General features: G+C 33.0%; 51 protein-coding genes and 2 tRNA genes (2 of these 53 cut by a window edge). 29 read left to right on the top strand and 24 right to left on the bottom strand.

Annotated elements, in window-relative coordinates; genetic code table 11:
• The 9 genes from pyk to P2W75_RS04535 all read left to right on the top strand — a co-directional run.
• On the top strand, nt 1–1,097 hold the 3' portion of the coding sequence (gene pyk / locus P2W75_RS04575) for a pyruvate kinase (protein ID WP_207298323.1). Its footprint begins 337 nt before the window's first position; the window shows 1,097 of its 1,434 coding nt (coding positions 338–1,434); its start codon lies beyond the left edge, outside the window; the stop codon is at nt 1,095–1,097.
• Between the two features lie 490 nt (nt 1,098–1,587).
• Nucleotides 1,588–3,264: an arylsulfatase gene (locus tag P2W75_RS04570; protein WP_207298322.1), complete on the top strand. Its 1,677-nt coding sequence runs from the start codon at nt 1,588–1,590 to the stop codon at nt 3,262–3,264.
• A 62-nt stretch (nt 3,265–3,326) separates the two neighbouring features.
• The gene (locus P2W75_RS04565; protein ID WP_276379086.1) at nt 3,327–4,343 is read left to right on the top strand and encodes an HAD family phosphatase; all 1,017 of its coding nucleotides are present in this window, start codon (nt 3,327–3,329) and stop codon (nt 4,341–4,343) included.
• A gap of 92 nt (nt 4,344–4,435) precedes the next feature.
• Complete coding sequence (locus P2W75_RS04560; RefSeq protein WP_276379085.1) at nt 4,436–5,263, top strand: hypothetical protein; 828 nt, start codon at nt 4,436–4,438, stop codon at nt 5,261–5,263.
• 47 nt (nt 5,264–5,310) lie between these two features.
• Nucleotides 5,311–6,711 carry a DUF2252 domain-containing protein gene (locus P2W75_RS04555; RefSeq protein WP_276379084.1) on the top strand — a complete coding sequence of 467 codons (1,401 nt, stop codon included), beginning with the start codon at nt 5,311–5,313 and terminating at the stop codon, nt 6,709–6,711.
• A gap of 369 nt (nt 6,712–7,080) precedes the next feature.
• On the top strand, nt 7,081–7,659 hold the full coding sequence (locus P2W75_RS04550) for a DUF4136 domain-containing protein (RefSeq protein WP_207298318.1): 579 nt from the start codon (nt 7,081–7,083) through the stop codon (nt 7,657–7,659).
• 135 nt (nt 7,660–7,794) lie between these two features.
• Nucleotides 7,795–8,970, top strand: coding sequence for an AraC family transcriptional regulator (locus P2W75_RS04545; protein ID WP_276379083.1), 1,176 nt, complete (start codon nt 7,795–7,797; stop codon nt 8,968–8,970).
• Between the two features lie 57 nt (nt 8,971–9,027).
• Nucleotides 9,028–10,005, top strand: coding sequence for a transporter (locus tag P2W75_RS04540; protein ID WP_276379082.1), 978 nt, complete (start codon nt 9,028–9,030; stop codon nt 10,003–10,005).
• A 51-nt stretch (nt 10,006–10,056) separates the two neighbouring features.
• On the top strand, nt 10,057–11,250 hold the full coding sequence (locus P2W75_RS04535) for a BamA/TamA family outer membrane protein (RefSeq protein WP_276379081.1): 1,194 nt from the start codon (nt 10,057–10,059) through the stop codon (nt 11,248–11,250).
• 96 nt (nt 11,251–11,346) lie between these two features.
• Here the strand turns inward: P2W75_RS04535 and P2W75_RS04530 are convergent, their stop codons facing one another.
• On the bottom strand, nt 11,347–12,207 hold the full coding sequence (locus tag P2W75_RS04530; RefSeq protein ID WP_276379080.1) for a CPBP family intramembrane glutamic endopeptidase: 861 nt from the start codon (nt 12,205–12,207) through the stop codon (nt 11,347–11,349).
• Nucleotides 12,208–12,282: 75 nt separating this feature from the next.
• On the bottom strand, nt 12,283–13,080 hold the full coding sequence (locus P2W75_RS04525) for a helix-turn-helix transcriptional regulator (RefSeq protein ID WP_276379079.1): 798 nt from the start codon (nt 13,078–13,080) through the stop codon (nt 12,283–12,285).
• 241 nt (nt 13,081–13,321) lie between these two features.
• Here P2W75_RS04525 and P2W75_RS04520 point away from each other — a divergent pair, with 241 nt between their 5' ends.
• Nucleotides 13,322–14,518 (top strand): C1 family peptidase, encoded by a 1,197-nt coding sequence (locus P2W75_RS04520; protein WP_276379078.1) that lies wholly within the window; start codon nt 13,322–13,324, stop codon nt 14,516–14,518.
• A gap of 95 nt (nt 14,519–14,613) precedes the next feature.
• Here P2W75_RS04520 and P2W75_RS04515 read toward each other — a convergent pair whose 3' ends face one another.
• The 3 genes from P2W75_RS04515 to P2W75_RS04505 all read right to left on the bottom strand — a co-directional run bounded on the left by P2W75_RS04515 (nt 14,614) and on the right by P2W75_RS04505 (nt 17,667).
• A complete protein-coding gene (locus tag P2W75_RS04515; RefSeq protein WP_276379077.1) occupies nt 14,614–15,564 on the bottom strand; it encodes a DUF4435 domain-containing protein in 951 nt (316 codons plus the stop codon).
• Between the two features lie 2 nt (nt 15,565–15,566).
• Complete coding sequence (locus P2W75_RS04510) at nt 15,567–17,009, bottom strand: AAA family ATPase (RefSeq protein ID WP_276379076.1); 1,443 nt, start codon at nt 17,007–17,009, stop codon at nt 15,567–15,569.
• 265 nt (nt 17,010–17,274) lie between these two features.
• On the bottom strand, nt 17,275–17,667 hold the full coding sequence (locus P2W75_RS04505; RefSeq protein ID WP_276379075.1) for a helix-turn-helix domain-containing protein: 393 nt from the start codon (nt 17,665–17,667) through the stop codon (nt 17,275–17,277).
• Between the two features lie 288 nt (nt 17,668–17,955).
• Here P2W75_RS04505 and P2W75_RS04500 point away from each other — a divergent pair, with 288 nt between their 5' ends.
• Nucleotides 17,956–18,621: a hypothetical protein gene (locus P2W75_RS04500; RefSeq protein ID WP_276379074.1), complete on the top strand. Its 666-nt coding sequence runs from the start codon at nt 17,956–17,958 to the stop codon at nt 18,619–18,621.
• A gap of 443 nt (nt 18,622–19,064) precedes the next feature.
• Here P2W75_RS04500 and P2W75_RS04495 read toward each other — a convergent pair.
• The 3 genes from P2W75_RS04495 to rseP all read right to left on the bottom strand — a co-directional run bounded on the left by P2W75_RS04495 (nt 19,065) and on the right by rseP (nt 20,677).
• Nucleotides 19,065–19,138, bottom strand: a tRNA-Asn gene (locus P2W75_RS04495).
• A gap of 38 nt (nt 19,139–19,176) precedes the next feature.
• Nucleotides 19,177–19,250: transfer RNA gene (locus P2W75_RS04490), tRNA-Asn, on the bottom strand.
• A gap of 86 nt (nt 19,251–19,336) precedes the next feature.
• Nucleotides 19,337–20,677 (bottom strand): RIP metalloprotease RseP, encoded by a 1,341-nt coding sequence (gene rseP / locus P2W75_RS04485; protein WP_276379073.1) that lies wholly within the window; start codon nt 20,675–20,677, stop codon nt 19,337–19,339.
• 340 nt (nt 20,678–21,017) lie between these two features.
• Here rseP and P2W75_RS04480 point away from each other — a divergent pair, with 340 nt between their 5' ends.
• The 12 genes from P2W75_RS04480 to hflX all read left to right on the top strand — a co-directional run bounded on the left by P2W75_RS04480 (nt 21,018) and on the right by hflX (nt 35,875).
• A complete protein-coding gene (locus P2W75_RS04480) occupies nt 21,018–21,338 on the top strand; it encodes a hypothetical protein (RefSeq protein WP_276379072.1) in 321 nt (106 codons plus the stop codon).
• Between the two features lie 63 nt (nt 21,339–21,401).
• Nucleotides 21,402–21,554, top strand: a complete 153-nt coding sequence (locus P2W75_RS04475; RefSeq protein ID WP_276379071.1) for a class IIb bacteriocin, lactobin A/cerein 7B family — start codon at nt 21,402–21,404, stop codon at nt 21,552–21,554.
• Nucleotides 21,555–21,577: 23 nt separating this feature from the next.
• The gene (locus P2W75_RS04470; RefSeq protein ID WP_276379070.1) at nt 21,578–21,715 is read left to right on the top strand and encodes a hypothetical protein; all 138 of its coding nucleotides are present in this window, start codon (nt 21,578–21,580) and stop codon (nt 21,713–21,715) included.
• A gap of 337 nt (nt 21,716–22,052) precedes the next feature.
• On the top strand, nt 22,053–23,195 hold the full coding sequence (locus P2W75_RS04465; RefSeq protein ID WP_276379069.1) for an HlyD family secretion protein: 1,143 nt from the start codon (nt 22,053–22,055) through the stop codon (nt 23,193–23,195).
• Nucleotides 23,196–25,346: a peptidase domain-containing ABC transporter gene (locus P2W75_RS04460; protein WP_276379068.1), complete on the top strand. Its 2,151-nt coding sequence runs from the start codon at nt 23,196–23,198 to the stop codon at nt 25,344–25,346.
• A gap of 116 nt (nt 25,347–25,462) precedes the next feature.
• On the top strand, nt 25,463–26,533 hold the full coding sequence (locus tag P2W75_RS04455) for an NADH:flavin oxidoreductase/NADH oxidase (protein ID WP_276379067.1): 1,071 nt from the start codon (nt 25,463–25,465) through the stop codon (nt 26,531–26,533).
• 67 nt (nt 26,534–26,600) lie between these two features.
• The gene (locus P2W75_RS04450) at nt 26,601–27,641 is read left to right on the top strand and encodes a Gfo/Idh/MocA family oxidoreductase (protein ID WP_276379066.1); all 1,041 of its coding nucleotides are present in this window, start codon (nt 26,601–26,603) and stop codon (nt 27,639–27,641) included.
• A 229-nt stretch (nt 27,642–27,870) separates the two neighbouring features.
• On the top strand, nt 27,871–29,091 hold the full coding sequence (locus tag P2W75_RS04445) for an MFS transporter (protein WP_207298300.1): 1,221 nt from the start codon (nt 27,871–27,873) through the stop codon (nt 29,089–29,091).
• Between the two features lie 229 nt (nt 29,092–29,320).
• A complete protein-coding gene (locus P2W75_RS04440; protein WP_276379065.1) occupies nt 29,321–32,140 on the top strand; it encodes a carboxypeptidase-like regulatory domain-containing protein in 2,820 nt (939 codons plus the stop codon).
• 18 nt (nt 32,141–32,158) lie between these two features.
• Entirely contained in the window at nt 32,159–33,499 is a 1,341-nt protein-coding gene (locus P2W75_RS04435) for a DUF5689 domain-containing protein (RefSeq protein WP_207298298.1), read from the top strand.
• 137 nt (nt 33,500–33,636) lie between these two features.
• Nucleotides 33,637–34,494 carry a hypothetical protein gene (locus tag P2W75_RS04430; RefSeq protein ID WP_207298297.1) on the top strand — a complete coding sequence of 286 codons (858 nt, stop codon included), beginning with the start codon at nt 33,637–33,639 and terminating at the stop codon, nt 34,492–34,494.
• 151 nt (nt 34,495–34,645) lie between these two features.
• On the top strand, nt 34,646–35,875 hold the full coding sequence (gene hflX, locus P2W75_RS04425; protein WP_207298296.1) for a GTPase HflX: 1,230 nt from the start codon (nt 34,646–34,648) through the stop codon (nt 35,873–35,875).
• 39 nt (nt 35,876–35,914) lie between these two features.
• Here the strand turns inward: hflX and P2W75_RS04420 are convergent, their stop codons facing one another.
• The 6 genes from P2W75_RS04420 to P2W75_RS04395 all read right to left on the bottom strand — a co-directional run bounded on the left by P2W75_RS04420 (nt 35,915) and on the right by P2W75_RS04395 (nt 40,080).
• The gene (locus tag P2W75_RS04420) at nt 35,915–36,865 is read right to left on the bottom strand and encodes a DUF3078 domain-containing protein (RefSeq protein ID WP_207298295.1); all 951 of its coding nucleotides are present in this window, start codon (nt 36,863–36,865) and stop codon (nt 35,915–35,917) included.
• A 79-nt stretch (nt 36,866–36,944) separates the two neighbouring features.
• Complete coding sequence (locus tag P2W75_RS04415; RefSeq protein ID WP_276379064.1) at nt 36,945–37,454, bottom strand: DUF2480 family protein; 510 nt, start codon at nt 37,452–37,454, stop codon at nt 36,945–36,947.
• 79 nt (nt 37,455–37,533) lie between these two features.
• Complete coding sequence (locus P2W75_RS04410) at nt 37,534–37,857, bottom strand: SUF system Fe-S cluster assembly protein (RefSeq protein WP_012023258.1); 324 nt, start codon at nt 37,855–37,857, stop codon at nt 37,534–37,536.
• A 143-nt stretch (nt 37,858–38,000) separates the two neighbouring features.
• A complete protein-coding gene (locus P2W75_RS04405) occupies nt 38,001–38,426 on the bottom strand; it encodes a SufE family protein (protein WP_276379062.1) in 426 nt (141 codons plus the stop codon).
• A 2-nt stretch (nt 38,427–38,428) separates the two neighbouring features.
• Complete coding sequence (locus P2W75_RS04400; RefSeq protein WP_276379061.1) at nt 38,429–38,854, bottom strand: hypothetical protein; 426 nt, start codon at nt 38,852–38,854, stop codon at nt 38,429–38,431.
• 11 nt (nt 38,855–38,865) lie between these two features.
• A complete protein-coding gene (locus P2W75_RS04395; protein WP_276379060.1) occupies nt 38,866–40,080 on the bottom strand; it encodes an aminotransferase class V-fold PLP-dependent enzyme in 1,215 nt (404 codons plus the stop codon).
• A gap of 221 nt (nt 40,081–40,301) precedes the next feature.
• Here P2W75_RS04395 and P2W75_RS04390 point away from each other — a divergent pair, with 221 nt between their 5' ends.
• Nucleotides 40,302–41,651, top strand: coding sequence for a serine hydrolase (locus P2W75_RS04390; RefSeq protein WP_276379059.1), 1,350 nt, complete (start codon nt 40,302–40,304; stop codon nt 41,649–41,651).
• Nucleotides 41,652–41,931: 280 nt separating this feature from the next.
• Here P2W75_RS04390 and sufD read toward each other — a convergent pair whose 3' ends face one another.
• The 7 genes from sufD to P2W75_RS04355 form a co-directional block, all read right to left on the bottom strand.
• Nucleotides 41,932–43,248 (bottom strand): Fe-S cluster assembly protein SufD, encoded by a 1,317-nt coding sequence (sufD, locus tag P2W75_RS04385; RefSeq protein ID WP_276379058.1) that lies wholly within the window; start codon nt 43,246–43,248, stop codon nt 41,932–41,934.
• 80 nt (nt 43,249–43,328) lie between these two features.
• The gene (locus P2W75_RS04380; RefSeq protein ID WP_276379057.1) at nt 43,329–43,703 is read right to left on the bottom strand and encodes a four helix bundle protein; all 375 of its coding nucleotides are present in this window, start codon (nt 43,701–43,703) and stop codon (nt 43,329–43,331) included.
• Between the two features lie 49 nt (nt 43,704–43,752).
• Entirely contained in the window at nt 43,753–44,499 is a 747-nt protein-coding gene (sufC, locus tag P2W75_RS04375; protein ID WP_207298287.1) for a Fe-S cluster assembly ATPase SufC, read from the bottom strand.
• Between the two features lie 11 nt (nt 44,500–44,510).
• The gene (locus P2W75_RS04370; RefSeq protein ID WP_276379056.1) at nt 44,511–44,999 is read right to left on the bottom strand and encodes a flavodoxin family protein; all 489 of its coding nucleotides are present in this window, start codon (nt 44,997–44,999) and stop codon (nt 44,511–44,513) included.
• A 35-nt stretch (nt 45,000–45,034) separates the two neighbouring features.
• Entirely contained in the window at nt 45,035–45,238 is a 204-nt protein-coding gene (locus tag P2W75_RS04365; protein ID WP_276379055.1) for a DUF2683 family protein, read from the bottom strand.
• Nucleotides 45,239–45,311: 73 nt separating this feature from the next.
• Nucleotides 45,312–46,760 (bottom strand): Fe-S cluster assembly protein SufB, encoded by a 1,449-nt coding sequence (gene sufB / locus P2W75_RS04360; RefSeq protein WP_207298284.1) that lies wholly within the window; start codon nt 46,758–46,760, stop codon nt 45,312–45,314.
• Nucleotides 46,761–46,852: 92 nt separating this feature from the next.
• On the bottom strand, nt 46,853–47,182 hold the full coding sequence (locus P2W75_RS04355; RefSeq protein ID WP_012023267.1) for an iron-sulfur cluster assembly accessory protein: 330 nt from the start codon (nt 47,180–47,182) through the stop codon (nt 46,853–46,855).
• A 366-nt stretch (nt 47,183–47,548) separates the two neighbouring features.
• Between P2W75_RS04355 and P2W75_RS04350 the strand changes: the two genes are divergently transcribed.
• Nucleotides 47,549–48,406, top strand: coding sequence for an MBL fold metallo-hydrolase (locus P2W75_RS04350; RefSeq protein ID WP_276379054.1), 858 nt, complete (start codon nt 47,549–47,551; stop codon nt 48,404–48,406).
• A 75-nt stretch (nt 48,407–48,481) separates the two neighbouring features.
• Here P2W75_RS04350 and P2W75_RS04345 read toward each other — a convergent pair whose 3' ends face one another.
• Nucleotides 48,482–50,275 carry a T9SS type A sorting domain-containing protein gene (locus P2W75_RS04345; protein ID WP_276379053.1) on the bottom strand — a complete coding sequence of 598 codons (1,794 nt, stop codon included), beginning with the start codon at nt 50,273–50,275 and terminating at the stop codon, nt 48,482–48,484.
• 230 nt (nt 50,276–50,505) lie between these two features.
• Between P2W75_RS04345 and P2W75_RS04340 the strand changes: the two genes are divergently transcribed.
• The 3 genes from P2W75_RS04340 (at nt 50,506) to P2W75_RS04330 (ending at nt 54,806) form a co-directional block, all read left to right on the top strand.
• A complete protein-coding gene (locus tag P2W75_RS04340) occupies nt 50,506–52,140 on the top strand; it encodes a S8 family peptidase (RefSeq protein WP_276379052.1) in 1,635 nt (544 codons plus the stop codon).
• Nucleotides 52,141–52,204: 64 nt separating this feature from the next.
• Nucleotides 52,205–54,085 carry a M1 family metallopeptidase gene (locus tag P2W75_RS04335; RefSeq protein ID WP_276379051.1) on the top strand — a complete coding sequence of 627 codons (1,881 nt, stop codon included), beginning with the start codon at nt 52,205–52,207 and terminating at the stop codon, nt 54,083–54,085.
• Nucleotides 54,086–54,287: 202 nt separating this feature from the next.
• Entirely contained in the window at nt 54,288–54,806 is a 519-nt protein-coding gene (locus P2W75_RS04330; RefSeq protein WP_276379050.1) for a hypothetical protein, read from the top strand.
• An 81-nt stretch (nt 54,807–54,887) separates the two neighbouring features.
• Here the strand turns inward: P2W75_RS04330 and P2W75_RS04325 are convergent, their stop codons facing one another.
• Nucleotides 54,888–56,084, bottom strand: coding sequence for a DUF418 domain-containing protein (locus P2W75_RS04325; protein ID WP_276379049.1), 1,197 nt, complete (start codon nt 56,082–56,084; stop codon nt 54,888–54,890).
• A gap of 176 nt (nt 56,085–56,260) precedes the next feature.
• Nucleotides 56,261–57,199 carry an L-threonine 3-dehydrogenase gene (locus tag P2W75_RS04320; RefSeq protein ID WP_276379048.1) on the bottom strand — a complete coding sequence of 313 codons (939 nt, stop codon included), beginning with the start codon at nt 57,197–57,199 and terminating at the stop codon, nt 56,261–56,263.
• Between the two features lie 250 nt (nt 57,200–57,449).
• On the opposite strand from P2W75_RS04320, the gene P2W75_RS04315 reads away from it, so the two are divergent.
• On the top strand, nt 57,450–57,671 hold the 5' end (the start) of the coding sequence (locus tag P2W75_RS04315; protein WP_276379047.1) for a hypothetical protein. It continues 387 nt past the right edge of the window; the window shows 222 of its 609 coding nt (coding positions 1–222); its start codon is at nt 57,450–57,452; the stop codon falls past the right edge of the window.

Below are 57,671 nucleotides of genomic sequence, written 5' to 3'. Positions count from 1 at the left end.
ATTTCCCGAATGATGTAAATGAAGGAGAGCGTATCTTGCTTGATGATGGTAAACTTATTTTCGAAATAGTTTCAACAGATAAAAAATCAGAGGTTGTTGCTAAAGTTATTCAAGGAGGAGAATTAAAATCTAAAAAAGGAGTTAATCTTCCAAACACTAAAATCTCTTTACCAGCTTTAACTGAAAAAGATATTGCTGATGCGATTTTTGCAATCGAACAAAAAGTAGACTGGATCGCACTTTCATTCGTGAAAACGCCACGCGATTTACAAGATCTACAAGAATTAATCGCGAAACATTCAGAAGTTAAAATTCCAATCGTTGCTAAAATTGAAATGCCAGAAGCTCTAGAGAACATGGATAAAATTGTAGCATATTGCGATGGTTTAATGGTTGCTCGTGGAGATCTTGGTGTTGAGCTTCCTGCTCATGAAGTACCATTGGTGCAAAAAGACTTAATCCGTAGAGCAAAAACCGCGAGAATTCCAGTAATTGTTGCCACTCAAATGATGGAAACAATGATTACAAGCTTAACTCCAACAAGAGCAGAAGTAAATGACGTTGCTAACTCAGTAATGGACGGTGCAGATGCTGTAATGTTATCTGGAGAAACTGCAACAGGAAACTATCCGGTACAAGTAATTCAAAGAATGGCACAAATTTGCGAAGCGGTAGAAAACTCTCCGTTAATCCAAGTGCCACAAAATACACCACAAATTAAAACAAAACGTTTCGTTACTAAAACAGTTTGCCACCAAGCGGCTTTATTAGCTAATGAAATCGAAGCTAAAGCTATTTGTACTTTAACAAACAGTGGTTACACTGCTTTCCAAATTTCAGCTTGGCGTCCTTCAACAGCACACATTTTAGTATTTACTTCAAACAAAAGAATCTTAACTCAATTAAACCTTTTATGGGGAGTTAAATCATTCTACTATGATAATGAAGAAAGTACAGATGATACAGTAACTGATGTAAATAAAATTGCTGTTGAAAAAGGATATGTAACAAAAGGAGATTACTTAATTAACCTTGCAGCAATGCCTATTAAAGATAGAGGAATGGTAAACACCATGAGAGTATCTGAGATTGAATAATAATTTATAATAATTTTGAAAAAGCCATTTACGAAAGTAAATGGCTTTTTTTATGTTTATTATTAACGAAGAATCTCCTCATTAAATAAGTTAAATGATTCTCATGTTTCATTTTAGAAATTTTTCTAACCAAAAAATCACATTTCTTAAAAATCCAATTCGACTTAAAATTGGTTTTAGAGGTCTTGTATAGATGTTTCATTTTCAAAATTGAAACATTTTGTTTCAGATTCTAAATTTTTGTTGTTTCATTTTATAAAATGAAACAATGTCATCCCACCTAAACACTATAGTTCGCCTATTAATTAGTTAATTTTGAGAAGCTTAAAAAAAAGTTAAAGAAGTTTTCTTGCCAATTAAAATATAATAATAAAAATGAAACAATGATTTTAAGACTTTAAAACTGGTTTTAGAATTTATTCGTTCTCCTATTTTTTGTTTGAAACTTTACCCTCACATATAACAGGAATTATTAACCAATTTTTTTATCATGAAACACATCAACTTAAAATGCGGATTTAATAATGCGATTATAGTTTTAGCATTATTATGCTTTACATCTTTATCAATTTCAGCGCAAAGTAAAAAACAGCCAAATATCCTGGTACTTTGGGGTGATGATATTGGAATTACAAATATAAGTGCCTATAGCGATGGATTGATGGGCTATACCACTCCAAATATTGATCGTTTAGCCAATGAAGGACTTCGATTTTTACATTATTATGGTGAACAAAGCTGTACTGCCGGACGTGCTGCATTCCTAACAGGACAACATGGTATTCGTACAGGTCTTACAAAAGTAGGTTTCCCAGGCGCACCTATGGGTATGAGCCAGTTAGATCCTTCTATAGGAGGAATCATGAAAAGCTTAGGATATGCAACAGGACAATTTGGTAAAAACCACGTGGGTGACCGAAACGAAAGTCTGCCAACTGTAAATGGTTTCGATGAATTTTTTGGAAATCTATATCACTTAAATGCTGAAGAAGAACCAGAATTGCCGGATTATCCTAAAGATCCAGAATATTTGAAAAAATATGGTCCAAGAGGAGTTTTAAAATGTACCGCTACCAATGTAGATGATCCAACGGTTGATCCTCGCTTTGGAAAAATCGGAAAACAAAAAATTGAAGATACTGGAGCTCTTACTAAAAAAAGAATGGAAACAGTTGATGATGAAACATCTGCAGCAGCTATTGATTTTATTAAAAGACAAAATGCAGCTGGTAAACCATTTTTCTGCTGGTTTAATGCAACCCGTATGCACCTTCGTACACACGTTAGAGCAGAACATAGAGGAAGATATACACACGGTGACAGTGAATACATTGATGGTATGATCGAGCACGACGAAACGATTGGAAGTATTCTAAAAGCATTAGACGATTTAGGAATTGCTGAAAATACCATTGTAGTGTATTCAACAGATAATGGTCCTCATATGAATACATGGCCTGATGGTGCTATGACTTCATTCCGTTCAGAAAAAAATACAAACTGGGAAGGTGCTTTTCGTGTGCCATGTATTGTACGATGGCCAGGCAACATCAAACCTGGAACTGTAACAACAGAATTAATGAGCCATAATGACTGGATTCCAACTTTTGCTTCTATTGCGGGAGATCCAAATATTACTAAAGAGCTTTTGAAAGGATATAATGCAAACGGAAAAACCTATAAAGTACATTTGGATGGATTTGACCAAACAGATTTATTAAAAGGAGGAAAAAGCCACAGAGATAAATTTTTCTATTCTGATGATGACGGTTTATTAGTTGGTTTACGTCAAGGTGATTATAAATATGTTTTTGCAGAACAACGTTTGGCAGGAACTATGGGAGTTTGGGCAGAGCCATTTACAGAACTTCGTATGCAGAAAATATTTAACCTTTATCAAGATCCATACGAAAGAGCCGATATCACTTCAAATACCTACTGGGATTATATTATTAACCACGTAGGAGCTGTATACGGTGCCATGAACGAAGTATTTGTTTTTGCAGAATCATTTAAGGAATATCCTCCACGTTCATTCCCGCCAAGTTTTAATCCTACTACTATTTTGAATCAAACATTACAAGGTATTAAAACACAACAATACGTTGAGAAAAATATTCTTCCTAAAATAAAAGAAGAAGAAACAGCTTCAAAAAAGAAAAAATAAAATGAGAATCACTAAAAGATTCAGGCGTTAAAAGCTTGAATCTTTTGGATAAACAAAATGATATGTCTAGAAAAATATTTTTTTTGTTCATTACGTTATCCGTGTTTTTGTCATGTAAAAAATCAGATACCCTAATTGCTCCATCGTCAGATAGCAAAACCTCTGAATCTACTATAATTGGAGATCCTTTGCCAAGTTGGAATAATGGAACTCTAAAGAATGACATTATCGCCTACGTAGAGAAAGTAACCAAAAAAGGAAGTCCCGATTTTATTCCTATAGAAGACAGAATTGCCACATTTGACAACGATGGTACACTATGGGCCGAAAAACCGTATGTACAAGAACTTTTTGCTTTTTACAGAGTGAAACAAATGGTAGAAGCAAAACCAGAGCTGGCAAAAAAACAGCCTTTTAAAGCAGTTATCGAAAAAGATAAATCATTTTTTGAAAAAGGAGGCGAAAAAGCGCTTATAGAATTAGTGGCAGCAACCCATACCGGAATGACCGAAGATGAGTTTGAAACCAGTGCAAAAGAATTTATTGCCAGTGCTAAATATCCCACTAAAAATATTCCGTTGAAACAAATACGGTATCAGCCTCAATTAGAACTCTTGAATTATCTGCGTGCCAACGGATTTAAAACCTTTATTGTAACGGGAGGAACAATTGAACTAGTTCGTGCTGCATCGGCAGATTTTTATGGAATACCAAAGAGCCAAGTAATAGGAACTTCTTTTAAATATAAATATGATGGAACCGCAAACACTATTATTAGAGAACCGGCTCTAAATTATTTTAATGATAAAGAAGGAAAACCAGTAAGCATACAGCTTCACATAGGGCAAAGACCTGTTTTCGCCTGTGGTAATGAAGGCGGAGCGGGTGATATAGCTATGCTGCAATATTCGCAGGGAAATAAATATCCCTCATTTCAATTGCTTGTAAACCATAATGACTCTATTAGAGAATACAATTATCAGGAAAAAGACAATGCTTCCTTAAATGCCGCAGCTAAAAACAAATGGCATGTGGTAGATATGAAAAAAGACTGGAAGAAAATTTTTCCAGACCATTAGATTGAGTTAGTTAGAATTGAAGTGAAACAACTTTAATTATTTAAGTTGTTTCATTTTGATTTAGAATGAAAAATCTATAAAATTCTGAAAATATGAAAAGTATAAGGTCTTATAATATTATCACATTCTGGTTTGGCATTTTCTGTTTCATTTTGACTTTTTATGCGCACGCACAAGATGAAGCTAAACCAGGTGCAAGCGCACAGGAACTGGCCGATAAATTGGCAAATCCAGTGGCAAGCTTAATCAGTTTACCGCTTCAGAATAATTTAAATTATGGAATTGGTCCTTACAATGGTGTCAAATATACCATAAACGTACAGCCGGTAATTCCTTTTAAATTAACAGACAATTTGAATTTAATTACCCGATATGTGATTCCTGTAATCGATCAAAGAAATATTACGGGCTTGAATACACATGAATTTGGTTTAAGTGATGCTACAGTAACCGCTTTTTTTGCTCCTAAGAGTAAAAAACTGATTTATGGAATTGGACCAGCATTTTTGGTTCCAACCGCAACAGAGAAATTATTAGGAACAGAGAAATTTGGTGTAGGTCCCAGCGCCTTAATTATGCATCAGTCTAAAGGACTTTCAGTGGGATTTATTGCCAACCAGATTTGGTCAGTTGCCGGAAATGAAGATCGTGCTGATTTCAATCAATTTTATACCCAGATATTTCTTTCGCACAGTTATAAAAGCGGAGCAAGTTTAGGATTAAATGCAGAGATTACCCAGAACTGGGAAGGAAAGACCACTTTAGTTTCCTTAAATCCGTCTATTGGAGGAATTACAAAATTGGGAAATCAAGTAGTTCAGTTTTCAGTGCAGCCTTTAATTCCAGTTGTAGGCCCGCAAAGCATAAAACCAGATTGGGGATTAAGAGCGATAGTTGCTTTTGTTTTTCCAGAATCGTAAAGCAAGTTTAGATAAAAAAGTTTCTTTCATGCTTGAATACTGTAGTTATGGCTGACAAAATTAAAGAAACCACAGAACATATATTTGATCCCGCAATATCAAAAGCGGAACGTTATGCCAAAGGGGCTTTAATAAGAAAAGAAACGCCTTTGGAATCACATAAAGAATGGCGTTCTTTTAAAAATAGAAAGGATCCGGTAGATATTTTAATTGAAACCAGCGTAGGGAGAGTAGAAAATTTATTGCCTATACGTTACAGCCGAATGATGGAATCACCATTTACCTTTTATAGAGGTGCAGCGGCGATAATGGCGGCAGATCTGGTACATACGCCGATTTCTGGAATTAATCTTCAGCTTTGCGGAGATTGTCATTTAATGAATTTTGGAGGATTTGCAACTCCCGAGCGCAAACTGGTTTTTGATATTAACGATTTTGATGAAACTTTTCCTGGACCGTGGGAATGGGATGTAAAAAGATTAGCGGCCAGTTTTGTAGTTGCAGGGCGATGGCGGAAATTCTCAAACAAAATCTGTAAAGAACTCGCTTGGCATGTTGTCGACAGTTATAAAAGACATATGCAGGAATACAGTAAATTATCGGCGCTGCAAATATGGTATTCAGATATTGATCTGGCAGAATTAATTGACTTAGGCCATGACAAGGAAATCAAAGAATTTCATCAGAAACGAATAAAAAAAGCAGCCGAATATACAGCGCATGAAAAAGAATTTGCAAAAATGACGTCTCAAGATGGAGACAGAGCCAGAATTAAAGACGATCCTCCTTTAATATTTCACCCAGCAGAAAGTGAAGGAAGACAGATTTTAAAAGATGCAGAAATAGTTCATAAACGCTATATCGAATCACTTTCAGATGATAAACAGATTTTGTTGAGCCGATATTCACTCAATGATGTAGCCGTAAAAGTGGTAGGTGTAGGAAGTGTTGGAACCGTTTGTGGTATTAGTTTACTCATGTCAGCTACTGGAGAACCTATCTTTTTGCAATTTAAAGAAGCGAGAAAAAGCGTTTTGGAGCCGTATGTAAAAACCCAGTCAAAATACCATCATCAGGGTGAAAGAATTGTTATGGGACAAAAACTCATGCAGTCTGCTTCAGACCTTTTTTTAGGATGGACAAACGATGATAAAAACCGTTTTTTTTATATCCGTCAGCTTCGCGATGCAAAAGTGAAACCAGTTCTTGAAATTATGAAACCCAAAAATATGGCAGATTATGCAAAAGCCTGCGGATGGGCGCTTTCAAGAGCACATGCACGATCAGGAGATCCGTCTATAATATCGGGTTACATAGGCGACACCAATAAATTTGCTGAAGCAGTTTCAGAATTCTCGGTTTTATATGCTGATCAAAATGAACAAGATTATCATAAAATGCTAGAAGCTATCAAACAAGGACGACTGCCTATCGCGACAGAAATCTAACAGCTTTTAATGGTGATAATGTGCTGTAAAAGCCCTAATGGTGAATCTTCCAAAAGCTTGAAGAGAAAACTATTTAGCGTTTAGAAATAATAAAATTTGCGACAAAACCTATAATCAGCCCCTATATAAAACTGACAGGAAAAGTAGGTTGTAGTACAAAACAAGTATGTTTTACTTTATAAAGTAAGAATTTTTTGCAATTTATTATGTTGATTAAATAAAATGATTATCTTTGAGTGTCTGCTAAAAGCCTGTTAATTAGTTATTTGTGTTAAATTAACACGTTTCTTCCCTTTTTCATTCATTCAAGATTTTTCAGAATTAATATTTCCGAGTTAAGTAATTAATCATTAATTTAAATTCTATAAGATGAATATTAAAAGAACAAGTCTTCGCATTATTCCAATGGTACTATTGGGATTAGTTTACAGCTGTTCCCCAACAGTAAAAGTAACTTCAGATTATGACCATTCTGCCAATTTCAGCGAATATAAAACTTTTGCTGTTTACGATTTAAGAGCACAGGAAGGTCAGGTAAATCAATTAAATGTAGATCGTGTTACCAAAGCGATTCGAAACGAAATGCTGGCAAAAGGTTTCACAGAATCTTCAAACCCTGATTTAAAAGTAAATGCTGTTTCGATTTTAAAAAACAGAACTTCAGTTAGCGCCAATACCGATTTTTATGGATATGGCGGTATGTACAGACCTTACGGATATTGGGGCGGAGGTGCCATGATGGGAAGTGCCAATACCACATTCAATACCTATAACTATCTTGACGGCTCATTGGTAATCGATGTTGTGTCTGCAAAAACACAAAAATTGGTTTGGCAGGGAATAGGAAATGCCGAAATAGACAGTAAACCCGATAATCCCGAAGAGTTCATAAACAGCTCGATCAAGAAAATTTTAGCCGATTTTCCTCCCGGAACGGTGAAAAAATAGCCCCTAAATAATCTAAAAATAAATAAATGTGCCTGGTCTAATCAGCCATTAAAAAGGCACATTTATTTAAAATTGAAAGTCTCCCCTTTCGAAGATTCTTTTTAAGAAATACAACAAACAATTAACCTTAAAAATATGATCGATATATTACTTTCACTTTTCTTTTTTATAGCAACATTTGCAGGTTTGGCAACTTCGTTTAGAGTTCTCTTTTCCAGAAAAAACTATTCTAAAAGTTTCTATCTAGGCATGTTCTTACTAAGCCTCGCTTTGGTGAGTGTCTATAATTTTTATCTGTCGGCAAACATTTTTAAAGATTTTCCAGATTTACTGGTTATTACAAAATCTTTTATTTTTCTGGCAGCGCCCTGTTCCTTTTTGTATGTGCGAAATGTTCTTTCTGAAAATGAGAAAATAGGCAGATACGACTGGCTTCATTTTATTCCATTTGTAATTTATTTTGGACTAACACTTTTGGTGTATGCAGGAAGATATGCAGAGTCTGAGGTTACAAATTATCTGGCAGCAAAAACAAACAATCCTTTTTCGATTTTAATGCTCACAATCTGGCTTATCTATGTATTTTTTCAAACCATGTTGATCTTAAACTATGATTTGAAAAAGTTCAGAGGCAATCAGCTTGAAAGAATTAAAGTAATAAACTGGATTAAAGTTTATAACCTGATGATTTTGTTCCTTTTTTCTACTCTTTTTGTGCATCACTTTTTGGTACGTCAAGTAAAGTTTGATGATCTTTCCTGTTACTTTTTAATCTCGACGGTTTTATTTTTTACAATGGGCTGGCTTTATTTTAAACCGCAGATTTTTTACAATCAGGAAGAAACTTTTGATTTTGTAAGCGATGCAACATTGGTTATAAAATCAAAAGAAACCAAAAATAATGTACCCATAATCAACGAATTGAATGTAGAGAAAAAAGAAGAGTATTTGCTGAAATTAGACTACGTTTTAAATGCAAAAAAACTATTTCTAAAGAAAGATTTCGTCATTCGCGATTTATCTGAAGAAACCGGAATATCTGTGCATCATCTTTCTAATTTAATAAACTCAGAATTTGGTCTTCATTTTCAAGACTACATCAATTTAAAAAGAATCGAATATTTTAAAGATAAAATCAACGATCCTGAATGGAAAGATTTATCACTCGAAGGAATGGCGTGGGGTTCTGGATTTAAATCACGTACAACCTGTTTCAGAGCATTTTTAAAGCACACCGGAAAATCACCATCAGAATACTTTAAAACCATCAGGTTAAATCCTGCTCAAACAAACGCCTATTATTTCAAATAGAGCAAAACCAGTTTTATAAGTGATTACAAGTCTTAATTAATTTTAAAACATTTCAGTATGAAAACAAAATTTAATGCAGTAAGACGAATAACAAAAACAATAATTACGCTTTCAATATTACTTTTTTCGTGCTTCGGATACGCGCAATTAAAAGGCGGACACATATTAGGAGCAATGGGACTTCAGTCAGGAACCCAAGCACCCGCCAATACTTTAAGTGTGTATGTACCGGGATATTTGTATGATGCCTGTACCTTACGCGATGCTAACGGAGACGAATCTATTGCCAATCCTGACATTACCATGTTTATAACAGGAGCTGGAGCAGCTTATGTAAGCGATTTTAAAATTTTAGGTGCCAATTACGGAGCCAGTATTTTAGTCGCTTTTGCCTCAAATACCATACAAGGAAATTCTGTTGATGCCAAAAATTCACTTGCTTTTACAGATATGTTTGTTCAACCCGTACAACTAGGCTGGCATAACAAAAGAGCTGATTTTCTTTTTAGTTATCAATTGTATATTCCAACCGGACGATTCAAAGCAGGAGCTTCAGACAATGCCGGATTAGGAATGTTTATGAATGAATTTTCAGCAGGAACGACCTTGTATTTTAATGATAAAAAAACATTTCATTTCTCTGCTTTGGCCGCTTACGAAATCAATGGTAAAAAGAAAGATACCGACATAAAAACCGGAGATATTTTAAGTGTTGAAGGTGGTCTTGGAAAAACATTCTACATGATGAATGCCGAAAAAACAGCTCCAATAGGAATTCTTAACGCAGGATTGATTTACTATTTGCAATACAAACTTACAAACGATAAAATACCAGTTGGAAATATAGTTTTAGAACCAGACAAAGACCGTATTGGCGGTATTGGTGCCGAAGCCAATTATTTTCATATTGGCTCTAAAACTTCGGCAGGATTACGTTGGATTTCAGAATTTGGCGCCCACAGCCGTTTTCAAGGAAATACATTCTTCCTCACTCTGGCACACGTATTTAGTCTGGCAAAAGAAAAAAAAGAATAATCAAAAGCTGAGGTTGATGTTTTTGGATGAATACATTTTAAACGGATTTATATGAAAAATAAACACTCAGATTTTCTTAAACAAAACAGAAAATATTTCCTGAAAATAGTTTTTGGATTTGCTTTTTGTATTTTTTCATTTCAGGCAGCAAATGCTCAGAAACAGCATCCGCATATAAGTGTAAAAGATTCTCTTGATGGAGCTTTTGATTTAAGTGATTACATTATTTATGCACATGGATTTATTGTTGTTCCTACTGTAATTACAGAACCTGCTTTGGGCGGCATTGGCGGTGCCATAGTTCCTGTATTCTTAAAAAAACACGCTCCGGTTGTAGATGAAAACGGTAAAAAGCGTTTTATAAATCCTGATATCACAGGCGGAATAGGAATGTACACCGGAAACAAAAGCTGGATGGCAGGAGCATTTCGTTCGGGAACGCTTATTAAATCTAAGATTTTGTATCGTGTTATGGCGGGTTATGGAGATATGAATATTTCATTTTACGCTAATAATCTGCCTAATCAAAACGATCAGGAATTTAAACTCAATTTCAGGTCTACCATATTGTATACACAATGGCTCAAACAATTTAACAATCCAAAGTGGAGTGCAGGACCCCAATACCTTTTTTTAAACTCAAAAATAAACCTGCCAGACTTTAATCTTCCACCGCCTTTTGTAGATCCAAAAGATATTAAAAGTACCATAAGCCAGCTGGGAGGAGCCATTCAGTTTGACGGACGCGACAATATATTTACACCAGACAAAGGAATTCGGCTTCAGTCTGACTTTTTTTGGTCAGATAAAATATTAGGAAGTGATTACAATGCCTGGCGACTGAATTTATCGGCAATAGGATATTATCCATTAACTAAAAAATTAATCGGCGGGCTTAGGGTAGAAGGAGAGCAGGCGTTTGGGAGTCCGCCTTTTTATCTTTTGCCGGGAATCAATTTAAGAGGAATTCCGGCAGCCAGATATCAGGGAAAAACAAGTATTGTTACCGAAGCCGAATTGCGATGGGATTTGTACCGAAGATGGAGCCTGATGGGATACGGAGGTCTTGCAAGTGCTTTTAACGATTGGGATCAGGCTTTTGCAAAACCTGTTGTGTACAGTTACGGAACCGGTTTCAGATATTTATTAGCCCGAAAATTCAAACTCAGAATGGGTGTCGACGTGGCACGCGGTCCCGAAGATTGGGCTTATTATATTGTTTTTGGAAGCAATTGGTTGAGGTAAACTTCAATTAAAAATTGCGATTAAAAATTAAAATTCCCGATAATAGAATATCGGGAATTCACTGGTTTTGGGTTAATTCTAATTTTTGGCAGTAAATTAATTTTTCCAATAAGGTTTAACGATTTTATTTTGTTTTCGGCTTAAAGCCAATAATAGAATAGTTCCTAAAGCACAGAATACGATAGCCTGAATTGATCCTTCTGGACCAAATTCTCCTCCAGTAATAAATTCGGGACCCTTTATTTTGGCTTCTAATAAACTGTTTGTTTTTTCGTTTCCAGAAGTTATCGCGCCATAAATTCCTGACTGTGTGAAATTCCACGCAAAGTGTAAAGCAATAGGGAACCATAAATTACGGCTGTAAATAAAAGCGGCTCCAAGCATAAAACCAGCCATTGTTATGCAGATTCCTGAAATTAATGTTCCATGAGGATTGGCCAGATGCAGAATGCCAAACAGTACCGAAGAAATCGTAAGAGAAATATAACTTCCCAGTTTTTCTTCTACAATTCTAAATATAATACCGCGCACCAATATTTCTTCAATAATAGCTACAGTAAACATGATGGTAAACGGAATCAGGATAAACGAAACAGGATTGATATTTACAACGCTGTAATTTCCGTTAAAATACATCACTAAAATGGTGCAGGATTGTAAAATGAAACCAATCGAAATCCCAATTAAAAGATTTTTGGCAAGTCCTTTTGTCGCAAACTCTGTTATAGTTCTTTTATCGTATTTTTTGAAGAAAAGGATATAACTTAAAATACAGGAAAAGGAAACAAAAAGTCCTTTTAAAAGATTTCTATAATCTCTATCGAGTGGTGTTAAAGCTAATAGTTTTGCGGCAATCTGCTGGCCGATAATAACAACTGCCATAAAAGTAAGCAGTGCAAGAAGAATTTTAACTACAGGGAAATTAAATATTTTTTGTTTTCGGGTAAGCGTTTCCATTTTTTTGTTTTTGAATTAATGATAACACAAAAATATCCCGCATCTAAAACAAAAAATAGAATGAAATTTGCCTCTTTATAGCTTTTGAAACTGTTTAGGGAGAAATCCCGTTTGAGTTTTAAAAGTCCTGATAAAATGACTTTGATCTGCAAATCCACATTCAAGTGCAATTTCGGTTAAATTACTTTCTGTGGATTGTATCAGCGAAAGCGAACGATTTATTTTAATACGACGCATGTATTCGCCCAAAGTACAGCCAAAATATTTAGGGAAATGTTTTGAAATGGTAATAGGACTGAGATTTAAAACCAAAGCCAGATCCTGCAGGTTTGGATTTTCATTCCAGCAGTCGTTTAGTAATTCCTGTAAACTTTTTACCCAAAACGGACTTTTTTCAAATCGGTCCAAGTGATTATTTGCAGCCGATAACTGAGAAAATAACATCTTAATAGTATCTGCGGAAAAAACGTCGGCAGTCAGTGTTTCTTTGAAAATCTTTAAAATCAAAAACTTAGCAAAAGCTTCGTTTTGAATTGATTTTTCGATAACAGCTTCAGAGATTTGAAGTTCTTTGAGCAGATTTTCTTCAATTTCGATATTGATATTTCGAGAAGGAAAAAGTGTATTTTGGTTCAAATGAAGCTCGTCGCTATGATAAAATAATAATGATCCTGGACCAACTGTTTCATTAAAGTTTTTTCTTTTTTCTGTCGTTCCGCCTTTTAAGAAAAGTGTGATATGAGCATTATTATGAGAATGCCAGCCTTCGTAAACCTTATTTTGGTACTCAGTTTCAACCACAGCAATTCCGTGCAGCGTATTAAAACTGTTTTTAGTATTTCCTAAGTATTTCTCTTTTTCGAGTTCGTACATTTGGTGGTGGATTGCATAGCATTTCAAGAACCAAAATACTATTTATTTAGAAACAAAAATCAAAAACTATTTTGATTAATGAAACATTTCCATTTTGCATATTTTGTAAGTTTTGGTTGCATAATAAAAACATTGTATAAAGATTAACGGTTAAATAATAGTTTATTTACCGAATATTTAATTGTTTTGTAACAAAAATATAATGCAGGCTACTAATAAGTAACTATTAAATCTTTTGATTATGTATAAAATTACAATGAAATCTGTTTTTGTTGCTTCCGCTTTTTTAGTTGGAGTAAGCAGCAGTTTCGCACAAGACATCTTGGTAAACTCATTAAAGTTAAACGCAAGTGATAAAAGTAAAGAGAACTTTAAATTCACCGAAGTAGTTAACTTAGGAACAACATCAGTAAAAAATCAAGGTTCTTCGGGAACTTGCTGGAGTTATTCTACAAACTCTTTCTTAGAATCTGAAATGATTCGTTTAGGAAAACAGCCTGTAGAATTGTCTCAGATTTTTTCTGCTAGAAACGTGTATGTAGAAAAAGGAATTAACTACGTTCGTATGCACGGAGCCGTTACTTTAGGCGATGGCGGCGCTTTGCACGATGTAATTAATATGTACAAAAAATACGGAGCCGTACCAAGAGAAGCTTATACAGGATTAAATTACGGAACTGATAAAAATAAATTCGGCGAAATGGCAGCACTTATCGAAGGTGTTTTGACAGCTGTAGTTAAAAATCCAAACGGAGAATTAACTCCAAACTGGCAGAAAGCATACGCTGCTGTTATCGATTCGTATTTAGGAAAAGTGCCGGATAACTTCAATTACAAAGGAAAAAACTATACACCGCAATCTTTTGCAAAAGAAATTGTTGGAATTAACCCTGATGATTACATCGAAATGTCATCGTTTACAACTTCTCCGTACTACCAAAAAACAACTATGATGGTGCCGGATAACTGGTCATTTGACCAGGTTTACAACGTAAAAGTAAACGATATGACAGACGTTATCGACAACGCTTTGAAAAAAGGGTATACAGTAGCATGGGCAACAGACGTAAGCGAGAAAAGCTTTAGCTGGAAAAACGGTGTGGCGTATGTGCCAACAAAGAAATTCGACGAAATGACGGCTGAAGAAAAAGCAGATATGTTTAACGGACCAAAAGCAGAACCGGAAATTACTCCAGAAATGCGTCAGGCTGCGTTTGACAACTACACAACAACAGACGATCACGGAATGCACATTATTGGTATTGCAAAAGACCAAACCGGAAAAGAATACTATATCGTTAAAAACTCTTGGGGAGAAACCAACGATTACAAAGGTTTCTTATTCGTAACCAAAAATTTCGTAAAATATAAAACTACTGCCTTAATGGTAAACAAAGGAGGAATTCCTTCTGAAATCGCTAAGAAATTAGGGGTTTAAGTTTAGATAGGCTTTTATAAAATAAGAAAGCGCCGTGATCTTTGAATTACGGCGCTTTTTTTCTAGAGTATATTTTGCCTGATATTATTGATTTATTATTTTATTGTATTAATGAAATTTTTTAGAGAATCTGGTTCTTTTACTTTGTTGCAGAGTACTTGGAAAATGTTTTCTTCTCTTACTTGAATGGTAACTTTTGGTTTTGAAAATTTCTCATTATTCACTTTGTTTAATTCTTTAACTTTAAGTGATAATTTAGGAACAATTTGATCTACAATATATTTTATAAACAAAAACATAAAGAATAATTCATATTTGCCACGAAGAAATTTCTTTTTATTTGTTTCTGAAATTAATTCTTCATATATCGTTTTTATTTCTCTTAAGTCAAAATGTTTTGTGTTTGTTTTATTGCAGATATAATCAAAATGATTTTCAAAATCGTCAAGTTTAATTTTAATAAATTTCCCGTCTTTATCAATTTGAAATAAATCTGATAAATTTATATCATTAAAATTTACTCTAAACTTATTTTTTCTGCAATAAATCATCCATGCAGATATTTTAGTTAAATGTTTTGTAAAGTCAGCATGTTTTAAATGGAAATCATGAATCAATTCTTTTATAATTGTTTCATCGTGAATATGACAATTGTCGGAAATAAATTTGCTCAAAACTATTTCATCAACTAAATAATTTTCTATTGAATAATATTCAGTTGTGAAAATATTTTCGTCTGTTAAAATCTCTTCGTTTATGTAATTATCAAAGTCTTTATCTATGAAGAACAGTATTCTTTTTTTATCATAAAAGTTCCAGTTCAAGTTTTTGTAATTATCTATCACATTTCCTTTTCCATTACAAATGATGTATTTGATATTATTGGGAAAATATCTTTCAATATAATTACGATAAAAACTTATATCTTCTTGACCTTCTACTAAGCAAAAAATAGTAGAATCAGTTTTTTTATATTGAGTTAAAACTTTTATTTGAGACGCAACTGGACGGGTTATTGCAAGATCTAAAGTGTCTAATAAATTCATTTTTAAAATATAAATTCTTCCAACGAATGGGTTATGTTTCTAAGGTTATTTTGGAAAATAAAAGGTGAGTGTGTTACGGAAAGTAATCCAGAACAATTTTGAAGTTTTAAGATATCAGGTAGTAACTCTTCTTGCCAAGGAACTGAAAGCGAAAGTTCAGGTTCATCTATTATTAAAAAATAATTTTGTTTGTTTAAAATTAGATGAGTAAAAAGCGATACAATTTGTTTTTCTCCTGAAGATAAATCTTTGAAATCTATGAATGAGTCTTCAGCTTTTGAATCTTCATAGAACATATTGGTTTGTAGAAAAGTTTCCTTAAGATTGTTGTCGAATTTATGGTGTAAATTTATTTGTACATTAAATTCATCTTTATTGTATTCCATTGTTTTTCCATATCCAAAATATTTATTACATGTTGAAATTAAAAGATTAATATCTGTTTCTTCTTTTTGTTGAAAATCATAAATTTGAAAAAGTTTCCAAACAAAATGGGCATTGATTTTATCTTCAATGCTATAATCACTAGTAAATCTTAATTCTTCAACGAACTCTGTTAAATTTTCTTTTCCCTTTGGACTGATTACGGATTCGTCCAATCTATTTAAAATATAGTCTAAAGCATCAGAATCTATTTGTTGAATTTTATGTATGTCAAAACTTCTATAGCTCTTATTTAGAATGTCATCGAGATACGACCCAATTAAATCTGTATTTAATCTATCATAAAAATAATTTTTTAATTCGATGCACCTTTTTTTTATTTTCCTGCTTACATCAGACATTCCAAATTCTACAAGCTCTAAATAAGAATTGTTAAAATTGTTCTTTTCATTTCTTTGATTTAAATATTCAATTTCTTTTAAATTACTTTCTAGATGTGGAAAGATGTTTTTTAAGTCTTTTTCTATTCTTCTGTATGTTGGTAGATAGATTATTTGTGTATCTTTAAATATTAAATTTAGCTTCTCTTCAATATATTTAATATCATTATGTTTATCAATATTTAATTTTTTTTCTTGTATATCATAAATGTAATCTCTTAAAATTCTATAAGGCAGACCAAACTCTTGCGAAATAATTTCGAGCTGATTAATTGTTAATTTTAAAAGTTCAGTATGGGAAAATGTCGCAATTATATTATTTAATTTGGATAGAACAGTTGGACTAAATCTTTTATTAATATGCGAATCACGAATTATTGAGTTTTGAAAAATCTCTTTATTGAAAATTAAAGTTTCATCATCGATCCAAAGCGTTATTTTTTCAAAATTAAATTCAAGTAATTTGTTCCATTGTCTTGAAATAAAATTGTAAAAAATATTGACTAATGTTGTTTTTCCGGAACCATTTCCTGCAACTAAAATAAGTTTATTTTCTTGAAATAAAATTTCGTATGTTTTATGTTGATGTAAGTTTTCTACTTTGAATTTTTTTATTTCCATTTTTAACTTTGTAATATCTACTGGTTTAGATGTTTTTGAAATACTTTTTGTGACCAATTAAATAACTAAAGCTTTACTAATGTTAAATTAATTGCTTAATGTAAATAACGTGTTTTATTTTTTCTTTTTCTTTAAGTATAAATACCTGATTTTCTTTATATTTAAAAGTAAGAAATTTTAAATTCGCTGTATTACGGTTTTCCGTAACAAAAAAGAGGCGCTATTAATAGCGCCTCTTTTTATATACTTTTCAAAAACTAGAAATCTACTTCCCCTTCATCAACTTCTCCAAATACTCAACTTTATCCTTTTCAGCCTGAACCAAACGTTCATAAAGTTCCACAACTTTATCAAGCGGGTTGAAATTGCAATTATAATTAAGTCCAGCATTCACAATACCATTATCAGTATAAGTGTTTCCAATAATATTTAAAACTGCTTCTTCAGAGAAATTTTTAATTCCTTCAGCAGAAACGCCTAAAACTTCGGCAATTGCTTTCAGTTTTTCTTCGTCGACAGTTTCACTGTTTTCAATAATCGAAATAGACTGCTGGCTCATGCCTAAAGCATACGCCAAAGCTTCTTGTTTCATGTCACGAAGTTCACGAATACGGCTTATTTTTCGTCCTATATGGTTTGGTTTTGTTAGTGTGCTCATAATTCAAAGATATTTAAAATTCCTGAAAAACTATTCGGTGTTGTAAAATACAAAGTCTTTGTGGTGCAATACAAAATTTAAAGCAGTAATTGAATTTACTTCAAGACAAAAATACAACTTTTCGCACAGTTAAAACTGAAAACTAAAATTATAAAAAGGGTGGGTTTTGCTTAAAAAAGCAGAAACGTACACTTCGTCGTTTTTCTGCGCACTTCGTAGTTAAAATGAGGATAAACTTTAGAAAGTGAGTACCTTTAAGTAATAATTTAATCGAATCATTAAATTATCATGAAAAGATTTGCTGCATATTCGATAGTTGCCATGAGTGCTTTTTCATTGAGCAGTTTCGCCCAGCAGACGAGTTATGCCGTCGCAAATACAAAAACTACAAAAGCGGCCGCAAAACCAGACAAACCCAAAGAAGATATGGTTATAGTGGGTTATTGTGTCGAAGAGGTAATTAATATGCCTTTTGGCAGCCGAACTACTACCTACGAAGTTCCCAAAGAAGATATGGTAAACACTTACGATCTCGGGCCTCATAACACGCGAAAAGTCACTCCCATATACGGAAGACCAAAAGTAAAAGAAACAAGTGCTGTTTTGCCATCAAAAAACATCGCCGAAACCAATAATCAAACCGTTCAGCCTATAAAAGTAGAAGTAACAGCTCCGGCATATTCGGGAAAAATGATCAGCGTAGATATAGTCGATACTTATGCCAATGTATTAGATAAAGGTTACAAATCAGTAGAAATGCTTAAAAGAGTTGCAGACAAATTTTATTTTGCAAATGATTTTGAGAACGCGGTCAAACAATATACGGAGCTGTTAAACCTGGATTCAAATGTCGAAGCAGTCTATTATTTTAGATGCGCCCAGTCTTTAAAAGCCATAAAACAAAATGATAAAGCCGATGAAATGATGAAGCTGTTTGAAGAGAAAAATAAATAATGTAATTTTTGTTAGAGTTTGTTTTTAACCGCAAAGAACGATAAGCCGAAAATCAAGCTTTGCGACCTTTGCGGTTAATTCATTTAAGAAATTATTTCGAATACCATTATAAGCCAAATAATTTATGGTACAAGTTTTGTACTTATCTCTACGGTATGATTTTGTTGTTTTGACAGATAAGAAAAAAATCACACTCGCTGATCGATGGAGGTTGGAGATAAACTTGGTGGAGTTTCTTGTGTGATGTATTTCGATTGTTCGCAGTTGCCCGAATTTCTAGTCGAAATGCCAAGATTGGTTAGATTACATGTATAAGCAAAAAAGACGATCAATTTTGATCGTCTTTTTTTTGCTTCTAACCAATCCCGAAAGCTTTCGGGGCTCTGATTCACAATTATGAATAAAAAAAATACCACTTACATTTGCAAGTGGTATTTTTTAAGCTCCCCCTCTTGGGCTCGAACCAAGGACCCTCTGATTAACAGTCAGATGCTCTAACCAACTGAGCTAAGGAGGAATCACCTTAAAGGTAAATATGTTTGCTAAAAAAAGTTGCTCCCCCTCTTGGGCTCGAACCAAGGACCCTCTGATTAACAGTCAGATGCTCTAACCAACTGAGCTAAGGAGGAAGTTGTTGCTCTTTTTAGCGAGTGCAAATATAGGTCTTTTTTTAGTTTCTCAAAAATATTTTCACTCTTTTTATTAATTTTTTTTTCTACTTGACAATTGCCTTATAAATGTCATTTCCGTTTGCGAATAAAAGCAGTGCTATAAGTAGAACAAAGCCAACCATTTGGGCGTTTTCAAGGAATTTATCGCTAGGTTTTTTACCGCTGATCATTTCGTATAATAAAAACATCACATGTCCGCCATCAAGTGCCGGAATTGGCAATAAATTCATTACTCCAAGCATAATTGACAATAAAGCCGTGATTGACCAAAATGTTTCCCAGCTCCAAGTATTAGGGAAAATATTGTAAATCGCAGCAAAACCACCTACTTGTTTGTATGCTTTTGTTTCAGGATTAAAGATCATTTTCAATTGTTTTCCATAATTTACTAATTTGTCTTTACCTTTTTGTAGTCCAACCGGAATAGATTCTGCAAAACTATATTCTTTGGTACTAACTTTATAGTATCCTAATTTTTCTAAAGTTACTAAATCTAAATCTCCAGGCATTACATCTAACTTACCTTTTGCCGAAACTTTAAGTGTAAGAGGTGTTTCTTTTAAATCACGTAAAACAATAGCATTAATCGTTTTATTTTTATTCTTCTCTAAAATAGCTCTTGCCTGATCGAAATATTTTACCTGCTCTCCATTAATAGAAACAAATATGTCTTTTGGTTTTAAATTCTTATTAGGAGATTCTTCGGCAATTCCTGCCACGACAAAAGGAACTCTAGCATGAATAAGTGAACTTTTTTCGTATTTTGACAATTGGTCAATAACATCCGTAGGGATTTTAATTGATAACTGTTTTCCGTCTCTTTCAACTAAAATGTCTTTAGACATAATAATATTCATTGGAACATCATTGTCAAAATTTTCAATTTTTTGCCCGTCAATAGAAATTATTTTATCTCCAGTTTTAAATCCAGCTTTAAGCATTACGGGATTTTCAACCCAAATACCATCTTTCATATCAGAATTCGCAATATAAGTATCGCCATAAGCAAATGCCATTCCTATATAAATAATAAACGCCAGAATAAAGTTTACGGTAACACCGCCAAGCATAATAATTAAACGCTGCCAAGCTGGTTTAGAGCGGAATTCCCAAGGTTGAGGCGGTAAAGCCATTTGTTCCTTGTCCATACTTTCGTCAATCATACCCGAGATTTTTACATAACCTCCAAGCGGCAGCCATCCGATTCCGTATTCTGTTTCACCAATTTTCTTTTTTAGTAGAGAATATTTAACATCAAAAAACAAGTAAAATTTTTCGACTCTAGTTTTAAATAATTTAGCAGGGATAAAGTGCCCTAATTCATGAAGAATAATAAGTAAAGATAAACTCAATAGAAATTGAGAGAGTTTGATAACTATATCCATTTTATATTTTTAGTTCGTATTTAACGCACAAAAGTAACGTTTCTTATTTAATTTAACACTGCAAGATACTACTTAAGGTTTTAAATGTTTGTTAATTAATAACCTTAATATATGTAATTCAGTCAAAACTGATTTACTCTTTATAATTAGTCCTGTTTTTCGCCGAAATGTTACAAAATGTCTTATTCTGATATTTTTAAAACTTATTTGGGTAATTACTTCATTATTTTCAATCTAATTTCATTTTCTAAGGCAATTGAAGATATTCTTAAATAGTTAACATATCTATTTTTAAATTCTTAAAAGCTGTCTTGTTTTATTAATTTTTTATAGTGAGAATATGAATTTTATTAGACAAATTGAAAGAATAAAAAAGATGCACAAGTTAATTTCTGGAGAAAAAACAGGCTCTCCACTAACATTTGCAAAAAAATTATCTCTAAGCAGAAGCCAATTTTATAATGAGTTAGAACTCATAAAAGAACTTGACGCTCCAGTAAAATATTGTAAAAAGCGAGAAACATTTTATTATGAAACTCATTTTGAATTGATATTAAATTTTTCGCTAAAAACAATAAGAGAAGACGAATCTAGAGAAATTTTTGGAGGATTTAATTTCCGTCCAATTTTATTAGACGGAACTCTGATAAGTTTGCTATAACAAAATACTTCTCGAGAAAATGAATTTTGTTAAAATTATTAATTAACCTTTAAAATTAAAATTATGAATTTAGAAGAATTGAGTTTAGTTGAGTTAAATACTCAAGAAGTACAAGAGGTTGATGGAGGACATGAGCCTTGTTTTTGGGCAGGTGTAGCTTCTGTGGCTTTTCCATGGATAGCAGCTGAGGCAATTTGTTATGTTGCAGGACAATAATTAACATTAAAATGATAGAAATTATGAATACAGAATTAATAGAATTGAGCGAAAATGATTTGTTAACGATTGAAGGTGGATCACACTTTAGAGACTTTGCTGAAGGCATTGCTTGTGGTTTAGCTGGAGCCGGATTTATAATAGCGGTAATGGCACTATAATTTGTATAAGCTCTTTTTAAACTAAAAAGAGCTTATTTTAATTTTTATTAGAATAAATCATGAAAAAAATCTTCCTCTCGCTTTTAGTTGTCATTTACTTAATTGCGATTATGATATTAAGGAAATATCCTGAAAACCACGTTTTTATTTTTTTAATTGGCGTTTCTTGCGCACTAACTGTGGTGTTTTTAATATATATACTTAACTCTAAAAACCGGCATTTAAAGAAATAACAAGAATAATTTTAAGTAAGTCTCTATTTTATATATCAATAATTTTTAATAATATTCTCTTTATTTGAAGAATTTGAAGAGAATATTATTTTTAATGGTAAAAAATGAATTTCAGTTCAGATCCTGTCAATACTCTCGAGAATCTTATCTCCAAAAACAAGACTAAAAGTTTGTCTATTTACCTTATTGTTCTTTTTGCAATTATTCTTTTTTTGGGATTAATGCCAGTAATTAAAGTGGATATCAGCAGTCAGAGTCGTGGTGTTATTAGAAGCAAAACAGAGAATGTTCCCGTTTCATCAATTGTAAGTGGGAGGGTTACTTGTGTTCGTCTAAAAAATAATGTTTTTGTTAAAGAAGGCGATACACTTTTAAAAATTTCAAAAGAAAATCTCGAAAGCGAAAAAAGAACCCAAGATTCTCTTTCTTCAACTATTACAGTTTTACTAACTGATGTGTCAAATCTTTTAAAGAATAAGACGACTGGTTTTTCAACAACTGTGGCACGTGAAGATTTGCTAAAATTTCAATCAGGGAAAAACGAATTACAAAGTAAAATTTTACACGCCCAAATCAATTATGATCGCAATAAAATATTATACGATAAAGATATTATTGCAAAAGCAGATTTTGAAAAACTTGAATATGAACTTCGTTTAGCAAAACAAGCTATGCAAAGTTTTATTAGTCAGCAAAAAACAACTTGGGAAAACCAAAAAAGAGATTTAGAAGAGCGAGTAAAAAACTTAAACGGAACAATTTCAAAAATAAAAGCAGAATCTAATAACTACTTTGTTTTAGCTCCCATTTCAGGAACAATCGAAAATTTTTCAGGAATTCAAAAAGGGTCTTTTATTAATTCTTCTCAACCTATTGCAGTAATTTCTTCACCAGATCATCTTATTGTTGAAAGCAATGTTTCTCCCAATGATATTGGTTTAATTATGAAAAAACAAAAGGTGAAATTTCAGTTAGATGCTTTTAATTATAATCAATGGGGATTTTTAGAAGGCAAGGTAATAGATATTGATCACAATATAACCATCCAAGGAGATCAGGCTTTTTTTAAAGTACGTTGTGCAATGGACTCTCAATCGTTGCAATTAAAATCTGGATATAAAACCACCGTGTCAAAAGGCATGACCTTAACAACACGATATATAATTACTCATAGAAGTTTATTCGAATTGTTGTTTGATAAAATTGACGATTGGTTAAACCCAAAACAAATATCAAATAAAAAATAAATGGCTTCTGTAAAAATTAAACAACATGATATTAAAGATTGTGGTGCTGCTTGTCTTGCTTCTATCGGAAATCATTTCAAAGTTAATCTGCCAATAGCTAGAATTCGCCAGTTTGCTCATACAGATAAACGAGGCACTAATGTTTTAGGAATAATTGAAGCAGCAGAAAAAATGGGTTTTACTGCTAAAGGAGTCAAAGGAGGTTTGGATTCTTTAGATAAAATTCCACTTCCGGCTATTGCACATATTGTTATCAAAGAACAGTTGCACCATTATGTTGTAATTTATAAAGTTGAAAAAACTAAAATTACGGTTATGGATCCGGGTTTTGGTAAAATGCAAGTTTATACTCTTGAAGAATTCAAAAAAGTATGGTCTGGAGTGTTGATTCTTTTCGCACCAAATAATGATTTTAAAACAATAAATGAAAAAACATCATCTTTTAAACGATTTTGGAGTTTAATTCAGCCACATAAAACTATTTTAGTTCAAGCTTTAGTGGGAGCAATTTTATTTACTGTTTTAGGTTTAGCAATGTCTATCTATATTCAAAAAATAACTGATTATGTTTTGGTTGACGGCAACAGGAACCTTCTTAATTTATTGAGTGTTTCCATGATTGTTATTATTTTTCTTCAAGTTTATATTGGCTCAAAGAAAAGTATTTTTGTTATGAAAACGGGTCAGTTAATAGATGCTAAATTAATCTTAGGTTATTATAAGCATTTATTGAATTTACCTCAAAGATTCTTTGACACTATGCAGATTGGTGAAATTACATCACGAATAAATGATGCTGTAAAAATTCGTTCTTTTATTAATGAAGTTGCAATTGAAATGATTGTCAATGTTTTTATTGTTATTTTTTCTTTTGCGTTAATGTTCATCTATTATTGGAAACTAGCTTTGATTATTTTTCTTGTAATTCCATTTTATATGGCTGTTTATTTTCTCTTGAATAAGTTCAACAAAAAAGTAGAACGAAGTATTATGGAAAATGCCGCAGAATTGCAGACACAATTAGTAGAAAGCATCACACATGTAAGAACAGTAAAAGAATTTGGAATTGAAGAGTTTTCAAATTTAAAAACCGAAAACCGATTTGTAAAACTTTTATTTACAACATATAAGTCAGGTCTCAATACCATTTTTGCTAATTCTTCGACGCAATTTCTGGCATCTGCTTTTACTATTGTTTTAATGTGGATCGGATCGGGTTATGTTATAGACAGAACGATTACACCTGGAGAACTATTCTCATTTTATGCCATAATAGGATATTTTACCTCGCCTGTAGCTTCTTTAATAAGCATGAACAAAACAGCTCAAAATGCATTAATTGCTGCCGATAGACTATTTGAAATCATGGACTTGGAAAGAGAAGAAACTGAAAACAAAATTGAATTAACTAAAGAAAATCTGGGAGATATAAAATTTGAAAATGTTTCTTTTCGGTATGGATCTCGAATGGAAGTTTTCAAAAATTTTAATGCAATATTCAAGAAAAATCAAACAACAGCAATAGTAGGAGAAAGTGGAAATGGAAAAACAACTTTAATTTCATTACTTCAAAATTTATATCCAGTAAAAGAAGGAAAAATTTGTATTGGAGAAAATGATCTGAAATTTATTCATTATCAAAGTTTAAGAAAAATTGTTGGTGTCATTCCGCAACAGCTTAATTTATTCTCTGGAAATATTATAGAAAATATTGCTTTAGGGGAATCTTTTCCTAATATTCAGAGAATATTAGAGCTTTCAAAGCAACTTGGAATTTATGAGTTTGTTGAAAAATTGCCAAATGGTTTTGAAACACAAATTGGAAAAAATGGAGCAATGTTGTCAGGAGGACAAAAACAAAGAATTGCAATTGCCAGAGCACTTTATAAAAATCCTGAAATTTTATTAATGGATGAAGCTACAGCATCTCTCGATACTCATTCAGAAAAAATGGTAAAAGAAGTTATAGATAACTTCAAATCATTGGGAAAAACTATAATTGTCATTGCACATCGTTTGAGTACAATAGCCAGTGCCGATACTATATTAGTTATGAAAAATGGATCAATCGTAGAGTCAGGAAATCATTTCGATTTACTAGAACAAAAAACGGAGTATTATAATTTGTGGAATAAGCAGACTTTGATTTAAATGTTTGTTAATTAATAAACATTTCGATTTCTCCTTTTATCAAGATAGAGTAACTTTACTTTTTTAAAAGGTTATCGTTTTCAATTGGTAACCCAAATCTATTAAAAGTTACAAATATGGCTTCAAAATTATTTTCTCCCATAACTTTAAAAAATATTACCCTTAAAAACAGAATCGTTATTTCGCCCATGTGCCAATATTCTGCCGAGGACGGATTCGCAAACGACTGGCATTTGGTTCATTTAGGAAGTCGTGCCACAGGAGGCGCCGGACTTATTATTCAGGAAGCAACTGCGGTTTCTCCCGAAGCCAGAATTTCTCCTTCTGATTTAGGAATCTGGAAAGATGAACATATCGAAAAACTGAAACAAATCAATGCTTTTATCGTTTCTCAAAATTCTGTTCCAGGAATCCAGCTGGCTCATGCAGGACGAAAAGCTTCTGTTTCGGCTCCGTGGCTTGGCAATAAAAAATTAGATTTCGCTCAAGGCGGATGGCAGACCGTTGCGCCAAGTGCAATTCCGTATCATGATAACGAACCTTTTCTTCCAGAAGCTTTGGACAAAAACGGAATTCAAAAGGTAATTTCGGATTTTAAAACAGCTGCAAAAAGAGTGGTAGAGGCGGGATATCAAGTTTTGGAAATCCACTCGGCACACGGATATTTATTGCATCAATTTTTATCTCCGCTAACTAATGTTAGAACCGATGAATATGGAGGAGGTTTTGAAAACCGAATTCGTTTTACACTCGAAATAGTAGAAGCAGTTCAAACAGAATGGCCTTCAAACCTGCCTTTATGGGTTAGAATTTCAGCAACCGACTGGGCTGAAAACGGATGGAATCCTGAAGAATCTGTACAGCTTTCGAAAATATTAAAAGAAAAAGGAGTAGATGTAATCGATGTTTCATCAGGCGGATTGGTTTCACATCAAAAAATTACGCTTGGTCCAGGGTATCAAGTTCCTTTTGCAGAAAAAGTAAAAACCGAAGCCGATATTTTAACAGGTGCTGTAGGTTTAATTACCGAAGCCAAACAAGCCGAAGAAATCTTAAATAAAGGTCAAGCCGATTTGATTTTGTTTGCCAGAGAATCACTTAGAAATCCAAACCTGCCTTTGGATTTTGCCAAAGAATTAAACGAGGATATTCAATGGCCAAAACAATACGAAAGAGCTAAACTTTAATATTTTTTTTCCGCTACGAATTCACGAATTTGTTTTTTTTAATTCGTGACTAATAAACTAAAAAGCAATGCAAAAAATAAAAACAGCACTATTGTCATACGGAATGTCGGGAAAAGTTTTTCACGCTCCGTTTTTAGATATTCACCCCGGATTTGAATTATTAGGATCTTGGGAAAGAAGTAAAAAACTTATTCAGGAAGATTATCCAGAAGTAAAAAGCTATCCTTCACTGGAAGATTTATTGGCAGATGATGTTGATTTGGTAATTGTCAATACTCCAGTCGGCACACATTACGAATACGCTAAAAAGGTACTTTTGGCAGGAAAACATGCTGTTGTTGAAAAAGCCTTTACCACAACAGTAGCCGAAGCCCAAGAATTGAATAAAATAGCAAAAGAAAAAGGTGTAAAACTAGCCGTATTTCAAAACAGAAGATGGGACAGCGATTTTAAAACTGTTCAGAAAGTAATCGAGGATGGCGTATTAGGAGATTTAGTCGAAGCCGAATTTCATTTTGACCGATACAATCCATTATTGAGTCCGAAAGCACATAAAGAAACTGCCAATGATGGTGCAGGAATTCTAAAAGATTTAGGTCCGCATTTAATAGATCAAGCCGTTTGCTTATTTGGTTCACCAAAATCAGTTTTTGGTGATATCAGGATCACTAGAGAAAACTCATTAGTGGATGACTGGATCGACCTTCAGTTGATTTATGAAAATTTCAGAGTCCGTTTAAAAGCAGGTTTTTTCGTGAGAGAAGCCAATCCCGCTTTTACAGTTCATGGTAAAAAAGGATCATTTCTTAAACCAAGAGGTGACATACAGGAAGACAAATTGAAAGAAGGAGAAAAACCAAATTTAGAATCTTGGGGAACCGAATCTGAAGATTTACAAGGATTGCTTCATACTGAAATTGATGGAAAAACAATCCGAGAAAAAATCCCAACACTGCAAGGAAATTATTTCTCATTTTTTGATGGTGTTTTCAATTCTATTACGAACGATGTTGCAGAACCAGTTACTGCCGAAGATGGCGTAAGAGTAATGCAGGTTATCGAAGCTGCCATTGCAAGTAACACACAACGAGAAGTAATCGATTTATAAAAGAAAATAAAATTCAGAATGATCAAAAAGATGCACAATTGTGCGTCTTTTTTTGTTTTATAGTGAAACTGAAAATCATTTTCCAGCAATAGTTTTGTCCGTAAAATCAGTACTGAAAACCAGCTTTTTTATAAACAATAACGTTGTAAATAAATCAACAATTCGTACTTTTAAGTATATAAGCTGCTTTTTTGTAATTTTATAACATAATCTCATAAATACTCCGATTTTGATAAACTTCAATCCATTACAACTTTTTCAGACAAAAGGGAAAATCAAGAAAGTTTTTAGAGAGGCAAAAGCCTCTTATTTAAACCGAATTCGTTTTGCAGTTGGAATGTTTTATTTTGGAATGGGTTTAAGTTTTGCCACTTGGGCAAGTAGAATTCCAGACATTAAAACAGCACTTCATTTAACCGAGGGCGATCTGGGTTCTATTCTTTTTGCACTTCCAATGGGACAATTGTTGATTATGCCTTTTTCGGGAAAAATGGTAACCAAATTCGGAAGCCACCGCATTTTGATTTTTTCATTAATCATGTACGTTTTGTGCCTGGCTAATTTAGGTCTTGCAGGAACAGGATTAGAATTATCTCTGGGTTTATTTCTGTTTGGATTATTTGGAAACTTAGCCAATATAGCCGTAAATACACAAGGTGTTTATACCGAAGTATTATTTAAAAAAACCATTATGTCTTCGTTTCACGGAATGTGGAGTTTTGCTGGATTTACAGGTGCTTTAGTGGGTTTAGGAATGCTGGCTTTACATTTATCGCCTTTACATCATTTTCTAATTGTGGGGGGAATCGTAATACTAATGGTGGTTTTTAATTTTAAATTCCTGATTAGAGCCAAAGAAAAAATTAAAAATAAGACCAACGAAAAGAAAAAACTATTTACAAAACCAGATAGCGCACTGCTTTGGCTTGGAGTCATAGGCTTTTGTAGTATGGCCAGCGAAGGTGTAATGTTTGACTGGAGCGGTGTGTATTTTAAAGATATTGTACAAGCTCCGGGACCGCTAGTTGTTTTAGGATATACTTCTTTTATGATTATGATGGCAAGCGGAAGATTTCTGGGAGACGGATTAATCAATAAATTTGGACGTGAGCGCGTAATGCAAATCAGCGGGGTTATGATTTCTGCCGGACTTTTTACAGCCGTTTTTCTTCCATATATTATCCCTTGTACCATTGCTTTTATGGCTGTAGGATTGGGAGTTGCTACAATTGTTCCTACCGTTTATAGTATGGCTGGGAAAAACCCAACGGTTCCGCCGGGAGAAGCTTTAACGATTGTTTCAAGTGTCAGCTTTCTTGGATTTTTAATGGGACCTCCCGTAATTGGACACATTGCTCAGAACTTTGGTTTACAATTTTCTTTCGCCTTTATCGGAATCTTTGGCGTTTTGATTGCCTTTATGGTTTCTAAAATTAGAACAAACGATTGATTTAATCTTTTGATAATCAAAAACAATCACAACATTTTACTTTAAAATCTCATATTAATCCGAAATAAATTTGTAAGAATTTATTTCGGATTAAATATTTTTTATATATTTGAAACTTGCGTTGCTTGTATTAATGAGCAGACAAAATGCTTTTTCCAGAAGCCAATTTTTTCTTTTGAATATAGGAGTAATATCCAAAACTTATTTTCAAAACAAATTGGAATTCTTAATGGGAAAAAAGTACCTAATCTTTTTTATTTTATCGTCTTTTAATTTTGCTTTCGCACAGCGGCAAACCACTTTTACAGGAATTGTAATGGATTCTAAAACACAAAATCCGCTTGAAAATGTGGTGGTGAGTGTCCAGAATTCTTCTATTATGGTTCTGACTTCAAAAAAAGGAAAATTTGAATTTCATTCTTCAATAGAAGGAGAACAACTGCTAGTAATCCGAAATCAAGGATACAAAGACTTACTTTTAAAAATACAATCCAATTTTGGGAAAACTGTAAATCTTGGAGTACTCCAAATTGAAGATACTTTTTCAGATGAGATTCCAGCGGCTTTAATTACTTTATTGGACAGTGATTTCTCGGACGATAACAGTTCTTCCGAAATGACATCAGGATTATTGCAATCTTCCAAAGACGCTTTTATGCAGTCGGCGGCATTTAATTGGGGACAAGCTCGATTTAGAGTTCGCGGTTTAGACAGCGAAAACGGAACCATGATGCTTAATGGCATGATGATGAACAAAATCTACGACGGAAGACCACAATGGAACAATTGGGGTGGTTTAAATAATGTGCTTCGAAATCAAGAATTTTCAGTTGGAACTGCAGTTTCAAATTATACTTTTGGCGGTGTTTTAGGAACTCAGCAAATTGATACTCGTGCTTCCTTATATCGAAAAGGAACTCAGCTCACCTTTTCAGGAAGCAACACAACGTATCTCTGGCGCGCTATTGGAACTTACGCTTCTGGAATGACTTCTTCGGGTTGGGCTTATGCAGTTTCGGCAGGAAAAAGATGGGCAGATGAAGGGTATTTTGAAGGCACAAATTTTAATGCTGATTCTTTTTTTATTAGCGTTGAGAAGAAACTCAATAATAGAAATTCACTCAATTTTACTGGTTTTTACACGCCAAATTCCAGAGGGAAAAATTCACCAAACACCAGTGAGGTAATTGGCTTGACGAGCGAAAAATACAATTCATATTGGGGATTTCAAGATGGTAAAAAGCGAAATGCAAGAGTTAAAAATATTGAAGAACCTCTGCTGATGCTTAATCATTATTTTAAAATTGATGATAAAACAACGCTGAATTCAGGTGTGATGTATCAGTTTGGAAAAGTAGGCAACAGCAATATCGATTATCAAAATGCCGATAGTCCTGATCCGGTATATTATCGTAAAATGCCCAGTTATTTTAGTTCGCTTTATGCAAAAGATCACGGAGAGTTTTCAGGAGATTTTACACCCGATTACGAAAATGCAGAGAAAAGCAGAACAACATTTTTAGCTAATTCTCAAATCGATTGGAACGCAATGTATCGGGCTAATGAAAAACCAAATCAAAATGGTTATGAACCTGCGCAAAGTCATCATATTTTATACGAAGACAGAACAGATGATAAAACTTTTGCGTTGAATTCAACTTTTAACACCCGAATAAATTCTAACCTTTCTTTTGACGCTGGATTTGTCTATCGAAATTTGAAATCACATAATTTCCAATACCTTTTAGATCTTTTAGGAGGAAAATATTTCCTGGATATTGATCCATTTTACAAAGGCGATTTATCACAATCGGATTTGAAAAATCCAAATCGAGAAGTGAAAGAAGGCGATATTTACGGCTACAATTATAATTTTTTAGCGAATACTTTAGATGCCTTCACGCAGTTTAAATTCACATATAATAAAACTGAGTTTTATCTGGCACAATCTTATTCCGTATCTGATTATCAAAGAGAAGGATTGTATCAAAACGGACTTTATCCTGAAAATTCTTTGGGAAAAAGTGAAAAAGTAAATTTTGAAAATTTCGGTTTCAAAGGCGGATTCACTTATAAAATCTCGGGCAGAGAATGGTTATTTTTTAACGGAGCGCATCTTACAAGAGCACCGTCTCTTCGAAATACATTTTCAAATTCTCGCTTAAATAATTCTATTGTCGATGGCATTGAAAGTGAAAAGGTAACCAGTGCCGAAGCGAATTATGTATATCGATCGCCTAAGCTGAAACTACGTCTTACGGCGTATTATTCGATGATAAAAAACACTTCGAAAACTTCCTTCTTTTATGCCGAAGGAATTTTTGAAAGAGGTGCAGGTTATGATCCTACAGATGCGTTTGTCACGCAGACATTAACGCATTTAGACAAAAAGAATACAGGAGCCGAATTGAGTTTTGAATACCAGATTTCGCCCACATTAAAAACTACTGTATCTGCTGCTTATGGCAATTACATTTACAACAGTAATCCTGATGTTGTAATTACAAATGACGGAAATAGAGCAAAAGACGGAGCTCAGACTGCTTTTGATTTTGGCCGATCTTATCTTAAAAATTACAAACAAGCCGGAACTCCGCAGCAAGCATATTCAGTTGGATTAGAATATCGTGATCCAAAATTTTGGTGGATAGGTACCAACTTAAATTATTTAGCAGATAGTTACATTGATGTTTCGCCAATTTCAAGAACATCTCAGTTTTATATTAATCCCGCAAATGGATTTCCTTTTCCCGAAGCAACTTCAGAACGCGGAAATGAATTATTAAAACAAGAAAAATTCAATCCAGTAACGTTGCTGAATATAAACGGCGGAAAATCCTGGCGAGTTTATAAAAAGTATGTCGGACTTTTTGCCAGCGTAAACAATGTCTTGAACTTAATGTATAAAACAGGTGGTTTTGAGCAGGCAAGAAATGCCAATTTTAGAGCTTTAAATCAGGATATTTCAAGCGGAACACCAGCATTCGGACCTAAATATTACTACGGTTATGGACGCACTTATTTCTTAAATCTTACTATCGGTTTATAAAACCAAAATACATTTCTTATGAAAAAACGAATATTACTTTCTGCCTTATCCTTTTCTTTTTTTAGCTGCAGTCACGAGGTTGATGCTCCAAAATTAGCTTGTACACAACCAGATTTTAAAGTAACCAAAACTGTTGAAAAAGTATACGAACTTTCAGGAACAACTGCCAAACAATATTTATATGATGATGTAATTGAAGCTTATGTCGTTTCGAGTGATGAAGAAGGCAATTTTTTTAAGACCATTTCACTGCAAACAAAAGCCTCTGAAAGAATTCCCGCAATAGGATTTGCTGTTCCTGTAGATGCTTCAAATACTTATATTGAGTATAGAGTTGGAAATAAAGTCTATGTAAAACTCAAAAACCAATTTACAGATTTGTATTACGGCGGATTACGAATTGGAAGTTTGTATGTAAGCAATTCAGGAGATCCTACTATTGGACGTGTTTCTCAAAATGAAGTAAAAAGCGTTTTAAATGCTTCGTGTACGAACGCTGATGAGAGTCAATTGGTTGAATCACTGTCGATAGAAAAAGCCCTTAACGATAGTAAATTAAATACACTTATAGAACTTAACGATGTACAGTTCACCGAATCAGCAATTGGGCGTCATTATTTTGAAGAATCCAATAACGTAGGAGGCTCAACAAACTGGAATCTGCGTGATAAAACCGGAAACCAAATTATTTTTAGAACCAGTAGTTATGCCAAATTTGCCGATCATTTTGTTCCAGAAGGAAGCGGTAAAGTACGAGGAGTTTTAACCAAATTTGGAACCGATTATCAATTAATGGTTCGTTCAGAAAGTGATGTTGTATTGAATGGAAAGCGTAATGTCCCGCTTTTTGCCGAAGACTTTCAATCGGTTAAAAACAATGTCAACTTTGCGCTGCCGGGCTGGAGTAATATTGTAGAAAAAGCAACTAAATTATGGAAAAGTATGCTGTATGCTGGAAATGGTTATGCAGAGTTCAATACCACAAGTACTACTGCAGCCGAAAATATAGCATGGCTTGTTTCTCCAAAAATTGATTTAACAGAATATAAAAATACGGTTCTGTCCTTTAGAAGTGCACAGCATGATTTGAAAGTCGATTCGCCTTTAAATGCATTAGAAGTGTATGTTTCAACTAACTTTGATGGCTCTAATATATCGAAAGCGAAATGGACAAAATTAGAAGCAAAAGTAGCTTCACTTTCGACTCCAACCCGCGAATTTATAAGTTCAGGCGGAATTGATTTATCTGCTTATTCAGGTAAGATAAATATTGCTTTTAAATACATCGGATCAGGAAAAGATAAAACTCTTAACGGAGCTTTTATGGTTGATGATGTAAAGATTTTTGGAGAGAAATAGAAGTTGTTTCATAATAATGAAATTAATTGGTTGATTTTTAGTTTTTTATTGAAAAATAAGTAGTTTTTGAATTTTGAATTCCCTAAATATGAGAGAATTTTGTACTTTGGTCATCCCAAATAAATACAAAAACAAATATGAGAACCTACTTTATTGCCATCCTAATGATGGTATTTCCTTTCTTGATGCACAGTCAGGACAATGTTAGATTAAAGCAGATCAATATTGTAAAAACAAACTATCAGAATTCTAAAGATGGAGAAATCGTTAACAAAACGATGGTTTTTAAAGATGGTAAACTTCAAACCGTAACCACTTCAGATGTTATACAGCATTTCTTTTACAACAAAAATGGTTTACTAGACATGACTGTAAAAGACAAAGTGGGAAGTGACTGGAAAGAAGTGGTAAATTATACTTATGACGCTGATAACAACATTACAAAATTTGTAAAAAAATATCAGGAAGGGCCTAATTACATTACCAAAGTTGTAACATTTGTATATGAAGGAGCAAGGGTTAAAGTAACTACAAAAAAGAGTACCAATCATCAAAATTTGGTTGAAGATATTGAATATATTGTTGAAAACGGAACAATTGTAAGACGTACTTCACGCGATAAAAACAAACAGATTATTGGTAAAATTGAATATGTGTATGTAAACGATAACGTATCGAAACACAAAGGTTTAGTTGGAGATAAAATCTCTAAATCATTTACCTATGATGATAAAAAATCAGTAGATCAATTAATTGTTCAAGGACTTTTTGGAGATAATTACAAAATTATTGTACCTATGATTTCGTATCATGAAGATGAGTTTGCTTTCGAATCGATTTCATATAACAATGAAATGAATTTCAGTCCGTCGTCTACCGCTTTGGTTGCCGTTAGTAGAAAGTACAAATATAACAAACTGAACTTCCCGATTTCATGTTCACAGATTGAAGAGAACGGAATTGTAAAAACAGAAAAAACATTCATTTACGAATAAATAATTTTTAAAAGAATATTCCAAACCATTTATAATTTAGGTTTTAATACCTGATTTATAAATGGTTTATTTTTTTAATTCGAATTTAAAATTGAAATTCTATAATTGTTAGTACTGCACAAATGATTAAATTTGCAGCTTATTTTAAGATATGCTAGAGAAAGAAATAATAAATTTTGAGAGAACAGTAGTAGTAGGTATTGTAACTCAAAATCAAAGTGAGGAAAAACTTAACGAATATTTAGACGAATTGGAGTTTTTAACTTTTACCGCTGGAGGTGAAGTTATTAAACGCTTTTCGCAAAAAATGGAACGCCCAAATCCGAAAACTTTTGTAGGTACGGGAAAAATAGATGAAATCAATCTTTTTGTAAAAGAAAATAAAATATCGACTGTAATTTTTGATGATGAATTATCGCCTTCACAGCAAAAAAACATTTCAAGAATTATAGATTGTAAAATCCTTGACAGAACCAATTTGATCTTGGATATTTTTGCTCAAAGGGCGGAAACTTCGTATGCAAGAACTCAGGTAGAATTGGCACAATGTATTTATTTACTGCCAAGACTTTCCGGATTATGGACACACCTTGAGCGTCAAAAAGGAGGTATTGGTATGCGTGGTCCGGGTGAAACCGAGATTGAAACCGATAGACGTATTGTACGCGATAGAATTTCGTTATTGAAAGAGAAAATCAAAACGATTGATAAACAAATGAGTATTCAGCGTAGCAACCGCGGAGCGATGGTTCGTGTTGCTTTAGTTGGGTATACTAACGTTGGGAAATCGACTTTGATGAATGCGATTGGTAAAAGTGAAGTTTTTGTCGAAAATAAACTATTTGCAACTTTAGATACAACTGTTAGAAAAGTGGTAATTAAAAACCTGCCATTTTTGCTTTCGGATACAGTTGGATTTATCCGAAAATTGCCAACACAGTTAGTTGATTCTTTTAAAAGTACATTGGATGAGGTTCGTGAAGCTGATTTGCTTTTACACGTTGTAGATATTTCGCATCCTGATTTTGAAGATCACATCGAATCTGTAAATCAGATTTTGCAGGAAATTAAAAGCAACGATAAACCGACGATTATGGTTTTTAATAAAATTGATGCTTACAAACACCTAACAATCGATGAAGATGACTTAATCACCGAAAGAACAAGAAAACATTACACACTTGATGAGTGGAAACAAACTTGGATGAGTAATGTTGGTGAGGATAAAGCATTATTTATTTCGGCTGTTAAAAAAGAAAATTTTGAGGAATTTAGAGAAACCGTTTATGAAGCGGTACGACAGATTCATATCACCAGATTTCCGTACAACAACTTTTTATATCCTGATTATAAGGATGCAGTTGATAAAGAGGAAGAATAAAACAGAAACGGCTTTTGATCATTCAAAAGCCGTTTTTTATTAAAATCCAAAATTAATTCCCAAACCAAATACTTCTCTAGTCTGAAGTCCTTTAAAAGCATTATCATCATAAATAGCTTGAAACGCTAAATTAGCCGACAAGAATTTATTTACTTTCATAATAATATTCAGCGAGTAATTGATATCTACGTTTTGAGGATCTTCTAAATAATTAGAATAAAGATTCAATGTGTTTTCTGCTGTTACATTGGTCATAATAGCCAATTTGTAATAAACTGAGGCATAAAAACCTAATTCGTAACGCATGGTTTTGCCTTCGTCAACTCCAAAATAATCACCATCTACATAAGGCAGTCCGGTAAATCTATCAATTCCACTTGTATAAGCATTGTCTACAAAAGTGAATTTGGAGGTTAATGGAGCAAAATTTATTTTTAAATTCTCATCTTTAGACCAATAGATACCAGGTCCAGTAGTAAGATATCCAGGTGACATAAATTTAGTCTGCTCAGTTCTGATTTCTTTTCCGTTGGCATCTTGTCCATAAATATAACCTGTAGTAAACTGAGTTCTAAAATTTATGAAATAAGAGTAATACCATTCACCAAAAGCTTTTTTACCAAGAATGGAATTAAACTCTAAACGATCATCGGTTTTCTTTCCAAAATCCGTGTTTTTAGTTTGTAAAAGACCGTATGAAGCCAGTATTTTATTATCCCAGGTTAGATCGTCTTTTTTATAATTAAAGTCGTAATTTATTCCTAAAGTTCCAGAGAAACTGTCTTCACCGCCAGCAATCCAGTTGTTGAAGCTTGATTGGTTTAATAAAAGCGATACAGTTCCTTTTGCTTTCCAACCTTCTTCTTCAATCGTATCGTTGATTTTTTTTACTGCTTTTTCCGTGTTTTGTACTAATTCTTTTTCTGAATTTTGTGCCTGAACAAAAGTAATATTCGCTAAGATAAAAAGTAATACTATCAGCTTTCTCATGATTGTTTAGTTTAAGTGTATTCTCAAATATACTAAAAATCAACGGAAAAGTAGGGGATAAATTGTTTGCAGTTGCAGGTTATTTCTTAGATTCTTTGTATAATGGTACTGCAGAACACGCTTCGCCGTACATAATACTTCTTGCAAATGGCTGCAAGTAGGTTGTCGCTAAAATGTAAGCTCTCATAGGGACTGGTTTTCTGGAACAGCCTTTTACAATGACAGGTTTGCCTTTGTATGCAGAATAATCAATTGTGGTTAGAATTTCTTCATAAAGACTTGCATCAAGATCTTCGATTGTTCCGTTCACTACTTTTTTGGCAAAAGGCGCTAAATGAATGCTTACTAAAATTAATGCCCAAGCAGGAATAATAGCATCGGTACTACAATATACAGCCACATATTGATCTTGATATTGTGACCAATCATGATTTTTAAGATGTTCTCTAAAATCTTTTTCTTTTAATAAAAATCCTTCCAAAAGCCATTGCGATATATCAATTTGCGCACGCATTCCTTTTGGATAATAATCTTCTAAATCGAAAACTTCTAAAGCACTATTGGCAACTTTATTGATAATTTCTTCCATTTTTTTAGTCTGAAAGTCGAAGGTCGAAAGTCATAAAGATCAAACTTTGGACTTTATGACTTTCAACTTTATGACTAATTTAAAGCATTCCTAATTCTAATTTCGCTTCTTCGCTCATTAAATCTTTGCTCCAAGGCGGATCGAAAGTAATTTCAACGTCTACATCTTTGATGTTTTCAATTGTTTTTACTTTTTCTTCTACTTCTCTTGGTAAACTTTCAGCAACCGGGCAGTTTGGAGAAGTAAGTGTCATTAAGATTTTTACTTCATAATCTGTGTTTACCATTACGTCGTAAATTAATCCTAATTCATAAATATCTACAGGGATTTCAGGATCGTAAATGCCTTTTAAAACTCTTACGATTGATTCTCCTAATTCGTTTGTGTCTATTTCTTGTTCCATTTTTGTATTTAGTTTTTTACCATTAAGAGATTAAGAAAATTAAGTTTTGCTTTCTTAAACAGTAGCTTAATTTTCTTTTGACTACTAAAGAGAATTAAGCTTAACGCTTTATGAACCTCAATGCCTTAATGGTTTAATTTTTTTTAATTTTTGTTTTTTGCATCAAAAGCCAAAGCGTACATTTTGATGTTTTTAATCATCGAAACTAAACCGTTGGCACGCGTCGCAGATAAATGTTCTTTTAATCCAATTTCGTCAATAAAATCAGTATCTGCTTCCAGAATATCTTTTGCCTTTTGATTTGAAAAAGCACGAATTAGAATCGCAATAATTCCTTTTGTCAAAATAGCATCGCTGTCTGCCGTGAAAACAATTTTATCATCTTGCTGGTCACCTTGTAACCAAACTTTAGACTGACAGCCTTTGATTAAATTATCGTCGGTTTTGTATTCTTCTTTGATTAACGGAAGACTTTTTCCTAATTCAATGATGTATTCATAACGCTGCATCCAGTCATCAAACATTGAAAATTCGTCTATTATCTCGTCTTGTATTTCTTTTATTGTCATAATTATTCTTTAGAAAAATCAACTAATAAATTTACTAGTTGTTCGATTTCTTTTGGAGGAAAACCGTTGTCGAAACCTGGAGTTTCATATGTTTTTCCGTCTTTTGTTATTTTTAAATTTCCTATCGCTGCACCATCGTAAGTTCGTTTATCAGTTGGCGCTTTTAAAGAAGAAAGACTTTCTAAATTCACTTTTGAAAAAGCATCAACGATTTTATTCCATTTTGCTTCGTCAATATTACTTTGAACAGCTTCAGCATTACGTTCTTTTGTAACCGAAACCGATTTGTTCTCTACAACAATACTTTTGTAATAACCTCTAGAATGAGCAGAATATTCAATTTGTGTTGATTTCATATCGGTCTTTTTTTGACTGCAGCATCCAGTTGCAATAAAAAGAGTTAAAAGCAATAGTGATAATATTCTCATACGTTTCTTTTTTAGCTTAACATTGTTTGTGCTTTTTTCACAGCATCGACCATTGTGTCAATTTCTTCTTTTGTATTATAGAAAGAAAACGAAGCACGAATTGTTCCTGGAATACAGAAGAAATTCATGATTGGTTGTGCACAATGATGTCCTGTTCTAACCGCAATTCCTAATTTATCTACAATAGAACCAACATCATACGGATGGATTCCATCAATATTAAACGAAATTACAGAAGCTTTATTTTTTCCTGTTCCATAGATTCTGATGCCTTCAATTTCAGATAAACGTTTTGTAGCGTGTTCTAAAAGTTCATGCTCGTATGCCTGAATGTTTTCGAAACCAACACTGTTTAAATAATCAATTGCTGTTCCTAATACGATTCCGCCCGCGATGTTTGGAGTTCCAGCTTCAAATTTATGAGGAAGATCAGCATAAGTTGTTTTCTCAAAAGTAACTTCTTTGATCATTTCACCACCGCCTTGATAAGGAGGAAGTTTGTTTAGCCATTCTTCTTTTCCGTAAAGAATTCCAGTTCCAGTTGGACCGCACATTTTATGACCTGAAAAAGCATAAAAATCACAATCTAATTCCTGAACATCTGGTTTTAAATGCGGAACAGCCTGTGCGCCATCAATTAGAACTGCAGCGCCAACAGCATGAGCTTTGTCTATGATATATTTAATTGGGTTAATGATTCCCAATGCGTTCGAAATATGATTTACAGTAACGATTTTTGTTTTTTCGGAAAGTAACTTATCAAATTCTTCAATGATTAATTCTCCATTATCATTGATTGGAATAACTTTTAAAATTGCACCAGTTTTCTCGCATAACATCTGCCAAGGCACAATATTACTGTGATGTTCTAAAGAAGAAACAACGACTTCATCTCCAGGTTTTAAAATAGAAGCAAAACCGTTTGAGACTAAGTTTATTCCGTGCGTTGTTCCAGAAGTAAAAAGGACTTCGTGAGCATGTTTTGCGTTGATATGCTCTTTTACTTTACCACGAGAAATTTCATAAGCATCAGTTGCTAACTGGCTTAAAGTGTGAACGCCACGGTGAATGTTAGCGTTGATTTCATTATAATATTTTACTTCAGCATCAATTACAACTTGTGGTTTTTGCGAAGTAGCTCCGTTGTCGAAATATACTAATGGCTTTCCGTTTACAGTTTGAGAAAGTATTGGGAAATCAGCTCTTATTTTTTGAATATCTAGCATGTCTTATTTAGAAAAAATCTATTTACAAAAGTACTAAAACTAAATTTGTTTATACAGCAATTCTATAATTTCCTTTTATGATGCCATTATTTGAAGCCGTAAATGCTGATTTGGCAAAAATCATTTCGGTTTTCTGAATTATCTGAAGCTGTTTTCTAATTTGATGCTTAAAATCGTGAACATAAATTATTTATATTGCAGTAAAAATAACTAAAATCATCATGAAAAAATTTCTTAAAGTACTTTTGCTTGTAGTGGTTCTCGCATTTCTGTATTTCGGATTTACGACTTATCCTAAACTTGATTTGATTTCTGGTTTTTCGGCTAAAAGTGTCGCTTCTGGACATTTTTTAGATAATCGTCCGTTAGATTTAATTCAGAAAACCGACAATGATATTAAATTGATTGATCTGGCTGAAAATTCAATTGATGACGCTGGAAAATTTGCAATTTCATCAGTTTATGGATTGAAAGAAAGAAAAGCGATTTATCGTGAAGGTCTTGGAGCAGTTTTGATTAATGATCAATTTGATAGTTCGAAACCGTATTTACTTCCAAAAAGAACGAAATTAGAAAACAATCTGCCTTTCCCATACGGAAATAATGAACCAAAAGATACTGCCTTTTCAAATATTGATTATTCAAAATTGAAAAAAGCAGTTGATAATGCTTTTGATAAAACTGGAGGAAGAATCAAAAGAACTCGTGCCGTTGTGGTTTTATATAAAGACCATTTAATCGCTGAAAAATACGATACAGGATTTAATAAAGACAGCAAAATTTTAGGGTGGTCGATGACGAAAAGTATCACAAGCTCGGCTTTCGGTGTTTTGGTAAAACAAGGAAAAATAAATATTTACAAACCTGCTCCAGTCGCAGAATGGAAAAATGATGAACGTAAAAATATTACATTGAATGATTTGCTTCACATGAATTCTGGTTTAGAATGGGAAGAGAATTACAGTAAAATCTCTGATGCTACCAAAATGCTTTTTCAGGCCGAAGATATGGGAAAAGTGCAATTGGAAAAACCAGCAGAATTTAAACCCAACACACATTGGAATTATTCATCCGGAACTACCAATTTATTGTCACTTATTTTAAGAAGACAATTTAAAACACAGCAAGAATATCTTGATTTTTGGTACAGCGCCGTAATTGACAAAATCGGAATGAATTCGATGATTGTAGAACAAGATATGAGCGGAACTTTCGTTGGATCTTCTTACGGATGGGCAACACCACGCGACTGGTCAAAATTTGGATTATTATATCTGCATAAAGGAAATTGGAACGGTGAACAAATCCTGGATGAAAGCTGGGTGAAATACACCGCAACTCCAACGAATACTTCCGAAGGAAAATACGGTGCTCAGTTTTGGTTAAACGCAGGCGGAAAATTCCCAGACGTTCCTCGTGATATGTTTTATTGCAGCGGTTACCAAGGTCAGATGGTGGCAATTATTCCATCAAAAGATATGGTTATTGTGAGAATGGGAGTAAGGGAAGAAGAACCTGGATTTGATTTTAATGGGTTTTTGAAGGAGGTTATGGATAGTGTGAAGAAATAGTTATGCGAAGAAATAATCTTTTAAAACCAGTCTTGATGTTATTTTTTGGATGGCTGCTTGGCGGTTTTGGATATACGACAAAATTAGGATACCCAATTAGTACAATATGTTTTTGTTTTGGATTAGGGTTATCTTTTTTAGGATTTATCTTAATTATTATTAGATTAAGAGATTGATTTAACCGCAAAGGCGCCAAGTAAAAAGCGCAAAGTTCGCAAAGCTTTAATAAAAAACCTTGCGAACTTTGCGTAACCTTTGTGTCTTTGCGGTAAAACCTCGACTACAAATCAAATCCTAAATTCACACCTAATTTCATGGCAATGATTTTAGTAATTCTTTGTTTTAATTCTGGTATTTTAATGCTTTCGATAACCGCATTTGAGAATGCGTACATCAATAAAGCTTTAGCTTCTTTTTTCGGGATTCCACGAGACTGCATGTAGAACATTGCCGTTTCATCCAGCTGTCCAACGGTACATCCGTGAGAACATTTTACGTCATCAGCAAAAATTTCCAATTGTGGTTTTGCGTTGATTGTCGCTTTATCACTCAATAAAATGTTGTTGCTTTTTTGGAAAGCGTTTGTTTTTTGGGCTTCTTTCTCTACCAAAACTTTTCCATTGAAAACTCCTGTCGAACGATCAGAGAAAATTCCTTTATAATCCTGAAAACTTTCACAGTTTGGCTGTGCGTGGTTTACCAAGGTATAATGGTCAACGTGTTGTTTGTCATTCAAGATAGAAATTCCGTTAAGCGTGCTTGTTAATCTTTCTCCGAAATGGTAAAAGTTTAAGTTGTTACGAGTTAAATTTCCTCCAAATGAGAAAGTATGAACAGAAGCGTGGCTTTCTTGCTGTTGTGAAACATAAGTATTGTCCACTAAGTTCGCTTCGCTGTTGTCGTTTTGAATTTTGTAATAATCAACAATAGCACGTTTTTGAGCGAAAATTTCCGTAACGGAATTCGTTAAAACAGGATTTTCATTCAAACTTTGGTGACGCTCGATAATTTGAACATGTGAATTTTCACCTACAATAATCAAATTTCTTGGCTGTACCATTAAAGCAGCTTCATTTCCAGTTGAGAAATACATGATTTCAATAGGTTTGTCAGCTACTTTTTTCTTTGGAATATTGATAAACGCACCTTCGATTGCAAAAGCAGTATTCAATGATGTCAAACTATCATCCTTGCTTGCAATTTGATTAAAGTAGGTATCAATAACCATTTTATATTTTGGTTTGGTCAATGCAGATGACATCAAACAAACATCAATTCCGTCGTGGGTTGTAGAAGACAAATGCGAACTGAAAACGCCATCAATAAAAACCAATTTATAAGTGTCGATTTCGTGTAAAAAGTATTTTTTTACCTGATTGAATTCGATTGCATTTTCCTGCTTTGGAAAAACCGTAAAGTCATTTTTTAAGATGGCATTTAGCGATGTATATTTCCAAGCTTCTTCCTTTTTGGTTGGGAAACCTTTATTTTCGAAGTTTTTTATAGCATTTGTACGAATGTCATGCAAATCTGAATGCACATCAACACGCTCTTCAAAAGCCATAAAAGACGATACTAATTTTTCTTTTAAATCCATTTCTTGTTTTTAGTCTTAAAGTCGAATGTCTTAAAGTCTTAAAGTTTGATACTTTATCTTTTATATCTTACTTTTTGTCTTTAAACTTTACGACTAGATTCCAAATATTTTATGAAACCACTTAATAATTTCGATATTTCAGTTACCGAATTTAAGAGCATTTCAAATTCTTCTTTTATAATATATTCTAAATCAAAAGCTAAATATAACTGAGATCTAACTTCTCCTGCAGATGCTTTGGCTACATATAAAAAATAAATAAACTCTTTATCTGTATTTCGTTCAAAACCTTCTGCTATATTTGATGATATAGAAAGCGATGCCCGTCTTATTTGTCTAACGAAATCAAAGTCTTTTTTAAAAGTAGAATTTTCAGTAGCCAGATATATTTTTTTGTTGAAGATTCTTGATTTTTGCCAAGAATTTATTTCTTCAAAAGATCTGAATTTACTCATCTAGTTTTGGACTTTATGACTTTAGACTTTAAAACTTTACGACTCAGAATTAGTTTTCTGCCTTAATCCAGTCGTATCCTTTTTCTTCTAATTCGTAAGCCAATTCTTTTCCTCCTGATTTTACGATTCTTCCGTTGTAAAGAACGTGAACGAAATCTGGAACGATATAATCTAGCAAACGTTGGTAGTGCGTGATAACGATAATTGCGTTTTTGTCGCTTTTTAATTTGTTTACACCATTAGCCACAATTCTTAAGGCATCGATATCAAGACCAGAATCAGTTTCGTCTAGGATTGCTAATTTTGGCTCTAACATTGCCATTTGGAAAATCTCGTTTCTTTTTTTCTCTCCTCCAGAAAAACCTTCATTTAAAGAACGAGATAAAAATTTACGGTCGATTTCTAATAATTCCGATTTTTCACGAATTACTTTTAGCATTTCGTTTGCAGGCATTTCTTCCTGACCGTTTGCTTTACGGGTTTCGTTAATAGCCGTTTTCATAAAGTTAGTTACACTAACTCCAGGAATTTCTACCGGATATTGAAAAGAAAGGAAAACACCTTTGTGTGCTCTTTCTTCAGGAGCTAAATCAGCAAGATCTTCTCCGTCAAGAATTACCTCTCCATCTGTAACATCATAGTTTTCGTTTCCTGCAATAACAGCAGAAAGGGTACTTTTTCCAGAACCGTTTGGTCCCATTATCGCGTGAACTTCTCCAGCTTTAACTTCTATATTAATTCCCTTAAGGATTTCTTTATCACCAATCGCGGCGTGAAGGTTTTTTATTGATAACATTGTTTTTTATTTTATATAAATGTCAATTCTATTTTTGTTGTTTGGTTTAGAACATTAGCATTAAAATGCGCGTGCCCTAAATATTCCATGCCCAAATAATCAGAGGTTTTTTTGAACGGAATGTAAAAACTGTCTTCGATTACAGTATCGTGTGAATTTGATATCACGCCAATTTTCTTTCCTCTTAGTTTTCTTCCAGTTTCTTTTTCAATTCGGATTAAATCTGAAAACCGATCAAAAAAGACCTTTAAAATTCCGCTCATATTATACCAATAAACAGGCGTTGCAAAAATCAGCGTGTCGTATTTTTCGATAATTCCTCTAATTAAAGGCAAAAAATCATCGTCTATATTTTTGCTTTCATAATCATAATAGGATATAGTATAATCACTTAAATTAATTACATCTATATTGTGTTCTTTAGAAAGCAGGTCTACAATTTTTGTTGTATTTCCGTTTTTTCTGGAAGAACCTAAAATGATGACTTTTTTATTTTCCATTAATACTTATTCCTAAATGCGTTAATGGAAATAAATTATTTCCATAATTTGTCTATATCTTCAATCGTCATTTTAATTCCTCTGCCTTCTTCAATATCTTTCTGCCCTTGTAAAATCTCTTTTACAAATTCAGGATTATATGGTTTTTCTATCTTTTCAATTTCAAAACCTAAACGTTTTGCAAGTGCTTTTAAAACAGGCAAATCTTTTTTCTTTACGTTTTTCAGAGTTAGATTCATATTGTCTATTTTTTAGTTCAAGATTTTCTTTTGTTCAAAACAACAACTTGAAACTTTAAACTTGAAACAAATTTTATCCTACAGAACCTTCTAAAGAAATCTCTAATAATTTTTGAGCTTCAACCGCAAATTCCATTGGAAGTTTGTTCAATACATCTTTACTGAAACCGTTTACAATTAAAGCAATCGCTTTTTCAGTCGGAATACCTCTTTGGTTGCAGTAGAAAACCTGATCTTCTCCAATTTTACTTGTAGTTGCTTCGTGCTCGATTTTTGCTGATGGATTTTTACTTTCAATATAAGGGAAAGTATGCGCACCGCAATTGTTACCCATTAATAAAGAGTCACATTGAGAAAAGTTTCTTGCATTTTCTGCTCTTGGCGAGATTTGCACTAAACCACGGTAGCTATTTTGTGATTTTCCAGCCGAAATACCTTTAGAAATAATAGTCGATTTAGTGTTTTTACCTAAATGGATCATTTTTGTTCCAGTATCTGCTTGTTGGAAATTATTTGTAACAGCAATAGAATAAAATTCTCCTACTGAATTATCTCCTTTAAGTACGCAAGAAGGATATTTCCAAGTTACAGCAGAACCTGTTTCAACTTGTGTCCAAGAAATCTTAGCGTTTGTTTCGCATAAACCTCTTTTAGTTACGAAGTTGTAAACTCCGCCTTTTCCTTCTTTATTTCCAGGAAACCAGTTTTGAACTGTTGAATATTTAATCTCAGCATCATCCAAAGCGATTAATTCAACCACAGCAGCGTGCAATTGATTTTCATCACGGCTTGGTGCAGTACATCCTTCAAGGTAAGAAACGTAACTTCCTTCGTCAGCAATAACTAGAGTTCTTTCAAATTGTCCAGTTCCTGCTTGATTGATTCGGAAATACGTTGAAAGTTCCATCGGACATTTAACGCCTTTTGGGATATAACAGAAACTTCCGTCAGAGAAAACAGCTGAGTTTAGCGCCGCGTAGAAGTTATCTTTTTGAGGAACAACTGTACCTAAATATTTTTTTACTAATTCTGGATGTTCTTTAATGGCTTCAGAAATCGGACAGAAAATAATTCCTTTTTCTGCCAAAGTTTTCTTGAAAGTTGTAGCAACAGAAACAGAATCGACAACAATATCCATAGCGATATTGTTCATTTTTTTCTGTTCATCTACAGAGATTCCTAACTTTTTGTACATCTCTAATAATTCTGGATCTACATCATCCAAAGTTTTATTAGGATCTACCGTTTTTGGAGCTGAATAATAGGAAATAGCCTGAAAGTCTGGTTTTTCATAACTTACGTTTGCCCATTCTGGTTCGATCATTTCTTTCCAAGCACGGAAAGCCTCGATACGCCATTCGGTCATCCATTCAGGTTCTTCTTTTTTAAGCGAAATAGCTCTTACAATCTCTTCGTTTAAGCCAATAGGGAAAGTTTCAGATTCTATATTGGTATAAAATCCGTACTCATATTCTTTAGTTTCCAGTTCGATTTTTAAATCGTCTTCGGTGTATTTGCTCATTGGTTTTTTATTGAAAGATTTAAAAATTGAAGGATTTAAATAAACCACTTCTGAAATCTTTACATCTTTAAATTTTGCAATTATTTAATTGTTTATAGCGAAAATGATTCTCCGCATCCGCAAGTTCTGCTGGCGTTTGGATTATTGAATACAAATCCTTTTCCGTTTAATCCGCCCGAAAATTCTAAAATTGTTCCGGCTAAATACAGAAATGATTTTTTTTCAACTGCAATCTGTATATCGTTATCTACGAATATTTTATCATCTTCTCCTTTGGTTTTGTCAAACTTTAAATCATAAGACAAACCAGAGCATCCACCGCTTTTAACTCCTACTCTTACGTAGTCGCTTGCGGCGTCAAAACCATCATCAGTCATCAAATCGATGATTTTCTTTTTGGCTGTATCAGAAACCTTTATCATTGTTTATGGTATTTGTTTTTAAAAGATCATTTTACTATGCATCTAAATAATAATCAAATTATTACAAAAAAATTAGATGCCAACTTCAATGTTCAAATGAAATTGTCCGCAAAGATACGACTTAAAAACCTTTTTCCATAACGGTTCACATTATTATAACAAATGTTAAAATAGATAGAAGTTATTTTAAGGCTAAAATCGTTTCAAATCTTAGTTATTTGAAGGATGAAATCTGCTTCAAAAAGAGACCAATTTGCACTTCATTTAGTACTTTAGGATAGGTTAAAGTTTTAGTTTTAAATAGAAATTGTAGTAAAAGGAAATTGGATTTCCTAGATTTGTTATTCATAATAGAAATTTAAGCTCATGAAACTTTACCCTATAGAATCTGGAAATTTTAAATTAGACGGTGGTGCAATGTTTGGTGTTGTTCCTAAAACTATTTGGAATAAAACCAATCCAGCCGATGCAAATAACTTAATTGATATAGCAGCTCGATGCCTGCTTATTGAAGATGGCAACCGATTGATTTTAATTGATACCGGAATGGGAAACAAACAATCTGAAAAGTTTTTTGGATATTACTCGCTTTGGGGATCGCATTCTATAGATAAATCGCTGGCAAAATATGGTTTTCACCGAGATGATATTACAGATGTTTTTATGACACATCTTCATTTTGATCACTGTGGCGGAAGTATACAATGGAATGCAGATAAAACAGGCTATGAACCAGCATTTAAAAATGCAAAGTTTTGGACAAATGAAAATCATTGGCAATGGGCAACTCAGCCAAATCCAAGAGAGAAAGCGTCCTTTTTATCCGAAAATCTTCTGCCAATGCAGGAAAGCGGACAATTGAATTTTATCGAAAGACCCAATTCCGATTTTGGTTTTTCAAAAGAATTAGGTTTTGATATTTTTTACGCAGATGGTCATACCGAAAAACAAATGATTCCACATATTAAATACAATGATAAAACAATAGTTTTCTGTGCTGATTTATTGGCCACAGCTGGACATATTCCGCTTCCTTATATTATGGGTTACGACACAAGACCTCTTTTATCTTTAGATGAAAAAGCAAAATTTTTAAACTCAGCTGCCAATCAAAATTATTATTTGTTTCTAGAACATGATGCCCACAATCAAATTATAACAGTTGAGCAAACTGAAAAAGGAGTTCGATTAAAAGAGGTTTTAACCTGTGAAGATATTTTGTAACGACAGCATTTAAAATAAAAAAAGTCCCGTTGTCAACTTTATGAAAACGGGATTTTTTTGTTTCTTTATAGGGAATTATTCAACTAGTACTTTTTTAGCTGAAGCACTATCTTGATTGATTAAGTATACATAATAAACTCCTTTTGGTAATCCTGATAAATTGATTGTATTGTCAGTATTGGAAGAGTCTAAGATGAATGATTTTACAAGTTGCCCTAAAACATTGTAAACGTTGGCTTTTTCCAGACTTATATTTTCAATGTATAATTCGCCTTTTGTTGGGTTTGGATGCATTACAGCTTGATTGAAAGTAGAATCATCCGTTCCTAAAAAAGTACAGGTTGATGAATAGTTTGTTAAAGAATCTTTTCTTTGTATCCAATTTGCATTTGAATAATTTTCATCATCTACTTGAATACATTTTAAATTTGGATTGCTTTTAAATGATATTCGATTATAAACGAGAAGCGTGTTTTTACCGTTTTTAAGATTCAGGTTATAAAGGTTATTTGATTCACAATTTAAAGCTGTTAATAGGGGATGTTTAGAAAAATCTAAATTTACTAATTGATTTTGAGAACAATTTAAATTAGTTAGGCTGATAAAATCTTCAATTCCTTTTAAGTTTGCAATTGAGCTGGCAGAGACATCTAATGTGGTTATTGCGGAAATACTTGATGTAAGCACTTTTCCATCGGGCTGCCCTGCATCTATATTAAGAGCAATTAATTTTTTCTCAAAATTTACATCAGGAATATCGGTATATCTTCCGTCACATGTTGATGAATAAATGGCACTGCCGTTTTTTTTCTTCATCCAGTTTTTATTCCAGTATACAGGATCATCTACTATAATGCAAGATAAATTTGGATTTGATGTAAAACCTCCATTATCAGTACCATTCCAGTAAATAGCGGTATTATTGCCATTTTTTATATTTAAATACGTTAATGCATTGCCGAAACAAGAAATGTAATTTAAGCCAGTTTGTTTTGAAAGATCAAGACTAGTTATTTTATTAGCATTACATTCTAGAGAAGTTATTTTTGTTTGTGCCGATAAATCAAGAGTAGTTAAATTGTTATAACTACAATTAAGCTTACTTAAAGCAGTGTTTTTAGATAAATCTAAGGTGGTTAATTTATTACGTGAGCAATCAAGAGAAACTAATTCTTTGAAATCTTGAATTCCTGTCAAGTCTGTAATATATAAAGATAAGTCAGGTTCTAAATTCAAAGAAGTTAGTGTGTTTATCCAATAAGTTAATACTAGTCCGTCTATATCACCTACATCGACGCCACGATCTCTTAATCTCAATTCAAAATAACGATCTGGTATATGTGTATATTCTTCTGTTCCTTGAACATATAACATTACTTCGTCTATGGCAGCGATAAATTCATAGTTTTGATAACCGGATATGGATATGCTAAAATTGTATGATATATTTTGGTCTGCTGTAAAGGAGCCTTCAAATGTTCTCCATTCAGTATCTTCTATTTCCTTACTATTAAAATATTCATTTGCATTTTCATCATTAGTGATTTTTAATGAAATTCTCGGAAATCGAGAACTTTCAAAACTGGAACTTGTAAATTTATACTTAAACTTAATTGTATATGTTATACCGGCTTTCATTGGGACTTGACAGGTTATTTTTGGCAAAGAAGTAGAAAAAGTAGATAGTTGTACGCTATTAAATCCTCTAAAATAGATCGATTTATTTTGTTTAACATCATTTTCAACAGTCCAGTTTGTTGGTTTTGTGCTATTTGTCCAGTTTTCAAATCCTCCATTAGGAATTAAATTGGTTTGTGCATAAAAAGAAAAATGTGCTAAAAATAGCAATAAAGATAGTTTTGTATTCATAAATTCATGTTTCGACGGTACAATAATACAAAAATTCGTGCATTTTTAGAGATAATACTTGTTAAAATAAAATTATAAGGTTCTAATGATATCTGATTTATACATTAAAAAGCTCTAACTCAATTAAAAAATCATTCAAATTTCATAACACAGTGTTAAGAGTTAGTTTTTTGTAACAAAAAAGTATAATTTAGACCCATCTTTTAACTTTACAATTATATTATAAGTACATGAGTCATATAAAACCTCTTAAATTATCTGCTTTTGCATTGCTTGTTTTAGCAGGATGCAGCGCTACAGTACAGGCGCAGGTTTCAACTTCTAAAGAGTTAATTACAGCGCCGGCGGCAGTTGTAAAAAAAGCTCCTCTTAGCGAAAATGAATTGAAAAGATGGAGTCATCTGGATTTAATAAAAGATTCGATTCCGGGAATGAGTGTTGATAGGGCTTACGCTGAATTACTACAAGGCAAAAAAAGTCAGAAAGTTATCGTAGGAATTGTAGATTCTGGTGTCGATATCGAGCATGAAGACTTAAAAGGAAAAATCTGGACGAATCCTAAAGAAATTCCTGGAAACGGAATTGACGATGATAAAAATGGATTTATTGATGATGTTCACGGATGGAATTTCCTTGGAGATGCTGTTCATGAAAATCTTGAAATGACCCGTATCGTTAAAAAAGCTGATGACGGTTCTGCAGAATACAAAGAAGCTCTGGCACAATATACTGCAAAGTATGAAGAAGCTTTACAAGGTAAAGAAAGAGTTGACTTTTTATTGAATGCACATAAAACTGTAAAAACAGCTTTAAATAAAGAGAAATATACTCTTGAGGATTTAAATTCTATTACTTCAACAGACGAAAATGTTGTAAACAGCAAAAAAATAATGACTCAAATTTTAACGAATACAGGACCAACTTTTGATCCTGAAGCTGAATTTGAAGAATATAGAAAATATGTTTACGATCAGTTAAACTACAATTTAAATAAAGAATACGACGGAAGAAAAGTGGTAGGCGATAATCCGGAAGATATTAAAAACAATCATTACGGTAATAATATTGTTTTTGGTCCAGATAAAGAAGAAGCGCTTCACGGTACACACGTTGCTGGAATCATCGCTCAAATTCGCGGCAATAATTTAGGCGGAGATGGAGTAGCTGAAAATGTTGAAATTTTAACCGTAAGAGCCGTTCCAGATGGAGACGAATATGATAAAGATATTGCTCTTGCTATTCGTTATGCAGTAGATAATGGAGCAAAAGTAATCAATGGAAGTTTTGGAAAAAGTTTTTCTCCACACAAACAATGGGTTTACGATGCTATTAAATATGCTGCTAAAAAAGACGTATTAATTGTTCACGCTGCTGGAAATGATGGTTACAATATTGATGAAACGAAAAACATCAATTACCCAAATGATTCTGAAGACAACGTAAAAGAATTTGCAGATAACGTAATTACAATTGGAGCCATTAATAAAGAATACGGAGAAAATGTAGTGGCAGGATTCTCTAACTTCGGGAAAATCAATGTAGACGTTTTTGCTCCAGGAGAAGAAATTTATGCAACAGTTCCAAATAATAAATACAAATATTTACAAGGAACTTCAATGGCATCTCCAAATGCAGCTGGAGTAGCAGTTTTAATTCGTTCTTACTATCCAAAATTAAAAGCAGCTCAGGTTAAAAAGATTTTAATGGACTCTGGAGTAGCACTTCCTTCAATGGTTGTGTTAGGTGAAAATCCAAATCCACAAGAAAAACCAGTTGCTGTTTCTTCTGCTGAATCATCAAAAACAGCAAAAATGGTAAACGCTTATAATGCTTTATTAATGGCAGAAAAAATGTCTAAAAAATAAAGATTAAAACACTATTAATCCAATGGAAGAGTTCGCGCTCTTCCATTTTCTATTACATATAAACATGCGAAAAATTATTTTACTTTCTTTCCTAAGCTTAGGCTTTAACTCGGCTTTTGCACAAAGCGCCTCATATTGGCAGCAGCACGCTGACTATAAAATGGAGGTTTCGATGGATGTAAAAAACTATCAGTACAAAGGAAAACAAGAATTGGTTTATACCAATAATTCTCCTGATACTCTAAAAAAAGTATTCTATCATTTATATCCAAACGCTTTTCAGCCGGGAAGCGAAATGGATGCACGTCTTCACTTTATTAAAGATCCAGACGGAAGAATGGTCAATAAAGTAAAAACAGCTGATGGAAAAGAAGTAAAACAAAGCCGCATTGAAACTTTAAAACCTAACGAAATTGGTTTTTTAAAAATCACAAACTTCAAACAAGATGGTGCTGCAGCTCAAACTAGAGTTTCGGGAACTATTTTAGAAGTTACTCTGGCAAAACCAATTCTGCCAAATTCTAAAACAACTTTTACTTTAGATTTTGACGGACAGGTTTCGGTTCAAGTTCGTCGTTCAGGAAGAAACAATTCTGAAGGAGTAGAACTTTCCATGTCGCAATGGTATCCAAAATTAGCCGAATTTGATTTCGAAGGATGGCACGCAGATCCTTACATTGCCAGAGAATTTCACGGTGTTTGGGGTAATTTTGATGTGAAAATTACAATTGATAAGGATTATACAATTGGAGGTTCTGGATATTTGCAAGACAAAAATTCTATCGGACATGGTTATGAAGATGCTGGTGTAACGGTAACATATCCTAAAAAAACAAAAACACTTACATGGCATTTTATTGCGCCAAATGTTCACGATTTTACATGGGCTGCTGATAAAGAATACACGCATGATATTGTAAAAGGACCAAACGATGTTGATTTGCATTTCTTCTACAAAAACAATCCAAAAACGACAGAAAACTGGAAACAGTTAGAACCGTTAATGGTAAAAGTAATGGATTATTACAACCACAGAGTAGGAGCTTATCCGTACAAACAATATTCATTTATTCAAGGTGGAGACGGTGGAATGGAGTATGCAATGTGTACTTTAATGTTAGGAAACGGAACTCTTGAAGGAATTCTTGGAACCGCTACGCACGAATTAGGACATTCTTGGTTTCAGCATATTTTGGCTTCAAACGAATCGAAACACCCTTGGATGGACGAAGGTTTTACAACCTACATTGAAGACAGTGCTTTGAATGAGTTAAAAGGAGATAAAAAAGAAGTAAATCCTTTTGTCGGGAATTATAAAGCGTATTACAGTTTAGTAAATTCTGGTAAAGAACAACCGCAGACTACTCACGGAGATCGTTATGATGAAAACCGTCCGTATAGTATTTCATCTTATATTAAAGGAAGTATTTTCCTTTCTCAATTAGAATATGTAATCGGGAAAGAAAATGTAGATGCGACTTTAAAAAGATATTTCAATGACTTTAAATTCAAACATCCAACTCCAAATGATATCAAAAGATCAGCGGAAAGAGTTTCTGGAGCTGAGTTAGATTGGTATTTAACAGATTGGGCACAAACAACCAACACAATCGATTACGGAATTAAAGATGTGGTAGATAATGCAGGAAAAACAACTGTAAGTTTAGAAAGAATAGGAAGAATGCCAATGCCTATAGATTTAAAAGTGGATTACACTGACGGGACTTCTGAAACATTCTATATTCCGTTAAGAATGATGAATTTCATTAAACCAAATCCAAATCCAAACGAAAAAAGAACTGTTTTGGAAGACTGGGCTTGGGCACAACAAAACTATAGTTTTACAATTGATAAAAACAAAACGTCAATCAAAAAAATCACTATCGATCCAAGCGGATTAATGGCTGACGTAAAACAAACCAATAATGTTTTTGAAGTGAAGTAAAATATTAAACTTTAATAAAAAATCCAAAGTCAGTTAATGACTTTGGATTTTTTATTTTAGCCTTATTCTGTTGTAAAGATGTTTTTTAAAGGATTAATAAAACAAAGCTGCTCTCTACATTTGTTATCATTTTAATATTTTGAAAAAATTATTAAAGACAAAAAATATAGATAGAGATTATCTTCAATCAAATTAACAAATAATGAAAGTAGCAAACTTTTTGAAAGAATCAGGTTGGGAATTAGAAATAAACAATAATGAAATTTCTGTTGATTTATTATCTGAAGAGATAAGAAATAGAATATCAAATGTTCCTTATGAGCTTAAAGAGCTTATGAGTTCCGTAAATATTCTCGAAAATTCAGATGCAACAGCTTGGTTTGTTACGAATCAGGATTTACTTGAGAAAAATGAAGAAGATTCATTTGCTTGGAATGAATTTGAAAAGCAAAGTCTTGAGGCTTCAATAGATGAGAAAAGTAAAGAACCAATTATTCAATTCTGGGAAAGTCATTTTTGCTTTTCAATGTCTGTTAAAACTGGATATTCGCATATCTCTATTGTCACAAAAGGAAATGAAAAAGGAAAAATTGTTTTTGGATTCGAACCTGAATATGAAGAAGTGAATGTTTTGGCAAATGACTTTGAAGAATTTTGTCAAATAATGATTGATCATATAAACGATTCGAAGTTTAATGAATATCTAGAACAGATTTTATAGTTTTCAAACAGATATAAAAAAGTCCCTATTAGAATTCTAATTGGGACTTTTATTTTCAAGTTTATATTCCAAAGTTAAATTTTATACCATTTTTATATCTGCAGAAACCTCTGGCTTTGTTTTTTTAAAAGGCACCCATTCTCTATAACTTGCAGATCTCCACAACCATTCAATTGGACCGTAATTGTATTTTGAAAGCCACCATTTGCTAATAAATAATTGAATAATAAAAATAAAAACGGCCAATATAAAGTAAAACCAATATGGCATTGAATCTGCAATTCCGAGTCCAATTCCTGAGAAAAGAATACCTGCCAATATATTTTGGCACATATAATTAGTCAGCGTCATTTTTCCGCCTGCATTAAAATAGCTGAAAACTGTTTTCAATTTTCCATTAATGTACAAAAGGCAAATTCCAGTTGCTATAAAAACCATCGTACTTAAAACCAACCAATAAAGCGGATGGAAAATTTTTAGAAAAGGAGCTTTGTAGATGATAGCAATATTAAATACGATTCCTATAATAACTGCCAAAATAAAACTAATTCCACAGACATATTTTAATAATTTTTTCAATTCTTTTAAACGATCGAAAAAGCTTATTTTTTGAAGTAAAAGACCAAAAAGCATACAGCCTAACATAACATAGTGGGCAGTAAAAGCATAGCCTGGAACAATAATTTGTTCGTAAAATGAAGCAAGTAAATTAAATCTAAAAAACTCAATCCAGTTTCCAGAATGATATAGTTTTAAATACTCTGGATTGGTAGCAATCGCTGGATGTTCAATCTTGATACCATTTACATAAGCCATTAAAAAAGGAATTGTAAGTATAATAACTGTAGAAATGATCGCTAAGATTTTGGCAGAACACTTGTAAAAAAGCAGTAATACGAGTCCCAAAAAGGCATAATCTTTTAAAATATCGCCAAGCCAAAAAGCCGAATTAATAAAAGCTAAAATAAATAGTAAAATCATTCGCCAAGCAAAAAAAGTCACGGGATTTTTTCCTTTAGAAGCTACGTTGTTAATTAAAATAGCAAATCCATAGCCAAATAAAAGGGTTAGTAATGTCCAAGATTTCGCTGCAAATAAATAGCGATTCACGTATTGAAGTATTTCAGAAAAAGTACCGTGTTTAATTTCTTTTTCTGCACCAATGTATAGGAAATCAATATAATTGCCAATTGCTACGCCTAATATGGCCCAGCCTCGAAGTATGTCAACAATTGCAGTCCGTTTGCTTTGTTCGACAGGATGATAAGAATTTGTCATTTGATTAAATGTTTTCGTTGTGATTTGATTGATGATTTTTGGAATAAACCTAATGTTTCTAAACGCAACCAAAAGTAAATAAATTATATAATCAAAGTTTTTTCTTATAAAAAATAAAATTCACAAAAAAAAGCGTGTTATTTTTAATAACACGCCTTAAATTTTTTCATTTTAGATTATGCTAAATGTTCCAGCATATCCTTTGTCATAGATTCCAAATCAAATTTATGATTCCAGTTCCAGTCTTCTCTGGCAGAACTGTCGTCGATACTTGCTGGCCAGCTGTCCGCAATTTTCTGACGGAAATCTGGATTATAAGTAATTTCAAAATCCGGAATATGTTTTTTAATTTCGGCAGCAATTTCTGTTGGTGTAAAACTCATTGCGGCCAAATTATACGATGAATGAATTTTAATTTGTTCAGCTGGAGCCTGCATGATACTGATTGTTGCATCAATTGCATCATCCATGTACATCATTGGCATTTTTGTTTCTGATGATAAGAAACACTCGTATTTTTTATCGGCAATAGCCTTGTAAAAAATATCGACGGCGTAATCTGTAGTTCCACCGCCTGGAGGAGTCGACCAGCTGATTAAACCCGGATAACGAATGCTTCGTACATCAACACCATAAATATTATGATAGTATTCGCACCATCTTTCACCTGCTTGTTTACTGATTCCGTAAACTGTTGAAGGTTCCATAATGGTATATTGCGGCGTGTTTTCTTTTGGAGTAGTAGGTCCAAAAACGGCAATACTTGACGGCCAGAAAATCTTCTGTATTTTTTTTGCTTTAGCTAAATTCAAAACATGAAAAAGCGAATTCATATTTAAATCCCAAGCAAAAGCAGGATTCTTTTCGGCAGTTGCAGACAAAAGTGCCGCCATTAAATACACATCGGTAATTTTATGTACTTCAACAAGATGCTCAATTTGGTTAAAATCCAAAGCATTGATGACTTCAAAAGGACCCGAATTCACAACATCTGTATTTAATTTTCGAATGTCAGAAGCGATTACATTTTCGGTTCCGTATATTTTGCGCAGTTTTTGGGTCAGCTCAGTTCCAATCTGGCCGCAGGCACCAATGATTAATATTTTTGGGTTCATTTGTTTCGATTTAGTGTTGCAAATATAACGTTTTCGCAATTATCAACGTTTTTTCTAACATTAAATTATGAGATTACTAACAATGAACTTTCTTTTTTGGGTTTTTCGTGAAGCTAATTTGTGATTTATACTTTTAAACTATCAAAAATCTGTGGCTAAAAAAGAACATATTTTAGCTTATTTGCAGCAAAAAACAGAATTCGTAATTGTAAATTTACTTCGTAACTTTGCGCCCTAACATTTTAAGAAAATGAAATATAGAATAATCCTGTTTCTTCTTTTGGTTTTTGGACTTCAATCTTGTCAAAATGAGAATGAAAGACGTCTGGCTGAAAATGCTAAAGAAGCCAAAAAGAAAGAAAAGATATTTAGCAACATTAATAAAGCATGGATTTTTATTGATGAACCCATAAATGAAGTTTCTGAAAAAAATGCAGTAACATGGACAGAATGGCGTGATTTTCTAAAAGAA

It is taken from the genome of Flavobacterium sp. H4147 (assembly GCF_029360735.1).
GTDB lineage: Bacteria > Bacteroidota > Bacteroidia > Flavobacteriales > Flavobacteriaceae > Flavobacterium > Flavobacterium endoglycinae.
This window is presented reverse-complemented; position numbering and strand designations above follow the sequence as displayed.

Coding starts and splice junctions, on each gene's coding strand:
- P2W75_RS04365 (WP_276379055.1), bottom strand. CDS start 45,238: ATGAATCTAACTCTGAAAAACGTAAAGAAAAAAGATTTGCCTGTTTTA.
- P2W75_RS04515 (WP_276379077.1), bottom strand. CDS start 15,564: ATGAATTTATTAGACACTTTAGATCTTGCAATAACCCGTCCAGTTGCG.
- P2W75_RS04320 (WP_276379048.1), bottom strand. CDS start 57,199: ATGAACCCAAAAATATTAATCATTGGTGCCTGCGGCCAGATTGGAACT.
- P2W75_RS04435 (WP_207298298.1), top strand. CDS start 32,159: ATGAAAAAACGAATATTACTTTCTGCCTTATCCTTTTCTTTTTTTAGC.
- sufB (WP_207298284.1), bottom strand. CDS start 46,760: ATGAGCAAATACACCGAAGACGATTTAAAAATCGAACTGGAAACTAAA.
- P2W75_RS04465 (WP_276379069.1), top strand. CDS start 22,053: ATGAATTTCAGTTCAGATCCTGTCAATACTCTCGAGAATCTTATCTCC.
- P2W75_RS04550 (WP_207298318.1), top strand. CDS start 7,081: ATGAATATTAAAAGAACAAGTCTTCGCATTATTCCAATGGTACTATTG.
- P2W75_RS04335 (WP_276379051.1), top strand. CDS start 52,205: ATGCGAAAAATTATTTTACTTTCTTTCCTAAGCTTAGGCTTTAACTCG.
- P2W75_RS04440 (WP_276379065.1), top strand. CDS start 29,321: ATGGGAAAAAAGTACCTAATCTTTTTTATTTTATCGTCTTTTAATTTT.
- P2W75_RS04540 (WP_276379082.1), top strand. CDS start 9,028: ATGAAAACAAAATTTAATGCAGTAAGACGAATAACAAAAACAATAATT.
- P2W75_RS04395 (WP_276379060.1), bottom strand. CDS start 40,080: ATGCTAGATATTCAAAAAATAAGAGCTGATTTCCCAATACTTTCTCAA.
- P2W75_RS04450 (WP_276379066.1), top strand. CDS start 26,601: ATGCAAAAAATAAAAACAGCACTATTGTCATACGGAATGTCGGGAAAA.
- P2W75_RS04475 (WP_276379071.1), top strand. CDS start 21,402: ATGAATTTAGAAGAATTGAGTTTAGTTGAGTTAAATACTCAAGAAGTA.
- P2W75_RS04355 (WP_012023267.1), bottom strand. CDS start 47,182: ATGATAAAGGTTTCTGATACAGCCAAAAAGAAAATCATCGATTTGATG.
- P2W75_RS04345 (WP_276379053.1), bottom strand. CDS start 50,275: ATGAATACAAAACTATCTTTATTGCTATTTTTAGCACATTTTTCTTTT.
- rseP (WP_276379073.1), bottom strand. CDS start 20,677: ATGGATATAGTTATCAAACTCTCTCAATTTCTATTGAGTTTATCTTTA.
- P2W75_RS04420 (WP_207298295.1), bottom strand. CDS start 36,865: ATGAGAAAGCTGATAGTATTACTTTTTATCTTAGCGAATATTACTTTT.
- P2W75_RS04370 (WP_276379056.1), bottom strand. CDS start 44,999: ATGGAAAATAAAAAAGTCATCATTTTAGGTTCTTCCAGAAAAAACGGA.
- P2W75_RS04380 (WP_276379057.1), bottom strand. CDS start 43,703: ATGAGTAAATTCAGATCTTTTGAAGAAATAAATTCTTGGCAAAAATCA.
- P2W75_RS04400 (WP_276379061.1), bottom strand. CDS start 38,854: ATGAGAATATTATCACTATTGCTTTTAACTCTTTTTATTGCAACTGGA.
- P2W75_RS04480 (WP_276379072.1), top strand. CDS start 21,018: ATGAATTTTATTAGACAAATTGAAAGAATAAAAAAGATGCACAAGTTA.
- P2W75_RS04500 (WP_276379074.1), top strand. CDS start 17,956: ATGAAAAGATTTGCTGCATATTCGATAGTTGCCATGAGTGCTTTTTCA.
- sufC (WP_207298287.1), bottom strand. CDS start 44,499: ATGTTATCAATAAAAAACCTTCACGCCGCGATTGGTGATAAAGAAATC.
- P2W75_RS04530 (WP_276379080.1), bottom strand. CDS start 12,207: ATGGAAACGCTTACCCGAAAACAAAAAATATTTAATTTCCCTGTAGTT.
- P2W75_RS04410 (WP_012023258.1), bottom strand. CDS start 37,857: ATGGAACAAGAAATAGACACAAACGAATTAGGAGAATCAATCGTAAGA.
- P2W75_RS04350 (WP_276379054.1), top strand. CDS start 47,549: ATGAAACTTTACCCTATAGAATCTGGAAATTTTAAATTAGACGGTGGT.
- P2W75_RS04405 (WP_276379062.1), bottom strand. CDS start 38,426: ATGACAATAAAAGAAATACAAGACGAGATAATAGACGAATTTTCAATG.
- P2W75_RS04545 (WP_276379083.1), top strand. CDS start 7,795: ATGATCGATATATTACTTTCACTTTTCTTTTTTATAGCAACATTTGCA.
- P2W75_RS04340 (WP_276379052.1), top strand. CDS start 50,506: ATGAGTCATATAAAACCTCTTAAATTATCTGCTTTTGCATTGCTTGTT.
- P2W75_RS04460 (WP_276379068.1), top strand. CDS start 23,196: ATGGCTTCTGTAAAAATTAAACAACATGATATTAAAGATTGTGGTGCT.
- P2W75_RS04510 (WP_276379076.1), bottom strand. CDS start 17,009: ATGGAAATAAAAAAATTCAAAGTAGAAAACTTACATCAACATAAAACA.
- P2W75_RS04470 (WP_276379070.1), top strand. CDS start 21,578: ATGAATACAGAATTAATAGAATTGAGCGAAAATGATTTGTTAACGATT.
- P2W75_RS04520 (WP_276379078.1), top strand. CDS start 13,322: ATGTATAAAATTACAATGAAATCTGTTTTTGTTGCTTCCGCTTTTTTA.
- P2W75_RS04455 (WP_276379067.1), top strand. CDS start 25,463: ATGGCTTCAAAATTATTTTCTCCCATAACTTTAAAAAATATTACCCTT.
- P2W75_RS04330 (WP_276379050.1), top strand. CDS start 54,288: ATGAAAGTAGCAAACTTTTTGAAAGAATCAGGTTGGGAATTAGAAATA.
- P2W75_RS04505 (WP_276379075.1), bottom strand. CDS start 17,667: ATGAGCACACTAACAAAACCAAACCATATAGGACGAAAAATAAGCCGT.
- P2W75_RS04415 (WP_276379064.1), bottom strand. CDS start 37,454: ATGGAAGAAATTATCAATAAAGTTGCCAATAGTGCTTTAGAAGTTTTC.
- P2W75_RS04535 (WP_276379081.1), top strand. CDS start 10,057: ATGAAAAATAAACACTCAGATTTTCTTAAACAAAACAGAAAATATTTC.
- P2W75_RS04570 (WP_207298322.1), top strand. CDS start 1,588: ATGAAACACATCAACTTAAAATGCGGATTTAATAATGCGATTATAGTT.
- P2W75_RS04525 (WP_276379079.1), bottom strand. CDS start 13,080: ATGTACGAACTCGAAAAAGAGAAATACTTAGGAAATACTAAAAACAGT.
- P2W75_RS04390 (WP_276379059.1), top strand. CDS start 40,302: ATGAAAAAATTTCTTAAAGTACTTTTGCTTGTAGTGGTTCTCGCATTT.
- P2W75_RS04560 (WP_276379085.1), top strand. CDS start 4,436: ATGAAAAGTATAAGGTCTTATAATATTATCACATTCTGGTTTGGCATT.
- hflX (WP_207298296.1), top strand. CDS start 34,646: ATGCTAGAGAAAGAAATAATAAATTTTGAGAGAACAGTAGTAGTAGGT.
- P2W75_RS04325 (WP_276379049.1), bottom strand. CDS start 56,084: ATGACAAATTCTTATCATCCTGTCGAACAAAGCAAACGGACTGCAATT.
- P2W75_RS04565 (WP_276379086.1), top strand. CDS start 3,327: ATGTCTAGAAAAATATTTTTTTTGTTCATTACGTTATCCGTGTTTTTG.
- sufD (WP_276379058.1), bottom strand. CDS start 43,248: ATGGATTTAAAAGAAAAATTAGTATCGTCTTTTATGGCTTTTGAAGAG.
- P2W75_RS04430 (WP_207298297.1), top strand. CDS start 33,637: ATGAGAACCTACTTTATTGCCATCCTAATGATGGTATTTCCTTTCTTG.
- P2W75_RS04555 (WP_276379084.1), top strand. CDS start 5,311: ATGGCTGACAAAATTAAAGAAACCACAGAACATATATTTGATCCCGCA.